Raw genomic sequence first — 56,230 nt, 5'->3', positions numbered from 1 at the left:
AGTAACTCGATATCAATTTGCTTATCAGATTTTTGGTATTCAATCACATACTCTTTAGCTTGGCTCATATAGACTCGGGTCACACCCGGTAAGCTAAGTAACCTTTGTTCAACGTCTGTCAAATTATCAGCAAAGAGTATAGTCATAAAGCGCTTTGTTTGAAGCTCTGACGGCTTTGCCTGATGTTCTATCAGCTTACCCTTGTCGAGGTGTAACACATGGTTACATAAGCGCTCTAGCTCTGTTAAATCATGGGAGCTGAGAATAAAGGTCGCTTCATCACTTAAGTTGGCTACAAGCTCTCTAACTTCTCGAGCATGAATTGGATCAAGCCCGGCGGTTGCCTCATCTAGCATCACTATTTGTGGCTTACCAATGAGTGATTGGCCTATGGTTACGCGCTTTCGCATGCCATGAGACAAGTCATCTGAACGCTGGTGAGCTACTTCAGACAAGCCAACTAAATCAAGCACTCGCAATGCTTCTGATTTACTTGCACCGGCAGACAAGCCTTGTAGTTGTCCGTAAAAGCTAAGTTGATGCACAATACTAAAACGTGGGTCTAGCTGAGCGTCTTGCGGTAAAGCACTTAACTTACCGAATAATGCGTTACTGCCAGGTTTGCTGCCCAGAATACTTAATTGGCCTTGTGAGGGTAAAATATAGCCACATAACAAACTAAATAATGTTGTTTTCCCCGCTCCATTGGGACCCACTAAGGCAACGGGTGCCCCTTGTTGTATTTCGAAACTAACGTCATCGAGTGCGAGTTTACTGCCGTAGCGCTTTGTTATCGCTTGCGCGTGTATCAATGTGCTCATAGTGAACTCCTAACAAAAATACGTTGAGCGATAAACAACAGCACAACACTATGTATTACGGGAATACCTAAGCTACTAAATAAAGTCGAATTCTGACCCGCGACTTGGTTTATTTGAACCCCTGGGAATATATAATCAAGCAAAGCAAACATAGGCACTTGCCATGTTAGAATTCCCACCATAATGTTACCTACAGCAAAAAACAGCACGGCTAATACAATTGCTAACCGCGCTGAACTTGCGAACGTATTAATTAGAGTCATCAAAGCTACAAATGGCATAACTGTAATTAGCAAATAAAAAAATATGATTGCACCACGGTTTATCCCGCCACCAAGCAAGGCAACATCACGAAACGCCATAACAGCCAATGTTGCAAACAATGTGACTGCTAAGAGTGCAGCTAAAATAAGCACTTGCCCGATAAAACGACCCAATAATATTTCGGAGCGGGTTGCTCTTAGCGTTAAGAATCGTAATGTTCCACGATGTTTATCTCCAACAATTTGGTCACTACATAAAAATAAACAAAATAACGGAAAACTATATAAAGCGATTAACCAATACATAGCCAGTTCCGCTTCAGGCCATTGAAGTAATTTACTTAGCCCAATAGCTCCAAATACTTGCTTAGCAAGTTCAGCGAGTTCAGGCGAGCTGACAATGGTCACCGCTTGCCCAACGGGGTAACGTAAAATTAATAGCCAACATATAGTAAACGCTGCCACGGCTAATAAGCCACGCTTTGTCAAAAATAATCGAACAAGTTCAAACTGTGCAATTTTCATTAATCGCTGAGGATGTAATTGTGTCACAAGTTTTCCTTTTTAAGATCTCAATACACCCACATTAAGTGCAAACGTGTTGAATTACTAGCAAAAAAAAGCCCACTTTAAGTGAGCTTTGTAACAATAAATTAAAATGTAACATACTTACATTTAAAGATGTTGTTGATAGACATCAAGTGCTCTAGCTAAGTCCGCAATTAAATCTTCAACATCTTCAAGGCCTATATGTAAGCGAATAACGGGCCCTTTATCCCATCCAGATGCCGTGCGCAGGCTTTTCATTGTTAAGTTAGCTGTTACTAAACTTTCAAATCCGCCCCATGAGAATCCCATTTTGAAATGATGTAAGCTATCTAAAAAAGCATTGATTGCGCGCTGATTACCTTCTTTCATTACAAAAGAAAATAAACCATTGCTACCATCAAAATCACGTTTAAAGAAGGCATGCCCTGGGCACGTTTCAAAGGCTGGGTGGCGGATATGATCCACTAAATGGTGTTGCTCCAACCATTTTGCGACCTCAATAGCTGCTTTTTCATGTTGATTTAAACGAACAGCCATCGTTCTGAGACCACGTAGTGCTAAATAAGCGTCATCGGCGGAGGTGCACTGACCCAATAAATACGATTGTTCTCGTAACGTAGACCAATACTTTTTGTTCGCAACCGCTACGCCCATCATGACATCTGAATGACCCACAATGTATTTAGTTGCAGCTTGGATACTAATATCAACGCCATGTTCTAATGGGCGGTAATGTAAGCCGTTACCATAAGTATTATCAAGCATCGTCATTACACCGCACTCATTTGCAACAGCAACCATTGCAGGCACGTCCTGAATTTCCATGGTAATAGAGCCAGGCGACTCTAAAAAAAGCACTTTTGTATTGTCTTTAATTAATGATTTAATACCTGCGCCGATAGTCGCAGGGTAATAAGTTGTTTCAACACCAAAACCATTTAATATTTTATCGCAAAAGTCGCGCGTTGGTTCATAAGCAGTATCGACCATTAAAATATGATCACCCGCTTTTAAAAACGCAAGTAATGTACTACTGATAGCAGCCGCACCGCATGGGTAAAGCGCGCATCCTTCGCCTCCTTCGAGTTCAGTGATTGCTTCTTGAAGTGCAAAATGCGTTGTGGTGCCCCGACGTCCATAAAAAAGCGTTTTATCGCCGCGTTTCTTTGCCGCATTTTGTAATTCTTCAACTGAATCAAATACAACGGTAGATGCACGTTGCACTACAGGATTTACAACACCATGCGTATAAGCTTTTTTTCTACCACTACTGACTAATTGTGTGTTTACGTTGGTTTTTCTAGTCATTACTAATCCTTAGATTTAATCTTTTTGCTCAAGCCAATGGTTTATTAAGTAGCGAGAAATAGAATCTGTTCGAGGTAACTTTAAGTGCTCACCTTCTTCATGCCAGTTACCAAATTGCCTTATTTCTTCGCGACTGAACCACTTTGCATCCTCTAGCTCATCTTTATCCACTTGAATATGTTCTGTTTCTGCCTCGGCTATGAAACCCAGCATAATTGATGACGGAAATGGCCATGGTTGAGAGGCTATATAATGTACATTGCTAACAACAATGCCGGCCTCTTCCATTACCTCACGTGCAACTGCTTGCTCTAGAGTTTCACCTGGATCTACAAAACCAGCTAAAGATGAAAACATGCCAGGCGCCCAAGTAGCTTGACGACCTAACAAACAGCGCTCAACACCATCTGAAAATGTGCGTGTTACTACCATGATCACCGCCGGATCTGTTCGCGGGAACGTTTGATGTTTACACTCTGGGTTTGTGCATAAGCGGGAGTGCCCCGCTTCAATTAACTCATTACTTGAACCACATCTCCCACAAAATTTATGGGTCGCGTGCCAATAGCATAGCCCCCGCGCTAGTGCTGCCATCGAGCCACACTGTAAGTCAACTTGGGCACCATAACGGCGAATATCTACAAACTCAGCGCCTTCAGTCATATTTAATAAATGTGCTTCATCTAGCTCGCTAACATCTAACGCAAAATAACTAATATTTTGTTTATCAAGTCCTAAGAAAATACCTTTGTCTAAATCAAGGTGATTGACACTTTGTGCTGATAAAAAAGTAACGGTTACGCTATTTTGGTCAAACAAGGTACGGTTGTTATGCACCAATAACCATCGCGCTTGATTATTATTCTGCGCTGATAACCATACTGGGTCCTTTCGCAAATTTGATGCTCGGTCTAATGCCATATCGCTGTAATTTAGCATACTCGCCCTTTTTGATGTTTAGATGGCTAAAATTAACATATCAACACATTAAACCCAATTGATAAATCGACAAAAAATAGGCAAAAAAAAAGCCCATAGGGCTTTTTTGAACACACAATAAATTTTGTTCTAATTACAGGGTAGCTAGTTTAGTCTGTAATTTTTGATTTTCAGCTTCAATATGCTGATAGAATTCTAAATCGTCTAATTTACTTGCCGCTGCTTTATCGATAACTATCACTGCATCCCGATGAAGCTGCAGTGCTGATGCTGGACATTTAGCCATTAAAGGGCCTTCTACCATAGCATGTACCGCATCGGCTTTATTTTCACCTGTAGCCAATAACACCACTTTTTTCGCTTCTAAAATTGTGCCAATGCCCATAGTAATAGATAAATGAGGTTGATATTCATCGGCTTTAAAAAAGCGTGCATTGTCTTCAATCGTGGCCTTAGTCAGTGTTTTAACACGAGTACGAGAGGTTAAGCCAGACGATGGCTCATTAAACCCAATATGGCCATTACGCCCAATGCCTAGCAGCTGTACGTCAACACCACCAGCATCGCAAATCTTTGTTTCATACTCATGACATGCCTCAATTGGGTTTTGGGCATCGCCGGGAGGCACAAAGGTATTATCTTTATTGATATCAACATGATTAAACAGTTGCTCATTCATGAAGTAACGATAGCTTTGAGGATGCTCGCCTGTGAGCCCTAAGTATTCATCAAGGTTAAAGGTCGTAGCACGAGAAAATGAAATTTCTCCAGCTTTATTCTTATTGATTAATTCTTGGTATAAAGCAACAGGCGTTGAACCCGTCGCTAAACCGAGCACTGACGTAGGCTTTTTTTCTAATTGTTTTGCGAAGATATTTGCGCCATACGCTGCTACGGCTGCCGCATCATTTAAAATGACTATTTGCATATTTAGTTTGCTCAGTTTAATTAGTTGATGAAAAAATGGGATCTAAAACCCAACTCCACGTGCAATCGAATCGGGCCTTAGATCAAACCTAACTGGGATACATCAGTCTAGGTCAACACCATTATGACAACGCTGTCATTATTACCATTTAGCTGCGTTTTGTAAAGTAAAAGTGAATAAAAAAATTACATTTTTTGTTCCCAGCTATAAAACGTTATACGCTGACAAAGATTTTTCGTTTATACATCCAATGTAATACAAGCATTTGAACCAGTAGTAACGCCACTACTGCAAGTAGTGGCTGCCAGTTAGAGCTCACTGCAGCAATGAAGCCGCCAAATACGCTCAAACTAATATATTCCCAGTTCACCAAGCTAGACGCTAGATAAATGATAATGGAGTTTGCGCCAATTATAACGAATGGGTAAGCTAGTTTTTGTCCATTTAAAATATCAACCAAGGCATAAAAAATAGCGAGTAAAATAGCACTCCAGCCCACAGTGACTAAAACAAATGAACTCGTCCAAAGCTCTTTATTAACCGGAAACTGTAAATCCCAAAGCCAGCCAAGGCACACACTCAAAACACCACTGGCAAATAAAATACCCGCTACTTTCCACTCACCTAGCTTGCTCGCTTTAGCAATAAGCTGTCCAGCAAACACCCCTATCATTGCATTAACAATAGCTGGAATACTTGAAAGCACGCCTTCTGGGTCTACCGCTCTATTTTGATAGCTGATGCCCGGTAGTAAGTACTTATCAAACCATGCATTCCAGCTACCTGCTGCGCTTAAATCACCCGCACTGCCACCAGGAACTGGAATAAAGCTCATTAGAACCCAGTAACCTAGCAATAGACCTGCAGCAGTATATGCCTGAGTACGTAAGCTAGTATGCCAGACCAACATTGCACAAAAGAACCAAGCGATTGCAATTCGTCCCAGTACACTTGCATAGCGAATTTCATCCAGTGCCAAAGGAATACCGGTGCCCCACCCGTGGTTGTACATGACACCTAATGCACAAAGTAAAAATAACCGTTTAATCGCTTTTCTGTAAAAGACCTTTCGTTCGCTCCATGGCAAATGATCAATCCGCTTTGGGGCAAGACCCATAGCGACACCTGACAAAAAGATAAATAACGGAAAAATCAAATCGTAAAATGTAAAACCATGCCACGTACTGTGTAATGTATGGGCCTCAAATACTTTCCAGCCAGTCCAGCCTGTAAGCACAAATAAAGCGGCGAAAATAGATTGCCCGCCTAAAATCCAAAACATGTCCATACCACGAAGTGCATCCAATGATGCTAAACGCTTTTTGGCTGGTTTTGTTGGTGTTTGTGTTGTCATAATTTACCTACTTTTAAAACAAAAAATCCCCGCGATACAACGGCGGGGTTTTTTCCAGGGAAATGTTAAATTGCTTTACCAGCAATATAAGTGGCTTTGACATATTGGTGCTCATCAAGCACGACAAAGTCTGCATCAAAACCATCAAGTAAGCGTCCTTTTTTCTTAAGGGCTAGGTACTGTGCGGGATAAAGAGACGCCATCCTTAAACTTTCAGCGAGACTAACATCTAAAGAATTAACAGTGTTTCTTACAGCACTTGCCATATCAAGTACACTGCCAGCAAGTTCGCCTGTACTCGAATTCAATCTATCGCCTGTTCTGATGACTTTTCGGCCATCAAAAAAGTCAAATTCCATATCGTCAGTACCTACAGGCGGCATTGCATCGGTAACTAACATTATTTTTCCGCGCTGCTTTGTTCTAATTGCAAGCTGAGCTGATAATGGGTGAACGTGGTGACCGTCAACAATTAATCCACACCAGCTGTTGTCATGCCAAAGCGCAGCACCAACAACACCAGGTTCGCGAGACGTAAACGCTGACATTGCGTTATACAAGTGAGTAAATCCATCAGCCCCTGCATTTAATGCAGCCATGGTAGTAGCATAGTCAGCGTTAGTATGACCTATAGATACTTTTACACCGCACTCAACCAAACGCTCAATATCAGCAATGCTGACATTTTCAGGTGCTAGCGTCACCATTTTAATACCTAGGTCTTGTCGAGCATAAATTGCAAACTCTTGTTCGCTGATTGGGCGAATAAACTGCTCACTGTGCGTGCCTTTTTTAGGAAAAGACAAATGTGGACCTTCAAAATGAATTCCCAAGACACCTGGGACACCTTCGCTAATCGCTTTAGCTGTTGCATCCGCTGCCGCTTGCATTATTTCAACTTTATCAGTAATAAGTGTTGGCATTAAGGCGGTACTACCAAATTGGCCGTGGGCTTTGGCTATTTTATCTAAACAATCTGGTGTTTGGTCAGCATTAAAAAAAGCCCCTCCGCCGCCATTGACTTGCACATCAATAAAACCTGGCGCAACTAAACCTTCTAGTTCAATAGCCTCGGTGCTAACTGCATCTTCTAATCGAAATACACCTTGCTCAACACTAAAAAGCGCATCATCAATAAAATTTTCACCCGTAAATAAACACTCTGCACGATAAAATGTTTTCATTACACACCTACCTTTTGATTTTGCTCTAAAACAGCCTGCTGAGCAAAATAGATTGCCCCCATTTCAGGAGGTTGAATAGGTGCCTCAACAAGCTTCGCAATCGCGGGGTCTAACCATTCATTTAGAGGTTCAGCAAGACCACCAATCATTGATAATCTTGGGGGATTGTTTTCAAGTAAACGTTTAGCCAATGAACTAATATAGTCAGCACCCTCTTTGACAATATTAAGTGCAATTTCATCATTTTTTCTTGCGGCATCAAAAACGTATCGTGCCAGTTTTGCAAAACTACTTGAAGGTTGCCCAGCCATTTGCTCGGCAATGCCCATAGCACAAGCAGTATTAAAGTGATCTTTTACAACATTAGTTAACGCGGTTTTCGAACCTAAGCCGTCTAAATCAACCAATACAGCTTTGACTGCTTCGAGTCCCATCCACGCACCACTGCCCTTATCACCCAAAGCAAACCCATGACCGCCATAATTAACAGACTCACCATTAACATGGGAAAAACCACAAGAACCGGTACCAGTGATTATTACAGCACCGTCATCTCCATCATGTGCGCCAATACATGCCGTATGCAAATCTGTTGTTAAGAACATTTGTTTGAAAGGATGTTCCCACTCGTTAATTTTTTCGTATAAGGATGGAAGATTAACACCAGCTAACCCTAAGCCAGCATAAATTTGGTGAATACTTTCTAGCGGAAGACCTGCATCGCGCATTGCAAGTTGAGTTGACACCATAATTGACTCTAACGTGCGTTCTAAACCATGTAGTGGATTCGCGGGGCCACCAAGACCAGTTCCTAATACACCGTTTTTAGCTGAGTATATAGTTGCACGGCACTTTGTTCCGCCACCATCGATACCAATAAACAATTGGTCCTCATTCGCACTTTTAGACATCATCTAACGACCTCTACCCTTCGTTTTATATTTGTATTAATCGCACTTTTTTTATTATACGAATGCGATTTACCCTCAACCCATGTTGAATTAATGTTACACAACAAATGACAGCGTTGTCATTACATTTTTTATAAAAATTCATATATCTTTTATATTTAATCGTAATTATCTGAAATAAATAAATATTTAATAAAAGAGAAAAATACTTTTTCGGGTTCGGTACTGCCAACTCACGCCCGGGCAGTACCTTATATGTATACATGAAATCCAATTCATTGCAGATTAGAGTAAACAGTCTATGCATTTACTAATAATGAATCATTAATAAAATAGTAAACTTTTATGCCTCGTATTGAAATATATTTTCCAGTGGTTGACCAAATACCGCTGCAATTTTAAATGCCACTTCCAATGATGGAGAATACCTAGCCGCTTCTATTGCCGCAATAGTCTGGCGCGTTACGCCTACGAGATCAGCCAACTGCTGCTGAGTCATCTCATTATGGTGAAATCGTTGGGTTCTAATTGTATTTGTGATTGCTAATTTTGCCATTTTAACCTCTGTGCAGTAACCATGCTTCAACTGCAGCGCCAATCACCTCACTCAATAAAGCAGCAATAACTAACTGATGTACTGGGCTCATTGGTATTGGGTAAACTGAGTCAACTAGTAGGGCAAAAACAGCATTAACAACACCCAGCTGTAAAATAAATAAGCTCACACTTTTAGCTTTCAAGGCAATTGCTTGCTCACGTTCATCTCTAGGCTGGTTAGCGTATTTTGTGTTAAACGCAGCTAAAATACTATGCATAATTACCAGCATCACGACCGTCTGAATCGCCAACTCAATTAGTAAGCCACTGGCAAGTGTTGGATTCATTTGTGCCTCAGGGGTCATCGATAGCACGCCTTGTAAATAATTAAACAGCAAAACTAGCGTAATCACTGCTTCTAATAACCGTGTTTTTTGTGTGTAACTCATTTTTTGCTCCTAGCGTAAAGAATAACGACCTTCATGTTAAATATAATTAACATGGCTTACTATAGGAGCACGCAGCTTTAATGTCAAACATTATTAACATGGAGGCAAACTTTTTTTGCATCATGTTCGCATAGCTTTTTTATAGTAATAATGAGTGATCGATACAGTAAAAATGCTCAGCACTTTGCTTTAACGCATCAGCAGTTAATTTATCTGCGCCATATACATCAGCGGGAACATTATATTTATGCTCCAAATGACCCAGTAATAGCGCAAAATCACCATCACCAGAGAGTAAAATAACACGATCAAGTTTTTTTCCATGCTCAAGCATATCGATAGTGATGCCTACGTCCCAATCACCTTTAGCACTGCCATCTTTACGCTGAATAAACGGTTTAAGCTTTACCTCAAAACCAATTGCCCGCAAGATATTTTGAAATTGTGATTGCTTATCATCACCTCGATAAATAGCGTAAGCAAAGGCGCACTCAATGTCGTAACGTTCACTCACGTGTGCCCAAAAAGCATTGTAATCAAAATTTTTACCATAACTTTGTCGGCAGGTGTAATATATATTTTGCACGTCGACAAATATTCCCACTCTGGGTTTTGAAGCTATCTGCGATTTAACTAACGACTCTGATGATTGCGACATAATAGGCTCTTCAATTAAGTTTTGAACAATGTAGCATAGTTAACTTGAAAAAAAGCTAAAAGTAACCTAGATTGGTTACTTATTAACAAGTAACCGAATTTGGTTACATAACAAAAAGTAACTGATATAGGTTACATTAGCTAGGTGAGAATAATGATTGCAGTCATTACTGGCGATTTGATCAAGTCACAAAAAATTCCGCAACATCAATACGATGATATGCTTTACCAGCTAGATCAAAGCCTACGTTTTATTACAAACAAATTTAATGGCCAATTTAGTATTTATCGCGGTGATGCCCTACAAATACAATTGCCTGATCCAACTGATGTCTGCAGTGCAGCCGTATTGCTCTACTTACAGCTAAAATCAGCCAATTATTCATTACGCCAAAGCCTTGCTGTTGGAGGGCTTGATAACCCTCGCGCTGATATAAAAACAGCCACAGGCTCAGCGTATACACTCTCAGGCCAAGGGTTAGATACAATGAACCAACTGTTAATATTGCAAATCGAGCATAACCCGATCGAAACAAGCTTCGCACTTAACATAGATTTAATTGATGTGCTGCTCGATAAAATTAGCCAAAAGCAAGCTAATGCGTTGTTCTACTATTTAACCACGCAAAATAACAGCCATAGCGAGCTTGCCAAGGAGCTTAAAACCAGTCGTGAAAATGTGACAAAGTTACTTAATTTAGCACATTACCAACTTATAGAGCGCTTTTTGAATTACAGCAAACATGCTATCGAGCAACAGCTCAAAGGAGTGACAAAATGAGCTTTTATTTATTATTAACAGGTCTTGTTATTGCTCACTTACTTGCCGATTTTTACTTGCAACCTATGAGTTGGGTGCATGATAGAAACACTCGGCACTTTAGAGCGAGTAAGCTTTACTTACATGTTTTAATGCACTGCCTAGTCAGCGCCCTCGTTATTACTTTATGGGAATACCACTATGGTTGGGGGGACGGGTTGAACATAGCAGTTGCGACCGTGGTGATTGCAATTACCCATTATTTTATTGATATTGCCAAATCGTACTCAAATAAAGGGGTGATCCCTTTTGTACTCGATCAATGTGCTCACTTGATTGTGATTGTCATAGTCGCGGTGTGGCTTGCTGATAATCACGACTTTTACAACCAACTAGTAAAGCAGCTTATTACCCTTAATAATTTAATTATACTCACAGGCTATTTATTAGTGCTTAACCCAAGTTCAGTATTTATTCGCATGGCACTTGAGCGTATCACCAATGGCTTTTCTACATCAGGCAGCATTCCGGCTGCTGGGCATAGTATAGGTATATTAGAGCGAGTTTTAATACTGACATTTATTTTATTAGGTGAGTATACCGGTGTTGGCTTTTTACTAGCGGCAAAATCTATTTTTCGTTTTGGTGATTTACGTGCCAGTGAAGAAAAACAACTCACTGAATATGTAATGCTAGGTACTTTGTTAAGTGTGACAGTGACACTATTTATCGGTTTAACTATTAACTTATTAACTACACAATAAAAACGCGCCATTAAGGCGCGTTATGTATTAGTTAAGCGTTTCCCTGAGAGCCACCATTACTTGGCCTACGACGGCGCTGTGAGTTACCACCAACGGACTGACGTTTTGCCCATGGATTTTGTTGCTCTCCCTCACCTTTAGCTGCAGGCTTTTTCGAGCCACCACGGCGTGGTCCAGTACCATTGCCACCATTATTAGACTTTTTGCTGTTCGGTTTACTGCTGTCTGATTTAGGTTTATTAAATGGCTGCTTTTTCTTTGCTTTTTTAGCTGGCAGCGGGCGTGCATCGAGAGCACGCTCAGGAACAGGGTTACCTGGTTCAAAGCCTTCCACTTGAGCACGTGGGATTAGCTCTCCAATAAAACGTTCAATCCCATATAAATCTACCGCATCTTCCGTTGTTACAAATGAAATAGCGTGACCAGATGCACCTGCACGACCTGTGCGACCAATACGGTGAACATAATCTTCATATACATTAGGTAAGTCGTAATTCACAACGTGTGGAAGCTCAACAATATCTAAACCTCGTGCAACAATATCTGTTGCAACAAGTACACGGACTTCACCGCTTTTAAAACCTTCAAGTGCTTTCACACGAGCACCTTGAGATTTGTTACCATGGATTGCTGCACCAACAATATCATCACGCTCAAGTTGCTTAACTAAGCGATTAGCACCATGTTTAGTACGACTAAAGACCAATACTTGCTGCCAATTGTTACTACGAATTAAATGACTCAGCAACGCTGTTTTACGCGCTTTATCTACAGCGTAAACACTTTGCGTCACACTTTTTGCAGTCGTATTTTTTGCAGCTACAGATATTTCTACAGGATCGTTAATTAATCCTTTCGCCAACGCACGAATGTCATCAGAAAAAGTGGCTGAAAACATTAAGTTTTGGCGCTTTGCCGGCATTTTTGCTATTAAGCGTTTAATGTCATGAATAAAGCCCATATCTAACATGCGGTCAGCTTCATCTAAAACCAGCACTTCAACATTGTCGAACTTAACTGCATTTTGGTTGTGTAAGTCAATTAAACGCCCAGGTGTTGCAACTAAAATGTCCACACCTTTACGCAGACGCTGCATCTGCGGGTTAATTTTAACACCACCATAAACCACAAACGAGCTAACACCTGAATGCTTGGCATACTCTTCAACGTTTTCACTTACTTGTAATGCAAGTTCACGGGTTGGTGTCAAGATAAGTGCTCGTACATGATTAGATTTAGCCTTTTGTCCTTTCGACAATGACTCAATAAGCGGTAAAGTAAAACCTGCTGTTTTACCTGTACCTGTTTGCGCAGCAGCCATTACATCGCGACCTTCAATAATCGCAGGAATGGCCTGAGCCTGAATTGGTGTTGGCGTTTCATAGCCCTTTTCTAAAACTGCATTAACTAAAGACTGTGATAAACCTAACCCATCAAAACTCATATAAACTCTCTTTTAAATAAGGCCAAAGTGGCCAGTTGCGCGCATTATACCGATCGTGACCAATAATGCATTGAATATTCTCAGTACCGTCTCTATGCTAAATAGATATTGGTAGTCTGGGGCATAAAAATGGCGTTAAAAACACAAGTAAATCAAATCACTTTAGAAGAATGTTTAGCACATATAGATCCTAAGCGCTTAGAGGATACACACAGGTTAATTGCCCTTTTTGAAAAAATAACGCAAGAACCTGCGCTTGTATGGGGAAAAGATATAATTGGCTTTGGGTGTTATCAATATAAATACGATTCAGGTCAAAGTGGAGAATGGCCATTGACTGGCTTTTCACCGCGCAAGACAAAACTATCCATCTATATTATGCCCGGGTTTGAGAGTGATGAAATAGCACCGCTACTAAATAAACTAGGTAAGCATAAAACAGGGAAGAGTTGCCTTTATATTAGTAATTTAAACAACATCGATTTAAACGTGCTAGAACAAATCATCGCACTATCGGTAAAACAAATGAAAGTTAAATATTAAAAAAAAGGCAGCTTGCGCTGCCTGTTTTTATTTTGCTTTGCTTGTGCCTACTTCAACACGAGTCTTTAATTTCTGACCCGGCCTGAAAGTAACTACACGACGCGCCGAAATAGGAATATCTTCTCCTGTTTTCGGGTTACGTCCCGGCCTTTCTTTTTTATCACGAAGATCAAAGTTACCAAATCCAGAGAGCTTAACCTGCTCGCCTTTTTCAAGCGCTGAGCGGATTTCTTCAAAAAACGCTTCAACTAAATCTTTGGCATCTTTTTTATTGATCCCGAGTTTTTCAAATAGGTGTTCAGCTATGTCGGCTTTAGTAAGCGCCATATCTAGTCCCTCAACGATGCATTAAACTGTTCGGCCAGTGCGGCCACCACATTATCAACTACCTGATTGATATCTTTCTCTTCGAGTGTTCTATCAACCGCCTGCAGTGTTAGAGCAATCGCCAAACTCTTATAATTTGGCTCAATACCTTTGCCCTTATACACATCGAATAAGTTTAGGTCAACCAATTGATTTCCGCCAACTTTTTCTATCACTGATAAAAGGTCGCCAGATTTCACCTGATCTTCCACTAAAATAGCGATGTCGCGGCGGTTTGAAGGGAACTTAGATACCCCTACAGCTTCAGGTAAATTTCTTTTTTCAATTGCCGACATTTCTACTTCAAACACATAAGTTGCATTATTAATGTCTAATGACTTTTGAACTTGAGGGTGGACAGCACCAAAGAAACCTACTTTTTTGCCATCAACGTAGATAGCCGCAGACTGGCCTGGGTGTAGACCATCAGACTGCTCTGCTTTGATCTCAAAACGATTTATATCATTAGTTAGTGAAAGTAATGCTTCAACATCACCTTTCAAATCATAAAAATCAACATTACGTTTTTCTTCGACCCAATGCTCGCCGTGTGCAAGACCGGTTATAACGCCACCCATAACAGCCACTTGGTTTACGCCATTCTCTGCATTTTCATCGCGTAAGAACTTAAGGCCATGTTCGAATAAACGAATGCGAGGTTGCTGACGGTTTTGGTTATAAACCAATGATGCTAGCAATCCTGGCATTAAGCTTACACGCATTGCTGACATATCACTTGAGATCGGATGCGGTAAGATAAGTGCATCACACTCTGGGTGTAAAATTGTTTGCGCTTTTGGATCAACAAAACTGTAAGTAATAGCTTCTTGATAACCACGTGTCACAAGTGCATTGCGAAATTTATTCACGGCAATGGTTGCTTCATTATGCGTGGTCATTTTCAATTTAGCTGTCGGTGCTACATTTGGAATACTGTTGTAACCAAATACACGTGCCACTTCTTCAATTAAATCTTCTTCAATGCGAATATCAAAGCGGTAGCTTGGTACATCTGCACTCCACACACCATCAACAATTTTTACATCAAGACCTAAGCGCGTAAGAATGTCCGTTACTTTTTCATCAGCAATGTGATGACCGATTACGCGGTCTAGGCGTTCACGGCGAAGACGTACTTCTGTTACTTTTGGTAATTTATCTTTAGCAACGGCTTCAACAACGGGGCCTGCTTCACCGCCTACAATATCAAGTAATAATGCTGTCGCACGTTCCATAGCATCATATTGCAGTGCAAAATCAACACCACGCTCATAGCGGTGTGATGCATCCGTATGTAGGCCGTAGCTACGTGCTTGACCTGCAATTGCAACTGGGTTGAAAAATGCGCTTTCTAATAAAATATCAGAGGTTTGCTCTGTTACACCTGATTGCTCGCCACCAAAAATTCCGGCAATAGCTAGCGCTTTATGATGATCGGCAATCACTAAGGTCGATTCATTTAACTTTGCTGTGTTGCCATCAAGGAGAACAAGTTCTTCATCAGCGTTTGCACTGCGAACTTTAATACCGCCTTCAATTGCATTTAAATCAAATGCATGCATTGGATGGCCTAGCTCAAGCAGTACAAAGTTGGTTACATCAACCACAGGGTCGATTGAACGAATACCACTACGACGTAGCTTCTCAACCATCCAAAGTGGCGTTTCTGCATCAAGGTTAATCCCTTTAATCACGCGGCCTAAATAACGAGGGCAAGCATCTTCGTTAACGAGTTCGATTGATACTTTATCGTCAATTGTGGCTTTCACTGCTGGAATTTCTAACGCTTTAACATCAATACTGTTAAGCACACCGACTTCACGGGCAATCCCTTTTATACCTAAGCAGTCACCACGGTTAGGTGTTAAGTCAACATCAATGATGTTGTCATCAAGGCCTAAATATTCACGTAAATCTGTGCCTATAGGCGCATCTAATGGCAATTCCATAATGCCATCGCCTTCTTCGCTAATACCTAGCTCAACAAACGCGCACAACATGCCGTGAGAAGGTTGACCGCGAAGTTTGGCTTTTTTAATTTTAAAATCACCTGGTAATACGGCACCCACAGTTGCCACTGCAACTTTAATACCTTGGCGACAATTTGGCGCGCCACACACAATATCAAGCAGCTCATCACCGCCGACATTAATTTTTGTTACACGTAGTTTATCTGCATCAGGGTGTTGACCACATTCAACCACTTCACCTACCACAACACCGTTAAACTCGGCAGCTGCTGGCTCTACAGCATCAACTTCAAGGCCAGCCATCGATAACTGTTCCGAAAGAGCCTGCGTGTCAATTGCAGGATTAACCCACTCTCTTAACCACTTTTCACTAAATTTCATTTTATATCTTCACTCTTAACGGAACTGGTTCAGGAATTTTAAATCGTTTTCGAAAAATGCACGTAAATCATTTACGCCATAGCGCAACATAGTTAAACGCTCTACACCCATACCAAAGGCAAAGCCGGTGTATTTTTCAGGGTCAATACCCACTGATTTAAGTACATTAGGGTGAACCATGCCACAACCTAATACTTCTAACCATTTCCCATTTTTACCCATCACATCTACTTCAGCCGACGGCTCTGTGAATGGGAAGTAAGATGGGCGGAAACGAATTTCCATATCTTCTTCAAAGAAGTTACGTAAGAAGTCGTGTAAAATACCTTTAAGCTCTGTGAAGCTCACATCTGTATCAACCATTAGGCCTTCAACCTGATGGAACATAGGTGTGTGTGTTTGGTCATAATCATTACGATAAACACGACCCGGAGAAATAATTCTCAGCGGTGGCTGCTCAGTTTCCATGGTACGTATTTGTACACCACTTGTTTGGGTGCGCAACACAAGCTTTGGATTGAAATAGAAGGTATCGTGATCAGCACGCGCTGGATGATGCTCAGGGATATTTAGCGCGTCAAAGTTATGAAAATCATCTTCAACTTCAGGGCCTGACTTAACTTCAAAACCAAGCTCACCAAAAAAGCTTTCAATACGCTCAATTGTACGTGTTACTGGGTGAAGGCCACCCGTAGGCATAACGCGCCCAGGTAGTGTTACATCAATTGTTTCTGCGGCTAGTTTTTCTTCAAGTGCTTTACTGGCAAGTAACTCACGCTTTTCGTTAATAGCGGCTTGTACATCTTGCTTTGCTTGATTGATAACTTGGCCGGCTTCTTTACGCTCTTCAGGCGCAATTTTACCAAGCGTTTTTAATAAACTGGTGATTTCGCCCTTTTTACCAAGATAATTAACCCTGATATCTTCAAGCTGCGCGATTTCATTGGCACTGGCAACTGCCTCAAGTGCTTGCGCTAATATATTTTCTAAGTTCATTCGATACCTGATCTTTCACAGAAGGTGATTACAATTTTGTTGACTAATGATAACTGAAAGCAAGGACTAGATTCTAGGCTTTATACTAATCTTATTGAATTCTTTCTGATTAACTTGCCTTGAATAGCGAGGAAATTACTATTTAAAGCTTTAATGCAGATTTTATAAAGGGAATAGTGAGTTTTCGCTGCGCGGCCATGGAAGCATGGTCGAGCTTATCCAGCACATCTAATAGCGCTCTCATGTCACGGCTTAAGCGAGTTAATAAAAAGCGAGCACACTCATCAGTAAGTTCAAGCCCCCGCATGTTTGCGCGCTTAACTAAGGCTTCAGCTTTATCATCATCACTCATAGAGCGAATTTGAAAAGTGGTACCCCACTTTAATCGCGACACTAAATCTGGAAGTGTAATATTAAGCATATCAGGCAATAAATCTGCAGTGACAACTAGGCATTTTTTCGGTTCACTAAAACGATTGAAAAAATTAAATAGTGCTTTTTCCCAAGCATCATTGCCTGCAACTAAATGAACATCATCTATGCACAACACATCGAGCGATTCGAGACCCTCAAGTACAATCGGACCAAAATCAATTACTTCACGCATAGATAGAAGCATGGTTGACAAACCTCGCTCTTGAGCATGAATACAGGTGGCATAAAGTAAGTGTGATTTACCAGAATCACCCAGACCACAGAGATATGTGTATTGGAAAGAAGTTGCTAAAGTATTGAACGCACTTTTAAGATGACTAACCTCAAGTGAGTTTTCACCACCAAAATATGAGGCAAATGTTTCATCATCTGGCAGCGTAACTGGCAGTGCCATTTGCACTGGCTCAACTGCCTTCATTATTTACCAACCCAGATATATTCAAGATTGTTTTGTGAGGTAATATGATAAAAAGCACGCGGATCAACAAATGCTTCAAAAGCACGATCAAGCTCTAGCGCTTTTTTAAAATCTTTAACAGAACCGGTATGGCTAACTTCAAAATAGATTGTTTCTTTATCCCTAGAGCGAATAACTAAATCAGTTACAACACTTAAGCTCTCCAAACGTCGTTTTGCTAACTCAATGTCAACAAAGCTCTGTGTTCCCTTAAGTTTAAAGATAGCTCTCGTTAAGCTATTTACTGAGCTAGGATCAACAGCATATTCCGCAGCTAATCCTGCGGCTAAGGTATCAATCATCAATGCGATAGTTTGCTGCTTATCCCCTGTTAAGCGATTAGCTTCAAATAAATCATCATTTGTAAAACGCCAATCAAGCACCCAATTATCATTACTCTCAGGCTTGTAAAGTCTAGCGGTAATACTTCTTTCTGCTGTGTATCGGCTTGATGCCTGCTCTACAGGCTCAGAGAAATTCCCCCACACCTCAGGAATACCAACAATAGCTCTATCTTGAAGGTCAAGTAAGGGCACAACAACCGGCAAACCTCTTCGCGCAGCAGTGTCGTAAATAAGTTGCTCTAATTGTGGATAGCTCTCTTGTGTAACGAGCTCTCTACGCCAGTTATCTTCAATTGCTAACCAAATAGCCACTAAGGGACGACGAGTTCCCCAAAGTGGTAAATTTAACTCTTTGATTAATGCGTTGATCTTATTTGCTTCAAATTTAACAACTAATTTAAGCGTCCCATCCGCTTTTTCATCATATTCAAACTTAAGCATGTAGTCAGATATATCTTTACTACGTTGTTTTGCAAGTGCGTTTTGATCAGCATTTGGATCACCACTGACCTTCACCAAAACATTCAATAGTGCAGCACGGCTTGCTGATAAGCGCGCATCTCGGGATTTATCTTCAACTTTGAGTATATCTTGATACAGATCGGTTACTTCTACAGCTTTGATTGAATAACTGAAGAATATAGCAGTAAGTAAAATTAATAATCTAGACACAGGCCATTAGTTCTTGGTTTTAAACTAAATCGATCCTAATTCAAAGCACCGCACAAAGCAAAAATATATTCAAAATACCATTCAACATGAACTTAATTATAACTGTTACGCATTAAATTTTTATTTATCCCTATAAACATACGTGATTTCTTGTTCAAGAGAGTAAGTTCTTGATATTGTTTAAGCCTAATAATATGCAATGAGTAATTTGATGTTTGATTTAGCAATACTGGCAGTATTTATACCTACATTCTTTTTTGTATCAATCACACCAGGTATGTGTATGACACTTGCAATGACACTCGGCATGAGTATTGGCGTAAGACGAACCATGTGGATGATGATAGGTGAGTTACTTGGAGTAGCTTTAGTAGCTATTGCTGCAGTATTAGGCGTAGCAAGTGTTATGCTTAATTACCCACAAGCATTTGCAATCTTAAAATGGGTTGGCGGTGCATATCTAGTCTTTGTAGGCATAATCATGTGGCGAGACAAAGCTAAGCTCGATTTAAATGATCAACAAAAGAGTAAAGTTAGCCGTAAAGAATTATTTAGCCAAGGCTTAGTGACTGCTATAGCTAACCCAAAGGGCTGGGCTTTTATGATTTCGTTACTGCCCCCTTTTATTAATATTGACTATGCTATTGCACCTCAACTGAGTATTTTAGTTACCGTAATACTTGTTAGTGAATTTGTATGTATGATGGCATATGCAACTGGCGGTAAAAGCTTACGCATATTTTTAAGTCGCGGCGATAATGTAAAATTTATGAACGCAATCGCTGGCAGCTTAATGATAGCAGTAGGGATATGGTTAGCTGTTGGATAAAAAAGGTCAAAGGTCAAAGGTCAAAGGTCAAAGGTCAAAGGTCAAAGGTCAAAGGTCAAAGGTCAAAGGTCAAAGGTCAAAAATAATAGCCCATGCTTTGAGCCATGCAACTTTTAATTTTGCGAGTTTCGAGTTTCGAGTTTCGAGTTTCGAGTTTCGAGTTTCGAGTTTATCAAATTGGAATCCAGCTCATTAAAAGAGGCAAGCTGATCTAAGGAGTAGACAGGGCTCTGAGGGTCCGTGGTGTTCTTTAATCCGTGGGTGTCAGATACTCAACCCGCGCTACGTTGTATAATTTGACGCTGTGCAGCTGATAGCNNAGCTCTAATTTTATTTCAGACAAAAAAAACCCGTCACATTGCTGTAACGGGTTTCTCTTATTGATCCAACCTACAATAACTAAACAGTGTTTGCGCGATAAGTGTGGGAATATTTGAAATTATACGGGAATAACCGAGACAGTATATTAAAAGGTGTTTCAAATAGTGAAAGTGATAAAAGCGGCCTAAAAATTTGCGCCGCTTTTTTGTTGAAGAAAATTAAGTATCGTTTTGATCGTCAAACAAGTCGCCTTGAACTTCAGCGCGTTTGAGTTTTACCATTGTTCGCACAACTTCATATATCCATTGAATTGAGCAATCATACTTTTTAGATAACTCATGATGATTGTTACCTCTAAAGTCATTCCAAATTTGGTTGCTTAAAATAATAGAATCAAGCGTTCGGCCTTTACATACATATACCAGCTCACCACCAAAAGTGTGCCTAATCGTATCCACTACATTAACAGCTAAATCAAAAGCAGCTTGCTCCCCAATTGAGGGTTTTGTGCCTTCAGATACTAACTCTAATATAGTTAAAAGCATGCCGTCTGCTCGTTGAGTTGCGCTGTTCTCAGCCATTAGCTAACTCCTCTTGTTTAACCAAACGCTGATACCATTTTTTAAGCTGCTCTATTAATAGTATAAGAACACTATCATCAAGCCACTCTAAACGTTCAACAGCTACGCCACGGTTAAAGCGCTTAGCTTGGTTTTTGCTCCAGGTTAAAAGTGCCTGCTCTGAGCCATCACGTAAATAACCACCATGCGCCATTTCAATCCAGGTCTGACGCAGTTTATCTAAAGGTGTCTTTTCGCCTGGTGCTCTATCGCGCGAGATAGGGCTATTACGACCCTTACCTCGCTTTTTAGATACGGGTTTAAAGCCTTTGGACTTCATGTGTTCAAGTACGCGATCTAATTCTGGAACAGTCATTTCTTTACAGCTGCATTTGCTCGTTAGCGTCTCTAAGATTGAACGGTATAACTCGTCATCCCAAGCCAGCTGAGTTTTAGCAATATGTATCAATTGAATGTAACGAGATTTAGATAATCGCATTACGCCCCCTAAAGTGACTTACTAACTAAAGGAATTTGCACCCATGCGCCCAAATCATTACGCTCATAAAAACGTACATAGGTTTTTGTTGAGCTAAAAATAATGGCATCATCCAATGCTTTCATTGCATCAGCCCATTCATCTGAATCATGGCTAAAACGGTGCTTACTGCGCAGGTTCATGATCTTAGCTTTGCTATATTTACCATCGCTATCAGTCGCAAAGGTATCTTGCACTATCGCCTTTAAAAGCTTTGCTTCATCACCCAGCAAATCAAGCTGCTCATTCACCACACCATCAATCAACTCTTTAGCTACAATGATCTCAGGCCCAAAGCTCATATCATCAGCAACGCCGAGCTTTACACACTTACGATTATCATAAGACGATAAAGTCACGTTACCTTTCTTACCGCCAATTTCAACGTTGTAACTCTTAGCCATTTCGGCTACAAAGTCGTTAACGCGCGTAAAGCAACGGCGCTTAAAATCATCATGCGCTGCGCTTAACTGCTTAGCCTCCTGCAACAAGTCACCCACTAGCGTATGCTGTGCTTTATCGTTATCTGAAATCTTATCCATTGGCACTTTAAAGCCACGCGCATTTACTAAAAATTCTTGTTCCATGATCAACCTCTACTTAAACGTTTTTGTTGTGATTGCCCGTTCACAGGGCGATGAATTGATTGGCTCGTACCGCGTGCATAACCCTCGCTTTTAGCATCTTTGGTATTTGCCTTTTTTCCGCGCGTCATTGGCTTTGTACTGGTTAAATTGGGGTAATGTTTAGCAATGTAGGCATCAACAAATCCGCTTTGTTTTTCAGTCAAAGCAAACTCTTCAACAACGTGATAAACCCCATTAACCCAACCCTCTGCATATCTATCGCCTCGCGCCACTTTCGTTGCACGCTTACATTGCTTTGGCTGCGATTTAACATAAGTACTTCTATCAAGCTTTAACTTCACCCAAAGCACCTCATAGCAATAGGCCGCTAATTCAGGCTGTGGCGTTATTCCTATAAAGGTGGCACAAGTTGGCGTGAACAAACCGCGCTTCATAACAGCCTTAACACCAAACGCATGTTCAATCAGCACAAGTAACAAAGCGTGATAACTAACAATGCGCGTTCCCTCTATTGGGTGATCATGCTCACTCACACAGCTCAACCCAATATCAGCATCAGTCACCTGATATTTACGCATTAACCCCTGAGCCGCCCGCATTGCTGCGGCCGCCTCATGTTCATTGGTTGCGCTTTTAGCCAAAGCTAAACACTGCTTAATTTTATTTAAAATGCGGTTATCCATGACGTTCAATCACCGCTTGCACTTGATGAAAACTATTGCCCTTGCACTTAGGGCATAACCTTTCACCAACCCCTAAAGGCATATTGAACGTTTCGCCAACCCAACCACAGCCAACCGTTAAACACTGCATTCCGCCAGCTTGATTAATTGCCACCACCTCACGTTGACCAAATATGTGATCCCAGTTCTTTACTGGCGCATTAACTGCCTTAGCTAATAAAGTTTGCATAGCGCCATCGTCAGCTAATATCAATTGGGCCTGTGCTTTAGAAACCGTTAAGGTCTTACTCACTTTTACCTGAGCCATGCCCGTTAATTGAATTTGTACTTGTTCCATGCTCACACCTTATGAACCATTTTTTCTGTGATTTTTTGCTCACCAATATTGGCCGCCACATTCATCACTTTATTAACCCATGTATTAATATGCAGCGGAAAAGACCGATCCATATCTTCATCATCAAACGCCATCCCGTGCTTAATTTTTCCGTAGCACTTACCTCGAATAGCGCCCATTGCATCCTCTGTAAAAATGTCGTCCGCGTTCACACCAATGCGTTTAAATTTATGGCGAATATAAGCAGGAACATGCAAACCAAGCGGCAGCATTTTTATTTGATTACAACGCCAGGTAAACTCACGCACATTTTGCCCGCCTAACTTTTTGCTAAGCTCCGTTTGGCCAATTAATACAATGCCCATCACACGCCTAAAGCCATGAGTTAGCTCCCAAATACGCTTTAGTAGTTTGATCACATCAGCGCTTAAATCATGAGCTTCATCAATAATCATCAAGTGCAAATGGCCGTTATTGGCACTTTCAATTAATGCCTCTTCAACTGCTGCATCACGTTCCTCAGCACTTGGGCGGTGCTTGATCTGCAATGCTCTACAAATTGCACTACTAATCGATTCAGCTGTAATTTTGCGACGATCTAAACGCGCGGGTTGTATTAAAATAACCTCGGGGTTTTCTTGTTGAACACGATGCGTAAAAGCACGGCGAATAATTGTTTTACCACTGCCACATTCACCAATAAGCGCCGTCATACTTCCTGCACTCGCAGCGCTTAGCATTTCTTCTAAAATCAAACGGTGGTTATCAACTAAAAACACATCGTCTTCACAGGTGATCTCATTTTCAAATGGGTCATGACGTAATTTAAAAAAGCGTTTTGCATGCATACTTAACATTTCAGGCTCCGGGTCTTCATAGTCAGGTTTATTAATAATGGGCGCTTGCTGCTCACACCAACCCCACAACTTATTTAGCTGCTCTGAGCTTGCGCCCTGGTCGTGTAAATACGCCTCTATGTGTTTTTGAATAGCCGCCTTATCATAGGTTTTAGGCCATTCGCCTTGCCGCTTAACACGGCTTAAACTTGCTGTACTAAAGGTTATGCCTTTATGTCTCAGCGCTTTTACTACTTGTGCTTGCTTAACTCCGAGCTGCTCAAACACCTGGCTAAGCTTTGTTATTTTCGCCACTTATTACCTCGCAATTTTTAGCACTGGCGCATGGCTTACACCCCGGTGCAGTTCCTCCACAATGTCATTCACTTGAGTGTCAACAACATCACCTAAACCAGCTATGTAATCTAACTCCATAGGTCGTAAGTTCCGGCCCAGGCGATTAGCCAGCAAAATACGTAAATCCAAACTTTCTAAAACATTCCCCTTACGTTTAGCGGCCTCAGTTACTTGCGCCGTGATAGCAGAATCAGGCGTGATCACTTCTCCTTGAGGCGCTAGGTGGGTTTCATGTTTAATATCTTTTAAATGACTGTGTGCGTTTAAAGCACCATTAAAAGGAGCGGCTTTAGTTTTCTTAGCGCGCTTAATTTCACTCTCGGTGGCATCTTCTCCAAACGCTAATTTGTCTGCGGCTTTACCACTGGTTTGAGCTGCGGTATCACTATGGCGTGCTATCTTTTCGCCTATCACAGGGGCATCTAACCTAAAGCCACTTTCATCAGTGATCACAGGTTCTACTTGATGATAAATAGCCTCGTTAAATTCATTACTCACCCCCACTAAAATTGCATGGCTATCATTCACAATCACAGGGCCAACCGTTACTTTCATACCGTTGCGAATATTGGCTAAATCACTTAAATCATATTCAATGCTTTTCTTCGCTACAGGGTGGCGATAACTAATCGTTAAATCTCCCGCAACCTTGCGGGTTTCATCTTGTTTAGTGAGTAATAAACGGCATATTTGTAAATCAGGCAACGCGCGTAAAAATTGGCGGTTCTCTGCTTTATAGATATGTTTCCATACATCAAGGCGTGGTTGTTTATGGCGGTGATGGCGGCAATTCATGCCTGGCACAACATTGGCGTTAAATGCCTCTTGCCATGCCCATGCAGCGGCATTTAACTCAGCCACACTATCAACAGGCTCAAACAAAATACGGCTTTCAAACTGGGTTTCTACAATGTCATTGGCTTTTTCAACAGCCCCTTTTGCACGCGGGTTGCCAGCTTCATGAGGGATATTTTCAACGTTCAGCGCCTTTAAAACATTCTTAATTGCTTTGGCACCATTCGCGCTGCCTTTATCCCACATCAACACTTGTGGAACACCATGAATTGGGCTGCTGTCGTGCTGTTGCCAACACCACATTAAAAACTCAAACATATTCGCTTGGGTTTCGCCTGCTGCTTCAAAGTAAAATAAGCGTATAGCGCCGCTATAGTGATCAACCAACACATAACGCCACACCCTAAAGTTTTTAACCTTTTCAAGGTTGTCAGGTTTATTGGCGTAAAAGTCTGCATCATTCATAAAAGTTTGACGTTTACCTGGCTTACCCGGAGGGTAATACAACAAGCAATAACTAGGGTCAGTTTGATGAACATGATTAGGGCCAAGGCTACGTAATTGCACATGTGGCGTAGCACGGTCTAAATCATTTACTGACGCATTACGCTGGGCAAGTACACGGCATATCTGGCTATGGCTTAAGCATTCATAACCATTGGCAATTAACATGCTACGTGCAGTGGTTACGTTCATAACGCGCTTACCATTTTCACGTACACCTTGGTTTAAAATAGCCACCAACATATTCACGGTATCGTCTGTAAGTGCAGTCGTTCCTGCATCACTACGGCGTTGTTTGCCTGAACTAAACCCCGCTTTTTTAAGAGCGCGGTAAAACGCATCTTTACTTAAACCTAATGCATTACACGCTTGCTCACGTATTTGGCTTTTTTTACCGTGGCCTGCGCTTTGTAATTGCTCGCCCCAATATTCAATGGTTAAGCTGCTCATAGATCCCCCGCGTTATCAAAACCCAGTTCTGCTAAAAACTCGCCCGATGGTTTAGCACTCGCCTGAAAGTGTCCCCAATGGTTTTCTATGGTGTTCCAGCTCAAGGCCATCTGCTCAACAAGCAATTTGTTGTCAGCGTAAAACGCAGCAATGCAGGCATCTTTTGCACGGTCATCCATATCAACAAATTGCAATTGCTCGTGCAGGCTCATAACTTGATTTAACGATTCATGCATTTGGTTATGCACTTTGTGTAGGCTGGTAAAAAAGTCGCGAACCTCGTTTTGCCATTTATTAGGGCTAAACTTTTTTTGGTGCAGCTGCTCTTTAATGTTTTGCATTTCTACCGCGTTTTTACTCGACAACTCGCGGTTTGCTCTTAGCATTGCATCACTGGCATGCAGCTCTTCTTTAAGGGTGGCAGTCTCTTTTTTATGCTTGGCTTTTAGCTCTTCAATTAAATCTTTAACCGCTTCTTTGTCGCCCACTTCAACCGCTTCAGACTCAATAACAAGCGCCTGTTCATCGTTAGAAAGTTGACGCAAAGCACGCAAGTCACGGTAGCCCAGTTTCATTTGCTGGGCCTGTTCAAAAAACTCTTCTCCAAAACGGTGAAGGTTATTCAATTTTTCATCTACATGCTGTTGGCTACTACCTAAAATCGATTTGCAGCACTCACCCCAATTACTGACCGTCAGTAACTTTCCATCAGGATCGGTGTACGTTAAACCCTTGTATGCCTTAGATTCCTTTATTTCATTAAGGATCTTTAATTCACTGACCGTCAGTAATTTTGCAGCAAAGTTAAATGCCTGAGCTTGGCCAAGCTTTAGCAGCACATCTTGCTTAGATGCTAAAATGTCTTTGCCTTGCACAATCGCTTTTTCTTGTGCAGGGGTAATATCAACTAATTCATTTTTTGCCATGGTGTTCTACCTCAACACGTTATAGTTATTGGCTTCAGTTTGCAGCTGACGCAGCGCCGTTCTAAAGTTGTTCTCAACGGTATTGCTTATCTGCACTAAGCTTTTATGCAAGCGCCAACGTTTAGCATTACCGGGTAATCGCTCAGCAAATCCGCCATGTTCTAAATTAGTTAGAATGCGGGTAATGTCTGCGCCGCTCGTATTTAATGCTTGGGCTAACTTGCCAGGCTCTACACCATCAATTTCATGGCCTGCCATCAGCTCAATTGTTTTTAAAACGCGCTGCACCTGAGCGCTTAAATACTTTTCGCTCATGCTGTTTGTGCCTCGGCAACAGCGTCCATTTCATCAACACAGTGCGGGCACACTGGCGAGAGCGTTGTGCCACTAGTAATCACCTTGCGCCAACCAACAAAATTAGCCGCATATAGCCACTCACTTGGGGCCATAGCTTTAGATGATTGCTCACTTTTACGGCAGCACGCACACGCGATTTTGGGTAAATTTTCGTCGTTTTGTTGAAAATCAGATAGATCTAGGTCTTTGAGTTGCATGATTGTCATCCTTAATGTTGGCTTAGTTCGTCTTCGTCGTCGGGGGCTAGATCAAAGCTGGTTTGAGGTTCGTCGAGCTTTTCAACTTCTAGCTTTTGGTAGGCTAAGTCTTGCATCAGTAGCACAATTTGATCGGCCACATACTCGCAGTTGCCATTACCTTCTTCTAGCTGCATGATCAAACCAATAACTTGATTAGCAAATTGGTTAAGATGGGTAAGAGAAGCATGGCTTGGCTTTTTGCCTTTAGGCATATCAATAATTAATTTGTCTAGGCTATGGGCCATATACATTAATGGGTATACGCGGCCAGTGGCAGCCATAAATGGAATAAGTAAACTGGCTGGCATATCGCCGCTACCTAAACGCTTATAAAGCATATCGGTACTCATACCACAGCGATCAGCAATACGCGGCACTGACATTTGTTTAGCTTGTTGTGCATGCTCCTTACAAAGCTGTAAAGATTCATTCAAGCTGCGTGGCACTATCCGTGACCAAGCACGACGACGTGGCTTAACCGCAGTACGTTTATTCATAGCGGCCCCCTAATGCAATTTGCGCATTCCAAAAATAAACACTTTTTGGAACTTCCAATGCACAGGTTAATTTCACTAAGCTCTTAGCAACCAAATCACTAAGGCTTAAATTATGAATACTCAAATTGCTCACTTTAACCAAAGCCAATTTAGCAACCTGCTGTACTGGCTTGGTATTAACAGCTTGCCCATCATTAAGCCCAGAGCGCGTGTAAGCGCCTATCAATTGCGTAAGCTGCTGCTCAGCTTGTGTAACCAAACTCACGCTAAGCGCATTGCCACGGTGCAAACCTTGGCTGCTGGTAAGTGCCCGGTGCTGGCTTTGATTGTTTGGCGTTGTCATGAAAATAAACTTCGTGTTCATTGTCATACTCCCGTTTTATCCGTTACTGAATTAGTTATGCGCTGGCTATTAAGCCCAGCAATAATTAGCAATCAAGAGGCTAATAACTGTTTAAGTTCTTCAACGCCTTGCTGGCGAAGTGCCCCCTTTAAAAGCTTAGGGCGAGAGTACGATTCAACATCAGGGAAAATTTCTTTAACGGGTTTATCAATGAGTTTAGAAATGGCATCAGCAACGCGGCGAGATTGAGTATGGCCACAAACCACACCCGATACAGTGGCAAGATTTACGCCCAAAGCATCAGCAAGCATAGACAAGCTGTAACCTTTGAGCTTAATAGCTTGTTTTATTTCTTGTGCTTTCATAGTACATTACCTTTTTGTAATTAATCCTTTTATGTAGTTTTGGCGAACAGAGCATAAAAGGGTTTAGTTAAGATTCGAGCAAAGTATAGGTTTTAAATATCGAACCTGTCAACACTTTAGGTGCTATATTTTGAACTTTTTGAAATTGGAAAGAGAAAGATTGGGATTACTTCAAAAGGATTTATTAGAACCTGTAGGTGTGAATAAAGGCACCATTATTCGCTGGGAGTCAGGCAGTTCAATACCTTCAGATAAATTGGCTGAGTTTGCAAAACTAGGGTTCGATATATCATACGTAGTAACTGGTGTTCGTACAGGAAGTGTAAAAAAAGATACTTCCACTGAAGAAGTACGCACACCAGTACAGCATTTAAGTATAAATGAGGCTAATTTTTTACCGCCAAATCTATTTTATGTGCCAGTTGTTGATGTAGAAGCGTCAGCGGGCCACGGCGCTATTGTTATTAGTGAAGAATATACTGATAAGAGCATGGTGTTTGATTGCCAATGGCTATCTAAACGCAACTTAAATAAGAGTAACTTGGTGGTTATAACAGCCAAGGGTGACAGCATGCACCCAACCATTATAAGCGGCGAGTCGCTAGTGGTAGATACATCACCATTAGATAACTTTGTAGATGGTATTTATGTAATAGACTTAGACAGTCACCTACTTGTAAAACGCCTACAAAGGCAATTTACAGGCGGTATTAAAATACTGTCAGACAACCCAGCCTACGAGGCTCAACTCGTACCACAAGAAAGCTTAGATCAACTACACATAGTTGGCCGAGTTGTGTGGATGGGGAAAGATTTGTAATAAAAATTAAATTCAAATTCTTTGAATTAATAATATAAATAAGCAAGGATGCGGCCTACCAAACGAATACTCCCAACCTTGCCAATAATAAAAATAGATAGGAAAAACAATGGATTTAAAAAGCTCCGATTATAGAAATAAAAAGCTTTATTACCGTCGTGCTCAATGGGATGGAAAAGTAAAAAGAACACTTGAGTCTTTAATTACAGAAGCTCATAAAAGCTTTCCTACTGTAGGAGAAAGAACATTTATTAAGTCTACTGGTGAAGTTAGGTGCGCAAGTGACAAGGTCGATAAAGGCATATATTTGCATATTGCAGGTTATAAACCAGGCGAGTCCACCTCAACGATAGACGTTGATAAAGGGTTATCAGAGTCCAGTGTTTATACCGAAACACCGCCAACAGGTAAAGACTATTTAGACGGTGATATTTTTGCATATGTGACAGGAAATCATGTGCTTTTTTGCACCTCAGGCCTAAGAGAAGGTAATTTAAGATATTATTTACAAAAGATAATTGGCCGCTTAGGGCATATAGAAATTGAGAAATCTTTTTCGCTAATGAAAGTAGCAAATACAGATAAGATTGCTATGATTCAAAAAGAAGGCGTTAAAGAGATTAAGCTAAATGTTTCACTTTATGAAGCGAGTTTAGTGCATGCAAATAAAAAAGCGAATGAGCCTTCAGGTATATGTGCAACAGTGGCAAATGAGCTAAAAGCTATATTCAGTAATGATCCAAAACTTAGTCAGATCAGTGAACTTGAAAACCTCAATGTCGGTTTGTCGATCTCTTTTGATGGTGCAAGTGCAAGGAAAAATACTAAAAAAGTAGATTTTGGAGAAAATGGAAAATTAAGATTGTTAAAAACTGCTGAAGCGTTAATTAGAGATTGCGATCCAGATTCAGATGAAGACGAATTTGTAATTATAACAAATAAGCGAAACGAAATAAGAGCAAGTGAAATTAATATCACTTCACCTGTTAAAATCCGAAAGCATGGGAAATCAGTCTCAAAAATTGGTGCTTGGGAAAATTTAAGAGCGTATTATAATGGCTTAAAGGAACTAGGGAGTTTAAGTAAATGAATACAGGCTTGGATAGAAACAAAAAGATGCTAGGAGTCTGTTTGACTCTATGGGGCATTCTTTTTTCTTATCTAGGTCAACCGTTGATACACGGCAATCAGGACGCTGTTAATATTATCGTCACTGTATTTTCAATACTCGCTGGTTTTCTTGTAGCGGTAATCACTTTAGTTGGAGATCCTAAATCACTACCTACTGGAAGTTGGCGTGCGGCAGAGCTGGGCTCTGTTCTAACATACAATCGGTTAGTGAGAAAAAAATGGTTATTTAATGCCTATTTAATAACTCTATTACTAATATTTATTACTGTTTTATTAAAAGGTAAATTTCCGACCTTAGTAATTGCCTTAGAATATGTATATGTTTTTTTCGCAAGTATCGCATGTGTTTTGTCATTTAAGCTCCCATCGGCTCTATTAGATTTACAAACTGAACGTATTGAAAATGAAATAAATGAACGGCGTAAATCTGAAAATATAACGGATGATTAGATAAATGACCGAGCCACCTAAAAACTTAACGGAACAAATTAACAACGATACAGTTTTAGCAAGCTGTAAGAAAACACTGATAATTCTTTCATCAATTCTATTAGCGCTAACTTTCTCTGGTGCAAAGATTACTGAAGCTAATACCTTTATTTTTAAAATAACTTTTACGAACCCAGTAGGTTTAAGCTCATTACTGTTATTAGCTATTGGTTACTTGCTTATTCGTTACAATTCCTTGTCACATTTATATGTTGAAAGCTTTCAGAAACAATGGTCAGAGAAGGTAGTCAGCAATAGTTTTTATCGAAACTACGATCATCATAATGATGTTGTGAGTGGATTTATACCTGACTTGTTTAAACCTTATGTAGATCTTAATAACGAAAGAATTAAAAGCGAAAGCCATGACTTTGTTGAATACGATTTAAAAACTCAACTTTTTTTCAATGCTTATTTTTATTTGACCATTCACGATGAGTCTGGTCCAAGTGAACCTGTAAAAATTTACTTATTTAGCTCTAAAAGTAAGTTCAAGTATTTGGCTGCGACCAGTCTAATCTCCTATTATTGGCTAATTGAACAATTTCGCCGTCGTGAATTTTTAGAATTATACAGCCCTATGTTTATAGGGTTTATTGCTGTTTTTTGTAGTGTTTGGTCAAGACTTAACCCCTCTATATAATTTTTAATCCAGTTTAAAATTCACTCCACCTAAAACTTGGCACTCTGGCGCAAACCTTAACGGGATTGCTGGAGTGCCGAGTGCGTTTAACCCTAACCCCATTACCCAATTTAAGCTGTTTTAATCAGCGCCCCGAAGTACAAGCCGCACTTGCGCCGTACTCGCTAAAGTTTGCACATTGCATATTGCCCATTCTTTATTTAGAAGGTGGCCTACGTGCTGATGGTGGCTTAAATGACGTAGCAAGCGATCGTGGTGGCTTAACCAAATACGGTATTAGCCAACGCGCATACCCCACTGTAGATATAAAAAACCTTACCATTGCCCACGCGATACGGCTTTACCACCGCGATTACTGGCGTGCCATGTACTGCGAGCAGCTTGATGATGGCGTTGATTTACTCACTTTAGACGGCGCTATAAACCATGGCAGCTTTGCCATGAGCCAAGTACTGCAACGTGCAAGCGGTGCAAAAGCTGATGGCCGTATTGGCCCTAACACCTTAAAGGCAGTAAGCAGCTGCGCCCCACAAAGTTTAGTTGCCCGCCTTAGCGTAAACCGTGGCCGTAAGTACGCCCGTATTTGCACTAATGATGCCAGCCAAAAGCCCAACCTTGAAGGCTGGTTTAATCGCCTAGCCCATATAAGCGAATACGCCTTTGCTGAGCTTTGGGGGCAACATGGGTAAAAACTGGGAGTGGTCATTAAAAAAAGGCAAAGAGCAGCGCATAAAATTGGAGGTTGATGCACGGATGCACGGCCTGCCTTTTAACCCTAACAACATCCCCTTGCATAGCCATTGCGGCACTATGCAAAGCCACTTTAACAAAGGCTGGTGCTCTGTCAGTGCGATAGACATTGAGCTTAGAGTCAATGGCAACCGCGATTACCAACATGCCCGCCAACAGCTGCATAAACGCTTTGGAGGCCAGCATGGCTAATTGGTTTAACTTAGTCGCCCCAGTTACCAAGCTGGTTGATGATCTCTTTACGAGTGACGAAGAGCGCCAAATTGTTACCAACGAACTCAAGCGCATTGAGAACACCGCACACAGTAAGGTGCTTGAGCTTGAGGGCAAAGTTGTTGAGCTACAAGGGCAAGTGCTCGCCGCCCAATCACAAATCATTACCGCAGAGGCCAAAGGCGAAAGCTGGCTACAGCGTAATTGGCGGCCCATTACCATGCTGACTTTTTTGATTTTGATCTGCCTTGATTCCTTTGGCGTGCTGGCGTTTCGCTTATCTGAGCAAGCATGGGACTTACTGCAATTAGGTATAGGCGGTTATGTGATTGGCCGCACCGTTGAGAAAGCCGCACCAGGCGTTAAGCACGCTTTAAATAACGTTATTGAAAAAGTAAGGAAACCACGTTGAGTAAATTAGACGATGCGCAAAAAATTGAGCAGCACCTGTTAGATGCCGCGCTATCACTGCACCACGAACAAGCAAACAAACCAGGGGCAGCATTTGAGCACTGCCAAGAGTGCGGTATTGATATACCCGCAGCACGGCGTAAAGCGGTTAAAAACTGTAGTACCTGCGTTGAATGCCAGTCACTTATTGAAATTCAACAACAGCATTACAGGGCTTAGCATGGACTTTATTTTAGAGTGGTACAAAGCCTTTTTAACCGTTGGTGTTGCCATCGTTGGGGCCGCTGCATTGGCTTGGCTACGCAGTACTTTTGTCACTAAAACAACCCACGAAAAGTTAGAGCAACGTTTATCTGTTGTTGAAAGTACGATAGAAGAAATGCCCAGCTCTAAAGATATTCACGATCTTGATAAGCGCTTAGTTGAAGTGAGCACAAAAATAGATGGGTTAAACCCACAGCTTACCGACATTAAACGCCTAACCGATCTACTAATGGAAAACGAACTAAGAGGAACCCGCAATGGCGATTAATCAAATTATTGCTGAACACTCGCGCCTTTGTATTTTGCGGGCGTTGAACGAACAACCTGGCTACGACTTAAACGACAGTATTATTTGCGATATTTTAAAATCGTACTCGCTCAAATGTGGCCGCGATGAACTACACACTCACCTCAGCTGGCTTGAACGTAACGGCTACGTAACGATTGAAAAAATAGGCCAAAGCTCCACATGGGTAAGCACTATTACGCCCAGTGGCATTGATGTGGCTGAAGGCACAATTGTTGTTCCAGGCATTAAACGCCCAAGCCCTCGGGGGTAATATGACTGAACAAGCGCGTAGAACCAAACCCAGCAAGGTTGACTTACTCCCTGAAGATATTAAAAAGCACCTAGACGAAATGCTCCGCGATAAGCGTTTTAGCCAAGGGCAAATACTCGACGAAGTAAACACCTTAATACTCAATGCGGGCTTAGACGAAGAAGCCACAATAAGCCGCAGTGGCCTAAGCCGCCATGCACAAAAAACGGAGGCCATTGGTCAGCGCCTAAGAGACTTACGCGAATCAACCAAAGCACTCACCGCGCAACTGGGCGATAAGCCCACAGGCGACACCACTAAGTTAATACTTGAGATGGCCCGTTCTTTATTATTTAAAGCCACGATGCAGCAAATGACCAATCCTGATGACGATGCTGCCGTTGATGTAGGCTTACTTAAAGAAGTGATGCTTGCCTGCCAACGCTTAGAATCTACCGCGATGAAAGCACACCAGCGCGAGCAAGATATTCGTAAAGCCTTTGCAGAAGAAGCCGCCACCACCGCTGAGCACGTTGCAACGCAAGCAGGTATGACAGCCGACACCGTTGCACAAATCAAAAAGTCTATATTAGGGATTGCTTAACATGAAAGCCGCTAATACAGCCGAGCAAATGAATGCTGAAATAAGCCAGTTTAACGCCGACGAAGTGTTACTTGGGTATCAAAAACGCTGGGTTGCTGACGACTCCGTATTAAAAATTGCTGAGAAAAGCCGCCGTACGGGTTTAACTTGGGCTGAGGCTGCCGATGCTGTGTTATGCGCCGCAGCTGCACGCAGTGCAAATGGCTGCAATCATTTTTATGTTGGCTCAAATAAAGAAATGGCCCGCGAGTTTATTGATGCCGCCGCCATGTGGGCAAAAGCATTTAATAAAGCCGCTTCACAAGTATGTGAAGAAGTCATAAAAAATGAAGACAAAGAGATTCTAACCTTTGTTATTTACTTTAGTTCAGGCTTTAAAATTCAGGCGCTCAGCTCTAACCCGTCTAACTTACGGGGTATGCAGGGCAACGTAACAATAGATGAAGCGGCCTTTCATGATCGCTTAGCCGAAGTACTTAAAGCCGCACTTGCACTAACTATGTGGGGCTCAAAGGTACGTTTAATTTCAACCCATAACGGGGTAGACAATTTATTTAACGAGCTTATTAAAGACAGCCGTGCAGGTAAAAAACGCTACTCAGTTCACACCATCACCATTGAAGATGCCTGTCGTGAAGGCTTGTATCAACGTATTTGCCAAATCAAAAAGAAACCCTGGTCACAACAATTACAGCAACAATGGATTGCTGATTTACTTAAAGATACCGCCAGCGAAGACGATGCCCGGGAAGAGTATTTTTGTGAACCTAAAAAAGGCGGTGGCAACTACATACCCCGCGCATTAATTGAAATGGCAATGGTTAAGGGCATTCCCATTGTGACCTATGAAGCGCCTGCTGATTTTATGTCATGGACTGAAGACGCCCAAAAAGCTGAGATTGAGGCATTTTGCACAGAGCAGTTGGATCTGTTTTTAACCACGTTAAATCCTGATCTAAATCATAGCTTTGGGGAAGACTTTGCCCGCCGTGGCGATTTAACCGTATTTGTGCCCCTTGAAATAGCCCGCGATTTATCAAAGCGCGTGCCGTTTTTAATCGAGCTAACCAACCTTACCTACGATATGCAGCGTTATGTGATGCTGTACCTAACTAAACGATTACCCCGTTTACAAGGGCTGGCGTTTGATGCAACAGGTAACGGTGGCTACTTAGCCGAAGCCGCCGCATTACATTTTGGTACTGACATGGTTGAGCAAGTCATGCTTAACGATCCATGGTACAGGGAGTGGATGCCCAAGCTTAAAGCCGAGTTTGAAGATAGAAACATTGCCATACCAAAACACCAAGACATTCTTGATGACTTGCAAATGATCACCGTGCGCAACGGCACCCCAAAAATAGATAAAGGCAGCAGCAAAGGCACTGATGGCCGCCAGCGTCATGGCGATTTTGCTGTGGGCCTTGCAATGGCTGTGCGTGCTGCTTGGATGCAAGGCAGCGCGATTGAGTTTACCCCACTGCCAGATAAGCATGCTGAAGATGAGTTTGACTATGACGAACTGGCCAACTACCAAGGCGCGGGGTGTTGGTAATGCGCTGGCGCATACTTTGCCAAGAGCTATTTGCAGCCCAAGAAATTACGCTTGATTTTAGCGCCCCAAATAAAACCGCAGCCATCGAATATGCATTAAAACTCGATGTGTATGTGATCACCTTAAAACAACTTATACGAGTTAAACCATGCTAGTAGATATTAACGGCGACCCGCTAACACTCGAGACCCTAGACGAAAAGCAAACCGACAATAACAGCCGCGTTGCTTCGCTAATGAAAGAGTATGCAGATCATCCAACCCAAGGGCTTACCCCTGTAAAGCTGGCAAACTTACTGCGCGAGGCAGAGCAAGGCAACCTAGCGGCCATGGCAGACTTAGCCAAAGATATGGAAGACAAAGACGGCCATATAAGTTGCGACTTAGGCAAACGCCGCCGTGCCATTGTTGGCCTAGACTGGAATATTAAAGCGCCACGCAATGCCAGCGCATTAGAGCAACGTGATGCCGATATGCTGGGCGAGATCATTGATGATGCCACCTGGTTTTATGATCTACTCTTTGATTTTAGTGACGCTATTTTAAAAGGCTTTTCACCCAATGAGCTGCAATGGGATTACGTAGAAAAACAGCAAATCATTACGGGCTATGAGTTTCGCGATCAAAACATCTTTAAAACGCACCCAGACAACCGCAATCAATTAATGCTCAATGATGGCAGTGCTGAAGGCGAGCAGCCCAACCCGTTCGCCTGGGCTATGCATATTCATAAATCAAAGTCGGGTTACGTACACCGTGCGGGGTTGGTGTCGGTATTAAGTTGGCCGTTCTTATTTAAAAATTATTCGGTACGTGACTTAGCCGAATTTTTAGAGATTTACGGTTTACCTGTGCGTGTGGGTAAATACCCCAGCGGTGCTAATCCAAAAGAAAAAGCCACACTATTACGCGCAGTAATGAGCATTGGCCATAACGCAGGCGGTATAATCCCCAAAGGTATGGAAATTGATTTTCAAAGCGCCGCGAATGGCCAAGCCGATCCGTTTGAATCAATGATCCGTTGGTGTGAACTCACCCAATCTAAAGCAATTTTAGGCGGTACGTTAACCAGCCAAGCAGATGGCAAAACCAGCACCAATGCACTGGGTAATGTACATGCAGATGCACTAAGCTCTATAACTCAAAGTGACTTACATCAAATAGAGCAAACTATTAACCGCGATATTTTATACCCGCTGTATGCGCTTAATGGTAAAAGCTACGCAGGCAATCGCCGCCTGCCACGCTTTGAGTTTGACAACTCCACCAGCGATGAAATGCGCGATTTAGCTTACCCGCTGCGCTCATTAGTACAGCTAGGTATGAAAGTCCCTAAATCATGGGTGCATGAGCGTTTAAACATTCCTGTAGCAACCGATAATGACGACGTTTTAGAAATACCCACAGAGCCAATGAGTAACAGTACAGCCGCATTAAAAGCCAGCTCGCTCGCAGTGCTTAAAAGTGAAGGCACAAGTAACAAGAGCCAAGCACAGCTCGATACAGCTCTAGATGCCATTACCAGCGGCGATATGCGCGAAGAATACAAAACCGTATTGCAGCCACTGCTTGATAAGCTAAACCAAAGTGAAGAACTGGCCGCCATTGAACTGGCTGAGCTTTACCCCATGCTAGATCAAGATGGCTTAACTGACTTACTCACGCGGTTGTTTTTTGTAAGTGAGCTGTGGGGTTCACTCAATGCCTAGCGTTAATTTAACCAGCGCTTTTGATAAGCCGCCCGCAGACGCGGTGGCTTACTTTAAATCTAAGGGTTACGCCGTAAGCGATGAATGGCACGATATGTTGACGAGCGCCCATAGCAAAGCGTTCACCGTTGCGCGCGCACAAAACATGGACGTGCTCAGTGCTATTCGTGGCGAGCTAGATGCCGCATTAACACAAGGCTTAACAGCCAAGCAATTTAATGAGCGCCTAACCCCTCAGCTGCAAAAGCTCGGTTGGTGGGGCAAAGCTAAAAATGCCATTGGTGATGACATACAGCTAGGTAGCCCGTATCGCTTAAACACTATTTACCGTACTAACATGCAAACGGCTTACATGGCTGGGCGTTATCGGCGCATGTTATCGCGTGCTAAAACGCACCCTTATTGGCAGTATGTGGCTATTGATGACGGCCAAACTCGCCCCGAGCACAAGCTATTAAATGGCCGCGTCTTTAGGTTTGATGATCCAATATGGCAAACCATTTACCCGCCTAATGGGTGGGGCTGCCGTTGTCGTGTACGTGCATTAACTGAGGCACAAGTTAAATCGCGAGGCATTACCGTTGAAGATGGCAGTAATTACGTACAACCCTTTGATGCTGAGATTATCAGCCGCGAAACAGGCGATATTAAAACCGTGCCCCATGCCCGGGTAAAACTACCACCCGATGATGTAATGACCCCTGATCTAGGCTGGGCATATTCACCAGGGCAAAGCGCCTTTGGCACCGATACAGCCATAGCCCAAAAGCTGGGTAAAGTACCCGACCCACAACTAAGAGCCGAAACCATCCAAGCCCTTAATAATAGCCCAGCGCGAGAGGCCGCGTTTGAACTATGGACAAAAGAAAGCCTTGCCCGTGTTGAGCGTTACCAATTAGCTAAGCAAGCAAATAATACCGCTGGCTTAAAAGCCAATGGCCCACGGCCACAACATAAAACCGTAGTGAGCTTTCTAGCAGACGATATAAACCAACAGCTGATTGATAAAGGCATTGAGGCTGGGCGTGTAATTACCTTAAGTGAGCGCGCATTAGCCCATGCCAACAGCACCCGCCACAAAGTAAAAGGCCAAGCACTAGAGCTTAATGAATATACACAGCTCAGTACTTGGCTTAATAACCCACAAACCAAAGTGTATTGGGACACAACAAATAATAACCTTATGTATGTTTACCCATCTCAATTGTCTGGTGGTGAGCAAGTCATAAAAGTGATTGTGGATTTTGCCAAGGTTGGCAGTGTATTCGACCCGCTAATTAATGTGTTCAAAGTTACACAAACAGATATAAACGCAGGGATTGCGGCAGGCTATTTGAAAGGCTGGCGATAGGGTGAGACTCGAACCCACATCATAACGAACACGTTAACCGTTACCCATTGGAAACACTACCGCCATGGATAAGTATTAATCAAACATACATGTAAGTCAAAAAGAACAAATGCCAGCTCGTTGGCTGGCATTTAGGAGGAGTAACCACACTCCATGAAGTAAGTACCGATGTGGTTACACTGTTAAGATTAGCCAAGGTTCCTATTATGTCAACTATCTCAATTTTACCTGAAGGCACAGCCGTCATCGCCATATTAGAGCAACTAGCTGAGCGCTTTGATAATCTCAGCGAACCTATGGATGCTATTGCTGCTGTGATGGAAGGTGCCAGCGAAGATGCCCTAGCAGATCAGCAAAGCCCGGTTGATGGCTCGCCATGGCCAGCACTTAGTGATAATTACTTAAAGCGCAGGTCAAGCCGTGTTGGTGGGCAAATACTGCAAGCCACAGCTGGCGGACTCGCGGCCTCTATTACAGCAGACAGCGGCGACTTTTGGGCGCAAATTGGCAGTAACAAACCCTACGCCGCTATTCATAATTTTGGCGGCTTGCCAGAAATGGCACCCGGGCCCGCAGCGATTCCTCAACGTGAATATTTAGGCTTAAGCCGCGATAACGAAACCGAATTACTGGTGATACTGGGCGATTTTTTATTAGAAAGCTAAAAACGCCACAACGCCCCCTAAGAGCGTATGCGGTGTTTTAGTCGCGTGAATGTTGCGAGTGTGCTGTTAAATCAGCTGGAAATGGGTTTAGAAACGTTTCTAAAGATAATAAATAGTTGAATCTACTTTGATAGTAATTTAATTTGGTTGAGTTACTGATATTTTGTATTACCACTTAATTGTGATTTTATTTTATCCACTAGATAATAAATTTAAGGAAGCATATGTCTCAAGAAATGGAAAATAAAACTCTTAATCTTTACCCTATCGATTACCCTTTCGAAACTTTGGTAACTCGAATTACTGCAAAGGTTCCTAAAACAATATTAAACCCCGAGTTTCAAAGAAAATATAAATGGGACAAAGAAGGCTGGGGGAGAGCTTCAAAATTTATCGAATCTTGTTTGATGAGAATACCTATCCCATCATGTTATTTTGCTGAAGATGAAAATCGAAAGCAACTTGTAATTGATGGTGTCCAAAGGCTTACAACAATAACAAAATTTTTTAATGATGAATTTGCCTTAGAAGGGATGACAACATTTAAAGAACTTGAAGGAAAAAAATTTTCCGAACTTGGGGATTTACAAGCTGAACTAGAATCTACAACTATACGTTGTATTGTTTTAAGAAAAGAAAATCCTAAAAAGCTGATTAGAGAAATTTTTGCACGCCTCAACCAAGGTTCTGTAGAGCTAAGCCCGCAAGAAATTAGACACGCAATATATCCAGGCTCTTTAGATGACTTATTATTTGAGCTATCTAAAAATCCAATAATAAAAGAGTTTTCACTGGTTGAAAACAGTAAAAAAGTAAAAGATAGCAGAGAGGATGAAGAGCAGGTTCTCCGTTTCTTAGCCTTTGAAAAAAACATTGAACTAGAAAGTTATAACAATAAGTTACATGACTTCCTTGATGAATTTATGGAACGAAATGCAGAAGCACCTCAAGATAGGATTAATGATCTCCGCACCAGCTTTGAATCTGCTTTAGGAAAATGCGAAATAGTTTTTGGTGATGATATATTCAGCGACACATCTAGAGACCGACCAAAACAAGGAATGGTGCACTATGACCTACTAATGATAACCGTAGGGTTATTAGATATCGCGACCATTAAATCTAAAAAAGGGAAAATAAAAAAGGCTTACCACTCACTCTGTCAAAGCGATGATTTCAGGAAAACAATTTCTGGCGGGTTGCAGCAAAAGCGCTCCATTTTAAGAAGAAGAGCACTATGGGAGCCTTTGTTAAATGCAGCAATTAAATAAATTAGATAAGAATTTTAATAAATATAAATCACTTCTATTAGAGTTAAAAAAAGTTGTATCTGAATCAGAACATAGAGTTGTTCGAGAAGTACCTGATGATTTATTCATTGATAACGTGAATTTTTTTGTGAAATCTTACCTAATTAGTGTATGTAGTTATATAGAGGCATGCCTCCAAGATCTTGCTTTTTTACATACTTTGAATGTAACCAATAAGATTAAAAGTGCGAATATCCCACACAATTTAATACATTGGAGAACAAACCCTAATTTTAAGAAACATCATTATAAATACTCAAACTTTGTTTTAGATGTGACGAAAAAGGATATTTCAGAAAGCATTTCAGCAAACCCTTATAAAACTGAGAAACTATTTCAGAACTTAGGTGTAAATTTACTTAATCAACAGGCTTTTTTAGATAATAAAGAGTTAATGCATAAAATCGTTGAGAAAAGAAATAACATAGTTCATCACAACGATACAGCTGCTGATGTGTCATTTGGAGATTTAAAGTCATATATTGATGTAAGTATTGAATATATGGCGAGTATTAAAGAAGCAGTAAAAGATACATGATCTTACTGAAAGAAAATATTTTTAATCCAGTTTAAAATCACTCTCTAAAGAAATCCTGAATACTGGCTGCAAGTTAATTTACTTGTAGCCAGTTACATGCCGTTAAACACTCACAACACAGACTTACCACATACAAACAGGAGCAGTTTGCCACTGGAAGGCATTTCACTTGCTGTACTAACGGCGAGTAAACTTGCAAATATAGGCCTTGCGGTATGTCGTTTTAATGCTGATGTAACCGCTGATGGCACCAGCCCACGCGTGCAACTTGCACCCGATGGTTACTTTAGCGCAGGCGATGGCCGCCCAAGCGATACCGAGCACAATGCCTGGCTAATGGATGAAACTGCATTTAATACCCTTAAAGCAGATGCCAGCACACGCCAAAACGATTACCACTTTGACTACGAACATCAAACTCTTTATGCGGAAGAAAACGGCAAGGAAGCCCCCGCCGCAGGGTGGTTTACCCCCACCGATTTAGAGTACATCCCAGGCGAAGGCTTGTTTGCACTCAACGTGCAATGGACAAAAAAAGCTGCCCAATTTTTACGTGATGATGAATACCGTTTTATCAGCCCCGTATTTCATTATGGCCCCGATGGCCGCCCCGTTAAATTACGCCACTTTGCGCTGACCAACGAACCTGCTGTTGATGGCATGCGCAAGGTGGCCGTTTTAAAAACCTCAACCCCTGAAAAGGAAACCACCATGAATGAAGCACTCCAGCTGCTTGCACTCTTGGGCGTGACTGTGGGTGATGGCGAACAGCCTACCACCGACCAATACGCCACAGGTCTTGCCGCACTCAAAGCGCTTAAAACAAAAGCCGACTCGGCTGATGAGCTAAGCACTAAATTAACCACAGCCAGCACTGAAGTCGCCGCACTTAAAGCAAATTCAGGCTCAAGCGTTGACCTATCGAAATATGTGCCCGTTGCCACTTATAACGCAATCACTCAACAACTCGCTGTATTAAAAACAGAGAATGACGGTTTAACCGTTGAGCAGTCGATTGATGCCGCAAAAGCCGATGGCCGCATTATTGAAGCTGAGGTTTCGTACTTTCAAGACTTAGGCAAGCAAAACGGCGTAGCTGTTTTAAAAGCCGCGCTGGATGCTCGCAGCCCAATTGCCGCGTTAACGGGCACTACTCAAAGCAGCGCCGCACAAAAGAAAAAGGCTGACGAAGAACACAATCGTGATCCTGAATTAACCACTGAAGAACTCGCTGTACTCAAAGCCACTGGCATTGATAAAGCGGCATTCTTGAAAAATAAGGACGCATAACCATGGCCGCTATTGCAAAACGCCAAGGCAAATTTAGAGCCTACCCACTTGCTGCATCCGTTGTATTAACTGGCGATGCACCTGGCATTTTAACCAGCAATGGTTTGCTAACCAACGTTGGCACAGTTGGCACTTGTGCGGGCATTGTGCGCATGGGTGTTGATAACAGCCAAGGCACCGACAAAGCACAACGTGCAACTGTTGAAATTGGCGAGCACTTATTTGCCAATGCAGGTGATGTGCTCGACAGCCATATTGGCAGCACTGTGTATTTCTCGACCGATGGCCATGTGTCTATCGACTCTGCAACCGATAGCCGAAGCACCGCAGGCAAAGTGACGGAAGTTGCTGCACAAGGTGTTTGGGTTGAACTAGGAATTTAAACCACTATGGATATTTCAGCCCCATCGTTACGCGCCGTTTTTACGGCCGTTAAAACTGAATTTAATGCAGGCCGCAGCACTTACACGCCTACTTATACGCGTATTGCCACGGTCGTACCTTCGACTACATCAAGTGAAGATTACGCTTGGCTAGGTGAGTTTAGCCGCTTGCGTGAGTGGATTGGTGATCGCCATGTAAACAAAATGGCCTTGCACTCGTACTCGATTAAAAACAAAAAGTTTGAAGCCACTGAAGGCATCGCCAGCGAATACATTGAAGACGATACGCTTGGCGTGTTAATGCCTAAGTTCCAAGATATGGGCTATGCGGCAGCCACACACCCAGACGAACTAACCTATGCCTGTTTAGCCAGCGGCTGGAATACCTTGTGTTATGACGGCCAAAACTTTTTTGATACCGAACACGTTGTTGGTGAAGGTGAAAACGAAAAGCTTGTATCAAATATGCAAGATGGCGCGTTAGCCCCTTGGTATTTACTGGATACTCGTCGCCCACTTAAACCGCTTATTTTCCAAAAGCGCAAAGACTACCAGCTCAGCGCTAAAACCGATGCGGGCACCTCTGATCATGTGTTTATGGCCGACGAATATTTATATGGCGTAGACGCCCGTGTGAACGCAGGTTTTGGTTTTTGGCAACAAGCCTTTGGCTCCAAAGCCGAGCTAACCGAAGCAAACTTTAATAGCGCGATTGAAAAAATGATGGGCTTAAAGTCAGACAAAGGCCGCCCGCTGGGTATTAACCCTGATTTACTCGTGGTTGGCCCAACGAACCGCAGCAAGGCTAAAGCACTCATTGAAGCCATGCAAAAAGAAGGTGGTGCATCAAACACTAACTATCAAGCGGTTGAAGTGATGGTTGTGCCTTGGCTTGATTAACCAGGCTTTACGCTAGCGTTTAGGGTTAGCCCGGCTAGCCCTTCTGTTTTATATAAAGGCAGGATATGAAATGTCTAAAAATAGTACTGATACTGGGTGCATCATTGTCACTAACCCGCGCGGTCAAAAGTACCGCCGTGCGGGCCTTACATTTGCCCCAGGTAAAAATAAATTGCCAGCCTCAGATATTGACGAGCAGCAACTTAAGACCCTTAGCGGTGATCCACACATTAGCGTGCAAGCGAGTAAAACGCCTGCGCAGCCAAGTTCGCAATCATCATTGGACGACGGACGTGTGGATAACACTGTAGCTATAGAGCTTGATTTAGCGGGTATTGATGAAAGCTTACACCCCATTTTAGCCATCATGCTTGAGCAACGCTTTGTTAAAAAGCCAACGGTTGATGAGCTTGAGTATCAAGTGCCTGGCATCGATGCTGGCGAAGTACTCACAATAAAACCCAGTGCTGAGCAGCGTAATGCCGCATGGAAAGTATTTAGCCATGCAGTTAAGCAAGGTCAATCATCATGAGTTATGCCAGCACTAATGACATGCTAAAACGCTTTGGCCTGCAAGATTTAGTGCTGCTAACAGAGCGTGAAGACAGCGACCCTGAGCAAATAAACATGCCAATTTTAGAGCAGGCATTACTTGATGCCAGTGCTGAAATTAACGGCTATTTAGCGGGGCGCTACTCATTGCCGCTGACGATTGTGCCAACCGTATTAACGCGTTTGTGCTGCGATATTGCCCGTTACTTTTTGGGCACAGATAACGCACCAGAGCACATTACTGAGCGCTATCAAAATGCAATTAAGTTTTTAGTAGCGGTTGGTAAAGGCAAATTATCGCTCGGTGTTGATGAGCTAGGCGCAAATGCCCAAACCGATGACACGGCAGTTATGCAATCAGCGGGCAGCGTATTTGCCCGTGGTAAATCGAAAGGGTTTATCTGATGTTTGACATAACCGATGACTACTTAGCAGCACACGAGCCATTAAAAGCCGCGCTTGAGACAGTGCCCAACATTAAGCAAGTTAATTACATTACCGACTTAGCTGATTTGGGTGAGTCATCACAACGTACACCGTGCTTGCACTTTTTGTATTTTGGCGACCAATTACCCGACACCGCAAACGCCGGCAATTTAATGCAAATTAAACAAACCTGGCTAGTGATTTTGGTTGTGCGCCAAGGCCGCAAAGAAAATGCAGGCCCTCATTTAGTTAACACTATTCGCGCTATTGCAGGCAAAAAAGCGGGCGATACTGGCCCTTGGCTGCGTGTTAACTCACCGATTAAACCCCGATTCACCAAAGGTTTTGCGTATTACCCGCTGGCCTTTACTTGTCAAATGAGAATGAAAGGAGCACACCTATGAGTGGCTTATTAGTAGCGGGCAATTTTTACATTGACCGATTAAGTAAAACGGGCCAAAGCACTGGTATTTTTGGCCCTATCAATATGACTAAGCTTGAGATCAAAACTGAAGCTGATTCTAAAATCCGTACATCAAAAAAGAAAGACTCTTACGGCCAAGCTTTGGACGATGTAAAAATTGCCAAGCCTGTTGAGCTGTCGATTGAATTTGATGATGTGCCGTCTGAACTGTTAGCGATGGCGCTAATGGGTAAGGTGGTTGATGTTAATCAAGCCAGTGGCAATGTAGCTGATGTCGCTAAAACACTCCCTGCAAACCAAGGTTGGCTGGAGCTTGGCCATAAAAACCTAGCAAGTGAAGGTTTAACCGTTAAACAAGCTGCTGTTGATTTAGTGCTAGGCACTGACTTTGAGGTGAACTATGCCCTTGGCCTTATTCGCTCCATTAAAGGCGGTGCAGTTGACGCTGGCGGCAGTATTACTGTGAGTTACCAACACAACGCTATGAGCGGCAAAGCCGTTGAAGGTGGTATTGAAAGCCAAGTACGCGCGCGTATTTTTGGTGAAGGTGAAAACCTAGCCAACGGTAAAGCAATTCAACTCGAAGTATACGAAAGCTCTTTAATGCCCAACAAAGCCATCGACTTTGCGGCCAGTGAGTTTGTAAGCGGTGGTTTAACTGGCACGGCTAAAGTGGTGACAGGCAAAAACTCCCCGTTTTTATACACCGAACTCGACGCCTAATTTCCTGTGCGGGGCTGCGGCCCCTTTTCACACTCTTAAACACCATTTAAAACTGAGTTAACCCATGGCAGATAAAACCCTCGAACTAGCCCTACGCATCGTTGCCGAAGCGACAGGCAAGCAAAATATTGAGCAACTGGTTCAAGAACTGCGCAACATTGAGCAAAGCGCCGATGCCGCTAATCCTGCTGCTGATAAACTCAGTGAATCACTAGACCAAACCGATAACAGCGCCAAGAAAACCAGCCAAACCGCTGGCAAGCTTGCCAACGAATTAGACGGGTTAGCTAATCAAGCTGATCTAATACGTGCATTTGAGCAGTCAAAACAAAAATTAGAACAACAAGAAATAGCCACAGCGGCGGCAGCTCAAGCCCTCGACCAATTACAAACTGAAGCCAAAAACACTGATAAGCCATTTGTGCAACTCGCGCGCTCATTAGACGCCGCAGAGAAAGATTTAACACAAATGCGCACCGAGCTTACACAGCAAACAAGTAAGCATGCAGCACTTCAAACAGCCCTTAAACGCTCTGATGTTGATACTAATAACCTACGTGTAGCCAAGCGTGACTTAGCTGCCCAGTTTGATAAGTCTGGCCGCTCTGTCGATAAGTTTAGTAATGAGCTGCGCACTGGCACCACAGCCCAACGCGCTCAAGCACAAAGCTTAGACGGTGTAATTGGTAAAGTAACTGCACTGGCCGCCGCTTATATTGGATTTGATCGTGTAGCCCAAGCAGTAAGCCAGGTATTTAGTACTGGTGATAAATTTGAAAAGCTCGGCGTGCAAATGCAAGCGCTTATGGGCGGTCTTGCGGGCGGCGAAAAAGCCACAGCATGGGTAAAAGAATTTACTAAAAACACCCCGCTACAAATGGGTGAAGTAAGCCAGGCGTTTGTAAAATTAAAAGCGTTTGGCCTTGATCCAATGGATGGCACTATGCAAGCCATTACCGACCAAGCATTAAAGCTCGGCGGCGGGTTTCAAGAGGTTGAAGGTATCAGCCTTGCACTCGGCCAAGCGTGGGCAAAGCAAAAGCTCCAGGGCGAAGAAATACTGCAAATGGTTGAGCGCGGTATACCTGTTTGGGATCTACTTGAAAAAGTCACAGGTAAAAACACCGTTGAGCTGCAAAAGCTATCTAGCGCAGGTAAGTTAGGCCGTGATGTAATTAAAGGTTTAATAGATGAAATGGGCCGTGCAAGTGCTGGCTCTGCTGCGGCACAAATGGCGCTTTTTAGCGGGCAAGTGTCAAACGCTAAAGACAACATGGAGCAGTTTTATAACCTTATAGCGCAAAGCGGTGCACTGGATTGGTTAAAAGCCAATATTACCGCGCTTAATACTGAATTTGCAGCAATGGCGAAAGATGGCCGCTTGCAAGAGTGGGCGCAAAAAATTAGCGACACAATTGTAAGTACAGGTAATGCAATTAAAAATACCGCAACCACGCTTTATGAATACCGCGAAGAAATAGCCACCGTTGCTAAAGTATGGCTGGCGCTTAAAGTCGGTAACTATTTTAGTAGTGTTATCAGCGGCGCAACCACGGCCATTGCATCACTAAGAACCTACACCGCTGCTATTGGCTCTACTACCGTGGCAACTAATGCCGCAGGCATTGCAGCGGCTAAATGGAGTACTGCGCTTAAAGCTGTAGGTAAAGCAGGTTTATACACCTGGTTAATTACCGAGTTAATCGACGTTGGTTTACTGTATAAAGATTTACTGGTTGCTGAAGAGTCACTTAGAAAGTCGCAACAAGCAAGTGCAATACAAGCCAAAGCATTAGCAGATGAATTACAAATGCTGGCTAATTCCACGGGTTTGATCATCCGTAATTCAGCCGAATTAGACGCATTAATAGAAAGCGGTAAGCTTGTTTGGGACGAAGCCACCCAGCGCTATGTAAATCTAGAATACCAACAACGTAAATTAGCTGAATCCACAGCCGCAGCGACAGAGGCCGAACGCCAGCGCCAAGAATTGCTTACGCTTTCATTGCCCGAAGCCCTTAAAACAATTCAATCATTAGAGCAGCAAGCCATAAGCTTAGATGGTGTAAAAATTGGTGTTGATGGTTTTATACAAAGCATAGAATCTGCCCGTGTTGCAATTGCCGGCGCTGGTGAACAATACCAGGGCCAGTTAGTCATTTTAGATGCGCTAAAATTTAAGTTTGAAGAGCACGGCGCATTACTTGAGCGTCAAAAAATATTTGCGGGTAATGTAGAAAAAGCTTATGCAGAGTTGGGCTTAACGTCGGTTCAAGCCTTAGATGATACCGCTAATAAATTGCGCGCAGCGTATGAGCTAATGGAAGAATCAGAGCAGCCATTAGCCGTACAACGCCAGGCATATTTAAAGTGGGCAGAAGCGGCCATTGCTGCCGCAGACGCAACAGATCAAACCGTGCCTTCTAGCATTCAAGCCGCAGCTGCTGCACTGGGGTTAACGAAAGAACTTGATAAGCTCATTGAAAAAGCAAATGCCTTAAAGCCTGTAACCGACACAAACAGCGATGCAGTTAACCGCTTTACTCGCGAGTTAGAGCAAACCCGCGACGCAATAAAAACAAACCAGCAAGTAATGGCGAGCAGCACGGCCACCGCTGAGCAAAAAGCCCAGGCGCAAGCCGCGCTGACTATTCAACAACAGCGATTAACCCACCAAACTAACGACTTAACGCGTGTTCAACAGATAGAGCTTGCAAGTTTAAGTGAATTACAACGCGAACATAGCCGCTTAACAGATGAACTTGAACGCTTAAATTCACGTTATCAAACAGGTCAACTAACAGCACAACAATACAACTATGAAAAGCAACGTTTAGGCGATGTATTAAGCGTTGTAAATAACCTGCTAGGTGATTTTAAAGGCGCACAAGATGCGGCAACCAATGCGACTCGTGCAGGCACGCAAGCTACGAATGACCATGCCCGTGCAGCTGCGAACTCAGTTAAATCGCTAGATGCGCAAGCTGCGGCTTTAGGGCGTGTTGCATCCGCCGCAGCCAGTGCCAAAAGTCGTACTGAAAGTATTGGTAATGGTGCAAGTGTGAGCGATGTTGTCGACTATCAAGATAAAAATGGTCGTAACGCATATGAGTTAGATACTAAAGCAATAAATAGAGAGCGAGAACGTCGCGCTTATGCTGCTACTCAAAATGCACAATTTAGTAAATTTAACGGCCAAATTGATAATGCAAACAGTAGTGAGGCACTGACTGAGATATACAACAGAATCAATAAGCAGCTGACATATTTGACCCGTGAGCAAAAGAGTACATTAAACGCAGCAATTAACGCACAACAGCAAGCGATAAAAGCGCAAAGTGCCACTCAAAAAGCGGTTGAACAAGTCCAGACTTATACGCCTGCACCAACGCCAAGTTACAAACCAAGCTATACAGCGCCTACAAACAATTATACGCCCAGTAATAACGCATCTAACGGTGATTTAAACAGCCTTACAGCTGCTGTTCGCGAGCTTATCGCTTTACTTAAAGGCCATTATGGTAACACCAATGGCAAAACAATCAGGTTAGAACTGGCATTACCTGGCGGCCAAACGGCCAATATATTAGCTGATTTTGAAGAGCAATTTTTACAACGTTTAGAGCAATTGAGTAACACCCAATGATTTTAATAAATGCACAAAGCTTGGATAACTTTATTTGGCTTAATGAGTTTGATTATTTGCCCGTAGCCGAGCAAACAGAGCGTGCTTTAAACGGCGCGCAGCACATTGAAAAAACACCGATACCCGCAGGCCGTCCAATTTATTTATACAGTGATTTTGAAGACGCCAGCGTATTTACACCCTTGTATGAGCATGCACAAACAACTCTTACCGCGTTTGAAATAACCATACGCGGCACGAGTTTTAATGTGGTGTGGGACCACAACCAAAAAGCTGTTGAAGCCGTGCCGCATACGCATTTTTCAGACTCGGCACCGACTCATTTTCAAAATATAAACTTACGTTTAAAAACCGTTTAAAGGTCCGATAATGAAAAGAACCGATTTAAAAGTATTCAAACCACAGCGTATTGGCAACGAGCAACACGCAGGCGGCCACCGCACCAGTAACGCAATTGTTAGCGGTAAATTAAACGATGTGTTTAGCTCAATAAGTGACATTGATCATGCCCGATCATCATTTGATTTAGTGAAGCTCTATCCAGCATTAAGCACAGACGATTCAAGCCGCTTGCAAGATGCCCACATATTCTTAAGCGACCAACCAGATGATCCCTTAGTCAATGTTTTACTGGTTGAAGCGAAAGACCTAAAAGACACAGATACAGTCACTGAAATGCTGCCGTATTTAGGGCTTGCTAGCACTAAATTTCACGGCACTAGCTTAATGACTGCGCCAGTGAACGCACAAGGCCAAGAGCTAACAGTAGAGTCAATCACACGCACTTTAACGCCAAGCATTACCACAGTTAATACAAAGATAGGGCTTAAACCCGACTCAGAGCCATTTAGCATTTACCGAACAAAGCGCGTTTTAAGTTATGGTGAGATTACAGAAATAAACATTAGTGTTGATGACTTTTTAGAAGCTGAGCCAACGTTCTACGGTGAGTATCAGTACATTTGGTATTTTGATAATGCTGATGTTGGGCAAGTATCTAGCGTTCAAAAAGGAGTTAGAACTATAAAGCTGAGTGCGGGTAATGGCGAACTAAACTCGTTACTTTATCAAAACAACACATTTACTTGCTCAAAGCTCTATCCAGCAATCGGTAAAGACCAATATTTCACGCTTTTCTATGTATCAAACCAAGATTTTAGGTTTCATTCATTTACGACGAGTTCAGCAATAACATTAGCCGCAGGAGAAAGTGTTTTAAAAGGCTCAGCTAAGCTCAAAAAAACGGGTGACGAAACAGTCTATAAAGACGATAGCCAAGGCCGCTTTATTTCAGGCGGTTATGTGTTTGCGACCATTGATTATGACACTGGCGTAATCACAGAAATTGATAGTGTGGATTATAACGGCACAGTTACTGATAACTTAGGGGCATTAATCCAAAAAGGTGCGCTAACAATCAACGCTAAGCAATGGCAGTTACCGAGCAGCAGCTTTGCACGTGACTCGGTTTATATTACGTTTGAAACCGCAGCGGGTGCTACGTTCTCAGCGTCTAGCGATTTGAGCGGTAATATCACAGGCACCAATTGCACAGGTACAGTAAGCGCAACTGGCTATGTTGATTTAGCATTTAGTGAAGATGTTAAGCCAGACTCAATTCGTTATGACTATAACGAAATTGAAGTAACCACAGTACCCGCGCCGCCGGGCGGATTTGATACTTCAACGCTACCAAATAACGGCACAGTAGCAATTTTCCATACGTATAACCCTGTCAGCGTACAGAACCGTGAGCGTACAGCCGCTGCAACGCTATCAAGCGGCCAAACAATTAACGTTATAGCCGATGCTGATTTTATCGATATTGTAGATAGCACCGGTGCAAGCTGTTGGTCTGTAACCGATGATAACTACAGCTACGATGCTGCAACAGGTGACATCACAATAAACGCGGGTATAAGCGCATTTTCACCGCCGTTTATTATCACTGCAATTCAGTCAGAGCTTGCATTGATTGACGCAATCAAAAGCAACACATTAAGCCTACTAACACCATTGAGCCGTTCTTATCCCGCTGGTGCAACAGTGAGCAGTGTCCAAGCTTTAGGCGACTTTCAAGCCCAAACAAAAGATGAACGAACACTAGCCGCATGGCAAAATAATTTTGGTGATACTGGCGCGGCTGCATCCAGTGCAATCAATACCACGCAATACCCAATAGAGCTTACAAACATAGGCGCAATAGCCCAGCGCTGGGCCATCGTGTTTACATCAACAACAGCTTACAACGTGATTGGTGAATCAGTCGGTAATATCTACAGCGGCGATACGCTAAACGACTGTGCCCCGATTAACTCATTCGCAGGCGCCCCGTATTTTATATTACGTAAAGAGGCGTTTGGCGCAGGACTAAACCCCGGCGAAGCGTTTTTATTCGAGACTCTAGCGGCCAGTAAACCAACCATGGTTACGCGCTCAGTATCACCTGGTCACTCAGAAATAGTGCGTGACAATTCAACTTTATCATTTCGTGGAAATAAGGACTAAATAATGGCTCAAGCAGTTACAGTTTATAGATGGGATGACCCCGGCGCACCGCAGATAGTAGAAGGTAGACCAAGTGAGTTTATTAATGTTCTTAAGAAGTGCTTAGCCGAAGGCTACGGTAATAAAACAGCTGTCGGTTGGTCTATTGAAGATGAAAACATACCAGAAGAATCTCCGTTTCTTGCGCTAAAAAACAATACTTCAACAGGTGGTTCCGGCGGAGTGCTTATTGCTTCAGCATCAAATAATAACGCAACGAATTCAATAAGATTACAAAGTGCTTTGGACTATATATCTAAATCTGAACAATCAAGACTTGGTGCATACTTTTATACCAGTACTGGCGGTTCTGGTATTTATTACCCAAACAACTGGGTAATCATAGCAAGCGGTACAGCGTTTTTTTATATATCCCACCCTGAATATCGGAAAAGTTATAATTCCTTTGGAGCCAGCAATCACTCTGTGTTTTTTGCCGGTGATTTTAGTTCTTTTTATGGTTTTGACTCTGCAAAATTTATAACTCTTGCGGGTAAAAAAAATAACTCATCAATAAGCTGGAATACGCAGCTTAATTACGTAATATCAGATAACTACAGTAGTTCTGTTGGCTATATTTATGCGCTAGATTCATCTGTTTCAAAATCGGATTCATATTTATTAACTAATTTTGGAAATCACGCTCTAAATCAAACAAGCCTTCAGGATTCTTCACCTGAAATTAGAATACTCAGCCCTTTTTTATTATCAACTGGCTCTAATTCTTTAGCAACCGCTGGAACAAGGGGTAACAGTGAAGTACTTCCTTTCATAAGAGGGCAAATACCAGGGTTATTTGCTTCTCAAGAATTTGGATATAGAAGTGAAAGCATGCCATTCATAAAATTGATAGATGGAGCGCAGTATTACAGTGTACCTAGACCCAATGGTGGTGGAACATCAATCTGGATAAATATGGAAGAATGGCCATGATATTACCGATACCAAAAATATATAAGGCTCCGCTATTATTTTCTGCGCTTGTTGTAGATACGAAAGATGCTGAAAGAATGCTGATAATAAATAGAATGAATGGAGATAAATTGGCGCATTTTAAAATAAATGATGGATTAAATACTAGAGTTTTGCCGTTGAATTATTCAGTAGATCCTAATTTGGCAGTAGTGATGTTTGATGATGATAGTCAGTTTAACGCAGCAATTACAGATAATGTGCAAGCAATGTTAATTAATGTTTTTAGCTTTGACATAAATAATCCACAACCCTACGAGCCGCTAATAGGATGATTGAATTACGTTTTGTTAACCCATACAAAGTTAATAAATCGCCTCTTCGATTAAGCTATCAAAATAATGACATGGATGTCATGGGTAATGATGCCGCGTTGGTGATGCGATTTACTAAACAGCATGTAATAAATACATCACCACTGACAATCAGATTCGGTTATGACACTGGGCCAATAGATCCAACGTTGCCGTTTTTACAAGCGAATATTGGTATCGAACAGGGTTTAAGTTGGTTGAATCCGCAATTAATCACGCAAGTAAAAGTGCTAGCATGGCAAACTGAGTCTATTAAAACCGAGTTTGAAACGGCTTTTAGCAACGCAGAATTAGTTCCTGTGACATTTAGTTTTGACTGGCAAACCACCGCATTAGTCACAGCACAAAACAGCGTTACATGGGGTAACAGCGGTTACGTATCAAACGTTATTCAAATGCCGTATAAAATTATTACTAGCATTGAGTACAACGAGAATGACTTTAACTGGCTAACTCAGTTAGATATTGAACATACCGAATTTAAACAGCAATGGAACAGCTCTAAATTGCTAAAAACAGCGCATGAGTTGCATTGGCATGTAAAACCACTTTTAGAGTCTAGTGAGCTAGTAATACACTTCGGCGAGACAGACAAAGAGTACATTTGTTATTGGCGTAACCACCCGTTCAAAGGCTATGTAAATTTAGAGTTCACAGAGTCTGCAACGGTAAACAATGAACGCTTAGTTATGCGTTTTAATAACCCTGATAAAGTTTGCTATTGGGGCTTACCGGGCGGCCTTGTTCGCGGTGACGATGACGTACCAACCATTGATAGCAAAATCCCCATAGAACCCCAGATTAGGAATACATACATCATGCAGCCAACAATCAATTGCGTGCGTGTTTCAGACGATTTAAAAATACTGATCAACAGCGTTAATTACTCTGTATCTCGCGGCCAATTTAGCGCAACATGCAATATTAAATTTTGCTCACGCATCGACTTTGATCGTGCCCTGGGCCAAGAGCTTAAAATCTCGCTAAATGGCTATGACTTTTATGTGATTTGTGAGCAGCCAAGCACTGGCACACGCTTTGCGAATAAAAGCTACAGCGCAAGTTGTCGCAGTCGTTTTGCCTTGCAATCTAACCCTTACGCTAGGGCTACAAACTACGCGAACCCAACCGCAAAAACCTTAGCAGGGATCATGTCTGATATTCTAGTAAATACAGGTTGGTCACTCGATAATAAAATGATTGATTATCCAATCCCAACAGGCGCGTTTACCTATACCAATTTAACCCCAGCGGCGGCACTGTTAAGCGTGGCTAAATCAGTCGGCGCAATACTCGATATTAACGACGCAACTAAAACTGTCTCAGTAGTCCCAGCATGGCCCGTAATGCCTTGGGATACAGCCAATGCAATCTGTGACGTAATACTAAATGATTCAATCATACTTGAGCACAACAGCAGTCAAACAATAAGCCAGGAACATAACGCGGTATTTGTGCGCGGTGAACAGCAAGGCGTAGCATGTAAAATCAAACGAACGGGTACACTTGGCGATCAGTTTGCCAATGATGTTGTAGACTCGATAATCACCCACAACCAAGCAGCACGTCAGCGTGGAACGTTTGAGCTGGCTAACAGCGGTAAGAAACAAAATACAACAATAAGAACCAAGCTTTTAGATGACTTACCGCCAATCCGCCCTGGTATGTTAGTGGGCATCACTTACACAGATTCAGTATTTAAAGCCACATGCGACAGCATGACAATTAACGCTAGTATCAGCGACCAAGGTGCTATCACAGTTAGCCAAACAATACAGGTGCTCAGCAATGTCTAACACATTAAACCGACTCGGCTCAGTACTCGATAAAACCCAACGCACCATAGCGAACATCGTCACAGTTAACACAAACGGCACTACGCTTGTCGAATACAGCGACAGCAGCCAGAGTGTTGTATTAGGAGATAGTATTCAAACTGGTGCGGTATATGTAGAAAATGGCAGGATTGTTGGTTCAGCACCAACATTGCCATATACAGAGATTGAAGTTTAAGTATTTGGAAAGCTGTTTAATATAGAGTAATTTCTATTTTTCGCAGTTATCGCGCGAAGCGCGGGAAATTTTCGCGCGGCGCATCATCTTATTTGGCGCCATGGTGCGCTACGCAGTAGGATGACCTACTTTTACATAACAAATGCTACACTATCATTGTGTCGGGGCGGCCTTCCGCGGGGCTCGCCTTCGAGCTGTTTCGTTTCACTACTGAGTTCGGCATGGAGTCTGGCTATTTATTAAATATCAGACAACAAAAAACCCGTCACATTTCTGTAACGGGTTTCTCTTATTTGGAGCCTGGCGATGACCTACTTTCACATAACAAATGCTACACTATCATCGGCGCTGTTTCGTTTCACTACTGAGTTCGGCATGGGGTCAGGTGGGTCCAAAACGCTATTGTCACCAAGCAAATTTGGTGTAAGTTCGATTTAATCAAACTTACTAAAATTTGGAATTTCTGATAATAAAGTCTTCAAGTATCTACTTT

Annotated in this window: 66 protein-coding genes and 1 rRNA gene (1 of these 67 cut by a window edge); 36 read left to right on the top strand and 31 right to left on the bottom strand. The window is 42.3% G+C overall.

What is annotated here, in order from left to right; all coding sequences use genetic code 11:
• From C7Y70_RS20175 to C7Y70_RS20125, 11 genes are all read right to left on the bottom strand, one after another.
• Nucleotides 1-821, bottom strand: the 5' portion of a protein-coding gene (locus C7Y70_RS20175; RefSeq protein ID WP_099295761.1) for an ABC transporter ATP-binding protein. It extends 91 nt beyond the left edge of the window; the window shows 821 of its 912 coding nt (coding positions 1-821); the start codon lies at nt 819-821; its stop codon lies beyond the left edge, outside the window.
• Nucleotides 818-1,609, bottom strand: a complete 792-nt coding sequence (locus C7Y70_RS20170; protein WP_099295790.1) for an ABC transporter permease subunit — start codon at nt 1,607-1,609, stop codon at nt 818-820. The genes C7Y70_RS20175 and C7Y70_RS20170 overlap by 4 nt, the downstream gene beginning before the upstream one ends.
• A 150-nt stretch (nt 1,610-1,759) precedes the next feature.
• The gene (locus tag C7Y70_RS20165) at nt 1,760-2,941 is read right to left on the bottom strand and encodes a cystathionine beta-lyase (protein ID WP_135476797.1); all 1,182 of its coding nucleotides are present in this window, start codon (nt 2,939-2,941) and stop codon (nt 1,760-1,762) included.
• Between the two features lie 15 nt (nt 2,942-2,956).
• A complete protein-coding gene (gene nudC / locus C7Y70_RS20160; protein WP_135476795.1) occupies nt 2,957-3,880 on the bottom strand; it encodes an NAD(+) diphosphatase in 924 nt (307 codons plus the stop codon).
• A 133-nt stretch (nt 3,881-4,013) separates the two neighbouring features.
• Nucleotides 4,014-4,808 carry a glucosamine-6-phosphate deaminase gene (gene nagB / locus C7Y70_RS20155; RefSeq protein ID WP_099295764.1) on the bottom strand — a complete coding sequence of 265 codons (795 nt, stop codon included), beginning with the start codon at nt 4,806-4,808 and terminating at the stop codon, nt 4,014-4,016.
• 214 nt (nt 4,809-5,022) lie between these two features.
• Nucleotides 5,023-6,162: a DUF5009 domain-containing protein gene (locus C7Y70_RS20150; RefSeq protein WP_135476793.1), complete on the bottom strand. Its 1,140-nt coding sequence runs from the start codon at nt 6,160-6,162 to the stop codon at nt 5,023-5,025.
• Nucleotides 6,163-6,227: 65 nt separating this feature from the next.
• The gene (gene nagA, locus C7Y70_RS20145) at nt 6,228-7,346 is read right to left on the bottom strand and encodes an N-acetylglucosamine-6-phosphate deacetylase (protein WP_135476791.1); all 1,119 of its coding nucleotides are present in this window, start codon (nt 7,344-7,346) and stop codon (nt 6,228-6,230) included.
• Nucleotides 7,346-8,260, bottom strand: a complete 915-nt coding sequence (locus C7Y70_RS20140; RefSeq protein WP_135476789.1) for a BadF/BadG/BcrA/BcrD ATPase family protein — start codon at nt 8,258-8,260, stop codon at nt 7,346-7,348. The genes nagA and C7Y70_RS20140 overlap by 1 nt, the downstream gene beginning before the upstream one ends.
• Before the next feature lie 340 nt (nt 8,261-8,600).
• Entirely contained in the window at nt 8,601-8,813 is a 213-nt protein-coding gene (locus C7Y70_RS20135; protein WP_099295768.1) for a helix-turn-helix transcriptional regulator, read from the bottom strand.
• Nucleotide 8,814: 1 nt separating this feature from the next.
• Nucleotides 8,815-9,243, bottom strand: a complete 429-nt coding sequence (locus tag C7Y70_RS20130; protein WP_099295769.1) for a hypothetical protein — start codon at nt 9,241-9,243, stop codon at nt 8,815-8,817.
• A gap of 139 nt (nt 9,244-9,382) precedes the next feature.
• Nucleotides 9,383-9,901 (bottom strand): NYN domain-containing protein, encoded by a 519-nt coding sequence (locus C7Y70_RS20125; RefSeq protein WP_099295770.1) that lies wholly within the window; start codon nt 9,899-9,901, stop codon nt 9,383-9,385.
• Nucleotides 9,902-10,054: 153 nt separating this feature from the next.
• Here C7Y70_RS20125 and C7Y70_RS20120 point away from each other — a divergent pair, with 153 nt between their 5' ends.
• Both C7Y70_RS20120 and C7Y70_RS20115 read left to right on the top strand, forming a co-directional pair.
• The gene (locus tag C7Y70_RS20120; RefSeq protein WP_135476787.1) at nt 10,055-10,681 is read left to right on the top strand and encodes a hypothetical protein; all 627 of its coding nucleotides are present in this window, start codon (nt 10,055-10,057) and stop codon (nt 10,679-10,681) included.
• Nucleotides 10,678-11,424: a DUF3307 domain-containing protein gene (locus C7Y70_RS20115; RefSeq protein ID WP_135476785.1), complete on the top strand. Its 747-nt coding sequence runs from the start codon at nt 10,678-10,680 to the stop codon at nt 11,422-11,424. The genes C7Y70_RS20120 and C7Y70_RS20115 overlap by 4 nt, the downstream gene beginning before the upstream one ends.
• Before the next feature lie 31 nt (nt 11,425-11,455).
• On the opposite strand, the gene C7Y70_RS20110 is transcribed toward C7Y70_RS20115, so the two are convergent.
• The gene (locus C7Y70_RS20110) at nt 11,456-12,868 is read right to left on the bottom strand and encodes a DEAD/DEAH box helicase (protein ID WP_135476783.1); all 1,413 of its coding nucleotides are present in this window, start codon (nt 12,866-12,868) and stop codon (nt 11,456-11,458) included.
• A gap of 129 nt (nt 12,869-12,997) precedes the next feature.
• Here C7Y70_RS20110 and C7Y70_RS20105 point away from each other — a divergent pair, with 129 nt between their 5' ends.
• The gene (locus C7Y70_RS20105; RefSeq protein WP_099295774.1) at nt 12,998-13,411 is read left to right on the top strand and encodes a DUF1801 domain-containing protein; all 414 of its coding nucleotides are present in this window, start codon (nt 12,998-13,000) and stop codon (nt 13,409-13,411) included.
• Nucleotides 13,412-13,438: 27 nt separating this feature from the next.
• On the opposite strand, the gene ihfA is transcribed toward C7Y70_RS20105, so the two are convergent.
• The 5 genes from ihfA to C7Y70_RS20080 all read right to left on the bottom strand — a co-directional run bounded on the left by ihfA (nt 13,439) and on the right by C7Y70_RS20080 (nt 19,032).
• Nucleotides 13,439-13,738, bottom strand: a complete 300-nt coding sequence (gene ihfA, locus C7Y70_RS20100) for an integration host factor subunit alpha (RefSeq protein ID WP_002960690.1) — start codon at nt 13,736-13,738, stop codon at nt 13,439-13,441.
• Between the two features lie 2 nt (nt 13,739-13,740).
• On the bottom strand, nt 13,741-16,128 hold the full coding sequence (gene pheT / locus C7Y70_RS20095; RefSeq protein ID WP_135476781.1) for a phenylalanine--tRNA ligase subunit beta: 2,388 nt from the start codon (nt 16,126-16,128) through the stop codon (nt 13,741-13,743).
• 15 nt (nt 16,129-16,143) lie between these two features.
• On the bottom strand, nt 16,144-17,124 hold the full coding sequence (gene pheS, locus C7Y70_RS20090; protein WP_099295776.1) for a phenylalanine--tRNA ligase subunit alpha: 981 nt from the start codon (nt 17,122-17,124) through the stop codon (nt 16,144-16,146).
• Nucleotides 17,125-17,266: 142 nt separating this feature from the next.
• Entirely contained in the window at nt 17,267-17,977 is a 711-nt protein-coding gene (gene hda / locus C7Y70_RS20085) for a DnaA inactivator Hda (RefSeq protein WP_099295777.1), read from the bottom strand.
• Entirely contained in the window at nt 17,977-19,032 is a 1,056-nt protein-coding gene (locus C7Y70_RS20080; protein ID WP_135476779.1) for a DUF2066 domain-containing protein, read from the bottom strand. Before C7Y70_RS20080 ends, hda begins: the two co-directional genes overlap by 1 nt.
• A 211-nt stretch (nt 19,033-19,243) precedes the next feature.
• Between C7Y70_RS20080 and C7Y70_RS20075 the strand changes: the two genes are divergently transcribed.
• On the top strand, nt 19,244-19,861 hold the full coding sequence (locus C7Y70_RS20075) for a LysE family translocator (protein ID WP_135476777.1): 618 nt from the start codon (nt 19,244-19,246) through the stop codon (nt 19,859-19,861).
• A 539-nt stretch (nt 19,862-20,400) separates the two neighbouring features.
• Here the strand turns inward: C7Y70_RS20075 and C7Y70_RS20070 are convergent.
• The 13 genes from C7Y70_RS20070 to C7Y70_RS20010 form a co-directional block, all read right to left on the bottom strand.
• Nucleotides 20,401-20,763 (bottom strand): Mor transcription activator family protein, encoded by a 363-nt coding sequence (locus C7Y70_RS20070; protein ID WP_135476775.1) that lies wholly within the window; start codon nt 20,761-20,763, stop codon nt 20,401-20,403.
• A complete protein-coding gene (locus C7Y70_RS20065) occupies nt 20,756-21,241 on the bottom strand; it encodes a regulatory protein GemA (protein WP_135476773.1) in 486 nt (161 codons plus the stop codon). The genes C7Y70_RS20070 and C7Y70_RS20065 overlap by 8 nt, the downstream gene beginning before the upstream one ends.
• Before the next feature lie 8 nt (nt 21,242-21,249).
• Nucleotides 21,250-21,867, bottom strand: coding sequence for a DUF3164 family protein (locus tag C7Y70_RS20060; RefSeq protein ID WP_135476771.1), 618 nt, complete (start codon nt 21,865-21,867; stop codon nt 21,250-21,252).
• Between the two features lie 2 nt (nt 21,868-21,869).
• Nucleotides 21,870-22,550 carry a DUF2786 domain-containing protein gene (locus C7Y70_RS20055; protein WP_135476769.1) on the bottom strand — a complete coding sequence of 227 codons (681 nt, stop codon included), beginning with the start codon at nt 22,548-22,550 and terminating at the stop codon, nt 21,870-21,872.
• Nucleotides 22,543-22,887 (bottom strand): hypothetical protein, encoded by a 345-nt coding sequence (locus tag C7Y70_RS20050; RefSeq protein WP_135476768.1) that lies wholly within the window; start codon nt 22,885-22,887, stop codon nt 22,543-22,545. Before C7Y70_RS20050 ends, C7Y70_RS20055 begins: the two co-directional genes overlap by 8 nt.
• 2 nt (nt 22,888-22,889) lie before the next feature.
• The gene (locus C7Y70_RS20045; RefSeq protein ID WP_135476766.1) at nt 22,890-24,038 is read right to left on the bottom strand and encodes an AAA family ATPase; all 1,149 of its coding nucleotides are present in this window, start codon (nt 24,036-24,038) and stop codon (nt 22,890-22,892) included.
• 3 nt (nt 24,039-24,041) lie between these two features.
• Entirely contained in the window at nt 24,042-25,829 is a 1,788-nt protein-coding gene (locus tag C7Y70_RS20040) for a DDE-type integrase/transposase/recombinase (RefSeq protein WP_135476764.1), read from the bottom strand.
• The gene (locus tag C7Y70_RS20035; RefSeq protein WP_135476762.1) at nt 25,826-26,755 is read right to left on the bottom strand and encodes a hypothetical protein; all 930 of its coding nucleotides are present in this window, start codon (nt 26,753-26,755) and stop codon (nt 25,826-25,828) included. The genes C7Y70_RS20040 and C7Y70_RS20035 overlap by 4 nt, the downstream gene beginning before the upstream one ends.
• Before the next feature lie 6 nt (nt 26,756-26,761).
• Nucleotides 26,762-27,070 carry a hypothetical protein gene (locus tag C7Y70_RS20030; RefSeq protein WP_135476760.1) on the bottom strand — a complete coding sequence of 103 codons (309 nt, stop codon included), beginning with the start codon at nt 27,068-27,070 and terminating at the stop codon, nt 26,762-26,764.
• Nucleotides 27,067-27,309 (bottom strand): hypothetical protein, encoded by a 243-nt coding sequence (locus tag C7Y70_RS20025; protein ID WP_135476758.1) that lies wholly within the window; start codon nt 27,307-27,309, stop codon nt 27,067-27,069. The genes C7Y70_RS20030 and C7Y70_RS20025 overlap by 4 nt, the downstream gene beginning before the upstream one ends.
• 11 nt (nt 27,310-27,320) lie before the next feature.
• Nucleotides 27,321-27,848, bottom strand: coding sequence for a hypothetical protein (locus C7Y70_RS20020; protein WP_135476756.1), 528 nt, complete (start codon nt 27,846-27,848; stop codon nt 27,321-27,323).
• Nucleotides 27,841-28,212 carry a hypothetical protein gene (locus tag C7Y70_RS20015; protein ID WP_135476754.1) on the bottom strand — a complete coding sequence of 124 codons (372 nt, stop codon included), beginning with the start codon at nt 28,210-28,212 and terminating at the stop codon, nt 27,841-27,843. Before C7Y70_RS20015 ends, C7Y70_RS20020 begins: the two co-directional genes overlap by 8 nt.
• Nucleotides 28,213-28,283: 71 nt before the next feature.
• A complete protein-coding gene (locus C7Y70_RS20010) occupies nt 28,284-28,556 on the bottom strand; it encodes a helix-turn-helix transcriptional regulator (RefSeq protein WP_135476753.1) in 273 nt (90 codons plus the stop codon).
• A gap of 160 nt (nt 28,557-28,716) precedes the next feature.
• Between C7Y70_RS20010 and C7Y70_RS20005 the strand changes: the two genes are divergently transcribed.
• From C7Y70_RS20005 to C7Y70_RS19855, 32 genes are all read left to right on the top strand, one after another.
• A complete protein-coding gene (locus tag C7Y70_RS20005) occupies nt 28,717-29,376 on the top strand; it encodes a S24 family peptidase (protein WP_135476751.1) in 660 nt (219 codons plus the stop codon).
• Nucleotides 29,377-29,485: 109 nt separating this feature from the next.
• Entirely contained in the window at nt 29,486-30,466 is a 981-nt protein-coding gene (locus C7Y70_RS20000) for a hypothetical protein (RefSeq protein ID WP_135476749.1), read from the top strand.
• Nucleotides 30,463-30,957, top strand: coding sequence for a hypothetical protein (locus C7Y70_RS19995; RefSeq protein ID WP_135476747.1), 495 nt, complete (start codon nt 30,463-30,465; stop codon nt 30,955-30,957). Before C7Y70_RS20000 ends, C7Y70_RS19995 begins: the two co-directional genes overlap by 4 nt.
• A gap of 4 nt (nt 30,958-30,961) precedes the next feature.
• Entirely contained in the window at nt 30,962-31,639 is a 678-nt protein-coding gene (locus C7Y70_RS19990; protein ID WP_135476746.1) for a hypothetical protein, read from the top strand.
• An 80-nt stretch (nt 31,640-31,719) separates the two neighbouring features.
• Nucleotides 31,720-32,328, top strand: coding sequence for a glycosyl hydrolase 108 family protein (locus C7Y70_RS19985; protein WP_135476744.1), 609 nt, complete (start codon nt 31,720-31,722; stop codon nt 32,326-32,328).
• Nucleotides 32,321-32,581 (top strand): hypothetical protein, encoded by a 261-nt coding sequence (locus C7Y70_RS19980; protein ID WP_135476742.1) that lies wholly within the window; start codon nt 32,321-32,323, stop codon nt 32,579-32,581. Before C7Y70_RS19985 ends, C7Y70_RS19980 begins: the two co-directional genes overlap by 8 nt.
• A complete protein-coding gene (locus tag C7Y70_RS19975; protein ID WP_135476740.1) occupies nt 32,574-33,014 on the top strand; it encodes a 3TM-type holin in 441 nt (146 codons plus the stop codon). The genes C7Y70_RS19980 and C7Y70_RS19975 overlap by 8 nt, the downstream gene beginning before the upstream one ends.
• Entirely contained in the window at nt 33,011-33,232 is a 222-nt protein-coding gene (locus tag C7Y70_RS19970; RefSeq protein WP_135476739.1) for a TraR/DksA C4-type zinc finger protein, read from the top strand. The genes C7Y70_RS19975 and C7Y70_RS19970 overlap by 4 nt, the downstream gene beginning before the upstream one ends.
• Before the next feature lies 1 nt (nt 33,233).
• The gene (locus C7Y70_RS19965) at nt 33,234-33,545 is read left to right on the top strand and encodes a DUF2730 family protein (RefSeq protein ID WP_135476737.1); all 312 of its coding nucleotides are present in this window, start codon (nt 33,234-33,236) and stop codon (nt 33,543-33,545) included.
• A complete protein-coding gene (locus C7Y70_RS19960; protein ID WP_135476735.1) occupies nt 33,535-33,837 on the top strand; it encodes a hypothetical protein in 303 nt (100 codons plus the stop codon). Before C7Y70_RS19965 ends, C7Y70_RS19960 begins: the two co-directional genes overlap by 11 nt.
• 1 nt (nt 33,838) lies before the next feature.
• Nucleotides 33,839-34,420, top strand: a complete 582-nt coding sequence (locus C7Y70_RS19955; RefSeq protein ID WP_135476733.1) for a DUF3486 family protein — start codon at nt 33,839-33,841, stop codon at nt 34,418-34,420.
• 1 nt (nt 34,421) lies between these two features.
• Nucleotides 34,422-35,975: a terminase family protein gene (locus C7Y70_RS19950; RefSeq protein WP_135476731.1), complete on the top strand. Its 1,554-nt coding sequence runs from the start codon at nt 34,422-34,424 to the stop codon at nt 35,973-35,975.
• Nucleotides 35,975-36,130, top strand: a complete 156-nt coding sequence (locus C7Y70_RS20560) for a hypothetical protein (protein ID WP_167850851.1) — start codon at nt 35,975-35,977, stop codon at nt 36,128-36,130. The genes C7Y70_RS19950 and C7Y70_RS20560 overlap by 1 nt, the downstream gene beginning before the upstream one ends.
• Nucleotides 36,124-37,683, top strand: a complete 1,560-nt coding sequence (locus C7Y70_RS19945; RefSeq protein ID WP_135476729.1) for a DUF935 domain-containing protein — start codon at nt 36,124-36,126, stop codon at nt 37,681-37,683. Before C7Y70_RS20560 ends, C7Y70_RS19945 begins: the two co-directional genes overlap by 7 nt.
• Nucleotides 37,676-39,034, top strand: a complete 1,359-nt coding sequence (locus C7Y70_RS19940; RefSeq protein WP_135476727.1) for a phage minor head protein — start codon at nt 37,676-37,678, stop codon at nt 39,032-39,034. Before C7Y70_RS19945 ends, C7Y70_RS19940 begins: the two co-directional genes overlap by 8 nt.
• A 206-nt stretch (nt 39,035-39,240) precedes the next feature.
• Nucleotides 39,241-39,699, top strand: a complete 459-nt coding sequence (locus C7Y70_RS19935; RefSeq protein WP_135476725.1) for a phage virion morphogenesis protein — start codon at nt 39,241-39,243, stop codon at nt 39,697-39,699.
• Nucleotides 39,700-39,923: 224 nt separating this feature from the next.
• A complete protein-coding gene (locus C7Y70_RS19930; RefSeq protein ID WP_135476723.1) occupies nt 39,924-40,970 on the top strand; it encodes a DUF262 domain-containing protein in 1,047 nt (348 codons plus the stop codon).
• Complete coding sequence (locus tag C7Y70_RS19925; protein WP_135476721.1) at nt 40,954-41,547, top strand: HEPN domain-containing protein; 594 nt, start codon at nt 40,954-40,956, stop codon at nt 41,545-41,547. The genes C7Y70_RS19930 and C7Y70_RS19925 overlap by 17 nt, the downstream gene beginning before the upstream one ends.
• A 96-nt stretch (nt 41,548-41,643) precedes the next feature.
• A complete protein-coding gene (locus tag C7Y70_RS19920) occupies nt 41,644-42,837 on the top strand; it encodes a phage protease (RefSeq protein ID WP_135476719.1) in 1,194 nt (397 codons plus the stop codon).
• 2 nt (nt 42,838-42,839) lie between these two features.
• Complete coding sequence (locus tag C7Y70_RS19915) at nt 42,840-43,220, top strand: hypothetical protein (protein ID WP_135476717.1); 381 nt, start codon at nt 42,840-42,842, stop codon at nt 43,218-43,220.
• Between the two features lie 6 nt (nt 43,221-43,226).
• Nucleotides 43,227-44,120: a Mu-like prophage major head subunit gpT family protein gene (locus tag C7Y70_RS19910; protein WP_135476715.1), complete on the top strand. Its 894-nt coding sequence runs from the start codon at nt 43,227-43,229 to the stop codon at nt 44,118-44,120.
• Nucleotides 44,121-44,190: 70 nt separating this feature from the next.
• Nucleotides 44,191-44,652: an HI1506-related protein gene (locus C7Y70_RS19905; RefSeq protein ID WP_135476713.1), complete on the top strand. Its 462-nt coding sequence runs from the start codon at nt 44,191-44,193 to the stop codon at nt 44,650-44,652.
• Nucleotides 44,649-45,077 carry a phage protein Gp36 family protein gene (locus C7Y70_RS19900; RefSeq protein WP_135476712.1) on the top strand — a complete coding sequence of 143 codons (429 nt, stop codon included), beginning with the start codon at nt 44,649-44,651 and terminating at the stop codon, nt 45,075-45,077. The genes C7Y70_RS19905 and C7Y70_RS19900 overlap by 4 nt, the downstream gene beginning before the upstream one ends.
• Nucleotides 45,077-45,502, top strand: coding sequence for a hypothetical protein (locus C7Y70_RS19895; RefSeq protein ID WP_135476710.1), 426 nt, complete (start codon nt 45,077-45,079; stop codon nt 45,500-45,502). The genes C7Y70_RS19900 and C7Y70_RS19895 overlap by 1 nt, the downstream gene beginning before the upstream one ends.
• Nucleotides 45,499-46,245: a hypothetical protein gene (locus tag C7Y70_RS19890; protein WP_135476708.1), complete on the top strand. Its 747-nt coding sequence runs from the start codon at nt 45,499-45,501 to the stop codon at nt 46,243-46,245. Before C7Y70_RS19895 ends, C7Y70_RS19890 begins: the two co-directional genes overlap by 4 nt.
• A 64-nt stretch (nt 46,246-46,309) precedes the next feature.
• The gene (locus C7Y70_RS19885; protein ID WP_135476706.1) at nt 46,310-49,891 is read left to right on the top strand and encodes a tape measure protein; all 3,582 of its coding nucleotides are present in this window, start codon (nt 46,310-46,312) and stop codon (nt 49,889-49,891) included.
• Nucleotides 49,888-50,250 carry a hypothetical protein gene (locus tag C7Y70_RS19880; protein ID WP_135476704.1) on the top strand — a complete coding sequence of 121 codons (363 nt, stop codon included), beginning with the start codon at nt 49,888-49,890 and terminating at the stop codon, nt 50,248-50,250. The genes C7Y70_RS19885 and C7Y70_RS19880 overlap by 4 nt, the downstream gene beginning before the upstream one ends.
• Nucleotides 50,251-50,260: 10 nt before the next feature.
• On the top strand, nt 50,261-52,399 hold the full coding sequence (locus C7Y70_RS19875; RefSeq protein WP_135476702.1) for a hypothetical protein: 2,139 nt from the start codon (nt 50,261-50,263) through the stop codon (nt 52,397-52,399).
• A gap of 3 nt (nt 52,400-52,402) precedes the next feature.
• Nucleotides 52,403-53,371, top strand: a complete 969-nt coding sequence (locus C7Y70_RS19870) for a hypothetical protein (protein WP_135476700.1) — start codon at nt 52,403-52,405, stop codon at nt 53,369-53,371.
• Nucleotides 53,368-53,685: a hypothetical protein gene (locus C7Y70_RS19865; protein WP_135476698.1), complete on the top strand. Its 318-nt coding sequence runs from the start codon at nt 53,368-53,370 to the stop codon at nt 53,683-53,685. Before C7Y70_RS19870 ends, C7Y70_RS19865 begins: the two co-directional genes overlap by 4 nt.
• On the top strand, nt 53,682-55,520 hold the full coding sequence (locus C7Y70_RS19860) for a hypothetical protein (protein WP_135476696.1): 1,839 nt from the start codon (nt 53,682-53,684) through the stop codon (nt 55,518-55,520). Before C7Y70_RS19865 ends, C7Y70_RS19860 begins: the two co-directional genes overlap by 4 nt.
• On the top strand, nt 55,513-55,737 hold the full coding sequence (locus C7Y70_RS19855) for a hypothetical protein (protein WP_135476695.1): 225 nt from the start codon (nt 55,513-55,515) through the stop codon (nt 55,735-55,737). The genes C7Y70_RS19860 and C7Y70_RS19855 overlap by 8 nt, the downstream gene beginning before the upstream one ends.
• A gap of 298 nt (nt 55,738-56,035) precedes the next feature.
• Here the strand turns inward: C7Y70_RS19855 and rrf are convergent.
• Nucleotides 56,036-56,150 (bottom strand): 5S ribosomal RNA (gene rrf / locus C7Y70_RS19850).
• Nucleotides 56,151-56,230: the final 80 nt, after the last annotated feature.

The sequence above is a fragment of the Pseudoalteromonas sp. KS88 genome, assembly GCF_004766475.1.
GTDB lineage: Bacteria > Pseudomonadota > Gammaproteobacteria > Enterobacterales > Alteromonadaceae > Pseudoalteromonas.
The sequence above is the reverse complement of the archived record's forward strand: the minus strand, read 5'-3'. Positions and strand labels throughout refer to the sequence as shown.

Excerpts from the sequence above, each read along its gene's own strand:
- C7Y70_RS20170 (WP_099295790.1), bottom strand. The coding sequence starts at position 1,609 with ATGAAAATTGCACAGTTTGAACTTGTTCGATTATTTTTGACAAAGCGT.
- C7Y70_RS20165 (WP_135476797.1), bottom strand. The coding sequence starts at position 2,941 with ATGACTAGAAAAACCAACGTAAACACACAATTAGTCAGTAGTGGTAGA.
- nudC (WP_135476795.1), bottom strand. The coding sequence starts at position 3,880 with ATGCTAAATTACAGCGATATGGCATTAGACCGAGCATCAAATTTGCGA.
- nagB (WP_099295764.1), bottom strand. The coding sequence starts at position 4,808 with ATGCAAATAGTCATTTTAAATGATGCGGCAGCCGTAGCAGCGTATGGC.
- C7Y70_RS20150 (WP_135476793.1), bottom strand. The coding sequence starts at position 6,162 with ATGACAACACAAACACCAACAAAACCAGCCAAAAAGCGTTTAGCATCA.
- nagA (WP_135476791.1), bottom strand. The coding sequence starts at position 7,346 with ATGAAAACATTTTATCGTGCAGAGTGTTTATTTACGGGTGAAAATTTT.
- C7Y70_RS20140 (WP_135476789.1), bottom strand. The coding sequence starts at position 8,260 with ATGATGTCTAAAAGTGCGAATGAGGACCAATTGTTTATTGGTATCGAT.
- C7Y70_RS20135 (WP_099295768.1), bottom strand. The coding sequence starts at position 8,813 with ATGGCAAAATTAGCAATCACAAATACAATTAGAACCCAACGATTTCAC.
- C7Y70_RS20130 (WP_099295769.1), bottom strand. The coding sequence starts at position 9,243 with ATGAGTTACACACAAAAAACACGGTTATTAGAAGCAGTGATTACGCTA.
- C7Y70_RS20125 (WP_099295770.1), bottom strand. The coding sequence starts at position 9,901 with ATGTCGCAATCATCAGAGTCGTTAGTTAAATCGCAGATAGCTTCAAAA.
- C7Y70_RS20120 (WP_135476787.1), top strand. The coding sequence starts at position 10,055 with ATGATTGCAGTCATTACTGGCGATTTGATCAAGTCACAAAAAATTCCG.
- C7Y70_RS20115 (WP_135476785.1), top strand. The coding sequence starts at position 10,678 with ATGAGCTTTTATTTATTATTAACAGGTCTTGTTATTGCTCACTTACTT.
- C7Y70_RS20110 (WP_135476783.1), bottom strand. The coding sequence starts at position 12,868 with ATGAGTTTTGATGGGTTAGGTTTATCACAGTCTTTAGTTAATGCAGTT.
- C7Y70_RS20105 (WP_099295774.1), top strand. The coding sequence starts at position 12,998 with ATGGCGTTAAAAACACAAGTAAATCAAATCACTTTAGAAGAATGTTTA.
- ihfA (WP_002960690.1), bottom strand. The coding sequence starts at position 13,738 with ATGGCGCTTACTAAAGCCGACATAGCTGAACACCTATTTGAAAAACTC.
- pheT (WP_135476781.1), bottom strand. The coding sequence starts at position 16,128 with ATGAAATTTAGTGAAAAGTGGTTAAGAGAGTGGGTTAATCCTGCAATT.
- pheS (WP_099295776.1), bottom strand. The coding sequence starts at position 17,124 with ATGAACTTAGAAAATATATTAGCGCAAGCACTTGAGGCAGTTGCCAGT.
- hda (WP_099295777.1), bottom strand. The coding sequence starts at position 17,977 with ATGAAGGCAGTTGAGCCAGTGCAAATGGCACTGCCAGTTACGCTGCCA.
- C7Y70_RS20075 (WP_135476777.1), top strand. The coding sequence starts at position 19,244 with ATGTTTGATTTAGCAATACTGGCAGTATTTATACCTACATTCTTTTTT.
- C7Y70_RS20070 (WP_135476775.1), bottom strand. The coding sequence starts at position 20,763 with ATGGCTGAGAACAGCGCAACTCAACGAGCAGACGGCATGCTTTTAACT.
- C7Y70_RS20065 (WP_135476773.1), bottom strand. The coding sequence starts at position 21,241 with ATGCGATTATCTAAATCTCGTTACATTCAATTGATACATATTGCTAAA.
- C7Y70_RS20060 (WP_135476771.1), bottom strand. The coding sequence starts at position 21,867 with ATGGAACAAGAATTTTTAGTAAATGCGCGTGGCTTTAAAGTGCCAATG.
- C7Y70_RS20055 (WP_135476769.1), bottom strand. The coding sequence starts at position 22,550 with ATGGATAACCGCATTTTAAATAAAATTAAGCAGTGTTTAGCTTTGGCT.
- C7Y70_RS20050 (WP_135476768.1), bottom strand. The coding sequence starts at position 22,887 with ATGGAACAAGTACAAATTCAATTAACGGGCATGGCTCAGGTAAAAGTG.
- C7Y70_RS20040 (WP_135476764.1), bottom strand. The coding sequence starts at position 25,829 with ATGAGCAGCTTAACCATTGAATATTGGGGCGAGCAATTACAAAGCGCA.
- C7Y70_RS20035 (WP_135476762.1), bottom strand. The coding sequence starts at position 26,755 with ATGGCAAAAAATGAATTAGTTGATATTACCCCTGCACAAGAAAAAGCG.
- C7Y70_RS20030 (WP_135476760.1), bottom strand. The coding sequence starts at position 27,070 with ATGAGCGAAAAGTATTTAAGCGCTCAGGTGCAGCGCGTTTTAAAAACA.
- C7Y70_RS20025 (WP_135476758.1), bottom strand. The coding sequence starts at position 27,309 with ATGCAACTCAAAGACCTAGATCTATCTGATTTTCAACAAAACGACGAA.
- C7Y70_RS20020 (WP_135476756.1), bottom strand. The coding sequence starts at position 27,848 with ATGAATAAACGTACTGCGGTTAAGCCACGTCGTCGTGCTTGGTCACGG.
- C7Y70_RS20015 (WP_135476754.1), bottom strand. The coding sequence starts at position 28,212 with ATGAACACGAAGTTTATTTTCATGACAACGCCAAACAATCAAAGCCAG.
- C7Y70_RS20010 (WP_135476753.1), bottom strand. The coding sequence starts at position 28,556 with ATGAAAGCACAAGAAATAAAACAAGCTATTAAGCTCAAAGGTTACAGC.
- C7Y70_RS20000 (WP_135476749.1), top strand. The coding sequence starts at position 29,486 with ATGGATTTAAAAAGCTCCGATTATAGAAATAAAAAGCTTTATTACCGT.
- C7Y70_RS19995 (WP_135476747.1), top strand. The coding sequence starts at position 30,463 with ATGAATACAGGCTTGGATAGAAACAAAAAGATGCTAGGAGTCTGTTTG.
- C7Y70_RS19990 (WP_135476746.1), top strand. The coding sequence starts at position 30,962 with ATGACCGAGCCACCTAAAAACTTAACGGAACAAATTAACAACGATACA.
- C7Y70_RS19980 (WP_135476742.1), top strand. The coding sequence starts at position 32,321 with ATGGGTAAAAACTGGGAGTGGTCATTAAAAAAAGGCAAAGAGCAGCGC.
- C7Y70_RS19975 (WP_135476740.1), top strand. The coding sequence starts at position 32,574 with ATGGCTAATTGGTTTAACTTAGTCGCCCCAGTTACCAAGCTGGTTGAT.
- C7Y70_RS19965 (WP_135476737.1), top strand. The coding sequence starts at position 33,234 with ATGGACTTTATTTTAGAGTGGTACAAAGCCTTTTTAACCGTTGGTGTT.
- C7Y70_RS19960 (WP_135476735.1), top strand. The coding sequence starts at position 33,535 with ATGGCGATTAATCAAATTATTGCTGAACACTCGCGCCTTTGTATTTTG.
- C7Y70_RS19955 (WP_135476733.1), top strand. The coding sequence starts at position 33,839 with ATGACTGAACAAGCGCGTAGAACCAAACCCAGCAAGGTTGACTTACTC.
- C7Y70_RS19950 (WP_135476731.1), top strand. The coding sequence starts at position 34,422 with ATGAAAGCCGCTAATACAGCCGAGCAAATGAATGCTGAAATAAGCCAG.
- C7Y70_RS20560 (WP_167850851.1), top strand. The coding sequence starts at position 35,975 with ATGCGCTGGCGCATACTTTGCCAAGAGCTATTTGCAGCCCAAGAAATT.
- C7Y70_RS19945 (WP_135476729.1), top strand. The coding sequence starts at position 36,124 with ATGCTAGTAGATATTAACGGCGACCCGCTAACACTCGAGACCCTAGAC.
- C7Y70_RS19940 (WP_135476727.1), top strand. The coding sequence starts at position 37,676 with ATGCCTAGCGTTAATTTAACCAGCGCTTTTGATAAGCCGCCCGCAGAC.
- C7Y70_RS19935 (WP_135476725.1), top strand. The coding sequence starts at position 39,241 with ATGTCAACTATCTCAATTTTACCTGAAGGCACAGCCGTCATCGCCATA.
- C7Y70_RS19930 (WP_135476723.1), top strand. The coding sequence starts at position 39,924 with ATGTCTCAAGAAATGGAAAATAAAACTCTTAATCTTTACCCTATCGAT.
- C7Y70_RS19925 (WP_135476721.1), top strand. The coding sequence starts at position 40,954 with ATGCAGCAATTAAATAAATTAGATAAGAATTTTAATAAATATAAATCA.
- C7Y70_RS19920 (WP_135476719.1), top strand. The coding sequence starts at position 41,644 with ATGCCGTTAAACACTCACAACACAGACTTACCACATACAAACAGGAGC.
- C7Y70_RS19915 (WP_135476717.1), top strand. The coding sequence starts at position 42,840 with ATGGCCGCTATTGCAAAACGCCAAGGCAAATTTAGAGCCTACCCACTT.
- C7Y70_RS19910 (WP_135476715.1), top strand. The coding sequence starts at position 43,227 with ATGGATATTTCAGCCCCATCGTTACGCGCCGTTTTTACGGCCGTTAAA.
- C7Y70_RS19905 (WP_135476713.1), top strand. The coding sequence starts at position 44,191 with ATGTCTAAAAATAGTACTGATACTGGGTGCATCATTGTCACTAACCCG.
- C7Y70_RS19900 (WP_135476712.1), top strand. The coding sequence starts at position 44,649 with ATGAGTTATGCCAGCACTAATGACATGCTAAAACGCTTTGGCCTGCAA.
- C7Y70_RS19895 (WP_135476710.1), top strand. The coding sequence starts at position 45,077 with ATGTTTGACATAACCGATGACTACTTAGCAGCACACGAGCCATTAAAA.
- C7Y70_RS19890 (WP_135476708.1), top strand. The coding sequence starts at position 45,499 with ATGAGTGGCTTATTAGTAGCGGGCAATTTTTACATTGACCGATTAAGT.
- C7Y70_RS19885 (WP_135476706.1), top strand. The coding sequence starts at position 46,310 with ATGGCAGATAAAACCCTCGAACTAGCCCTACGCATCGTTGCCGAAGCG.
- C7Y70_RS19880 (WP_135476704.1), top strand. The coding sequence starts at position 49,888 with ATGATTTTAATAAATGCACAAAGCTTGGATAACTTTATTTGGCTTAAT.
- C7Y70_RS19875 (WP_135476702.1), top strand. The coding sequence starts at position 50,261 with ATGAAAAGAACCGATTTAAAAGTATTCAAACCACAGCGTATTGGCAAC.
- C7Y70_RS19870 (WP_135476700.1), top strand. The coding sequence starts at position 52,403 with ATGGCTCAAGCAGTTACAGTTTATAGATGGGATGACCCCGGCGCACCG.
- C7Y70_RS19865 (WP_135476698.1), top strand. The coding sequence starts at position 53,368 with ATGATATTACCGATACCAAAAATATATAAGGCTCCGCTATTATTTTCT.
- C7Y70_RS19860 (WP_135476696.1), top strand. The coding sequence starts at position 53,682 with ATGATTGAATTACGTTTTGTTAACCCATACAAAGTTAATAAATCGCCT.
- C7Y70_RS19855 (WP_135476695.1), top strand. The coding sequence starts at position 55,513 with ATGTCTAACACATTAAACCGACTCGGCTCAGTACTCGATAAAACCCAA.